We start from the raw sequence: 43395 nt of genomic DNA on the forward strand, positions 1-43395 counted from the left end.
TGACAGGAATATGCAAGTACATGGTCAGCAGCTATATCTTATTGTGCAATATAGATTAAATTGCAAAGCAAAATAGACTAAATTGCAGAACAAAATAGACTAAATTGCAGAACAAAATAGACTAAATTGCAAAAAAAGGAGATGTCTCTGTCAATACATAAGCTTAAATGTATCAATTGAAAACAGCACGAATGACAGTGAAATAAAACACTAGATTTGGTAAATTGAAAATAAGTTTGTAACTTTGCCGAAAAATCGAAAGATAATGAGAGCAGTCATACAACGAGTTACCCATGCCAGCGTAACCATCGAAAGCAAGGTAAAAAGCCGTATAGGACATGGATTTCTGATTCTGTTAGGCGTATGCGAAGAGGACACGATGGAAGATGTGGACTGGTTAGTGAAAAAGATAGCCAACCTGCGTGTGTTTGGTGACGAAAACGACGTGATGAACCGCTCTATTCTCGACATTCAAGGCGAGGCTTTGGTAATAAGTCAGTTTACACTCTACGCCAGCTACAAGAAGGGTAACCGTCCTAGCTGGTTCCGTGCAGGCTCACACGAGCACTCTATCCCACTCTACGAGGCCTTCTGCACTCAACTTTCCGATGCCATTGGAAAGCCAGTTGGCACAGGCGAATTCGGCGCAGACATGAAGGTTGAGCTCCTCAATGACGGGCCCGTAACCATCTGTATGGATACAAAAAACAAAGAATAAGAATGAAGAAATATCTCAAGGAAATAGAAATATCGGGCCTGATTCTGACGGCTATCGGCGTAGGACTTTCCTACATCAAGGGCATACAATATGGCGTATGGCCATGCGGTATAGGGCTCTTCCTGCTACTTCTTATTTTTCTCTACAAAGCATTCCACTGGAAGGAATACGAGCGCGAGAATAAGCAGTATATCATGATTATACTGATTTGCATTTTCATATTAATACTTCAAATGTTTAAGGCACGATGACCATCAAAGAAGCGCAAGAAGCGGTAGACCGCTGGATAAAGGAATACGGCGTGCGCTACTTCTCAGAACTTACCAATATGGCTGTTCTGACGGAGGAAGTTGGCGAACTGGCCCGGGTGATAGCGCGTAAATACGGCGATCAGAGCTTCAAAGAGGGCGAGAAAGATAACCTTGGCGAAGAAATGGCCGATATTCTCTGGGTGCTACTCTGTCTGGCTAATCAGACGGGAGTTGATCTCACTGATGAGTTGCAGAAATCCATCGAAAAGAAGACACAAAGAGACTCATTAAGACATATACATAACAAGAAACTATTAGCATAACAATTATGGCAGAACATCATCATGACCACGAGCATCACCACCATGTGGAGATGCCACAGAAGAGCCGTATTGAAGAGGCTCTGAGCAAGTACAACCTCGATGTGAAGGATGAGGACGTGAAAGAGGCAGTGAAGAAAATTATTGCCGAGAAAGTACATGAAAACGACACTCCAGAGGTGAAACAGTTCCTGATGGGTAGCGTAGAACTAACGACACTGAAAACTACCGATTCTGATGAAAGCGTAATGGCCTTCACAGAGCGTGTAAACCAGTTTGACGAGCAATATCCTAACCTACCCCACGTAGCAACCATCTGCGTATATCCCCGCTTCGCCCGCACCGTAGCAGAAACGCTCGAGGTGGATGGCGTGGAGATTGCTTGCGTGTCAGGCTCATTCCCATCTTCCCAGGCCCTTATCGAGGTGAAAACCATCGAGACCCAACTGGCCGTAAAAGACGGCGCTACAGAGATCGACATGGTACTCTCAGTAGGTGAGTTCTTAGAGGGCGACTACGAGACCGTGTGCGATGAGATACAGCAGATGAAAGAGGCGTGTGGCGACAAAAAGATGAAGGTGATTCTGGAGACAGGTTGCCTAAAAACTGCTGCCAACATCAAGACCGCCTCAATTCTGGCCATGTATAGCGGTGCCGACTATATCAAGACCTCTACAGGCAAGCTGGAGCCAGCCGCTACACCAGAGGCTGCTTATGTGATGTGTCAAGCCATCAAGGAATACTATGAGCAGACTGGCATTCAGATTGGTTTCAAGCCCGCAGGAGGTCTTAACTCCGTGATGGACGCACTGATATACTATACCATCGTCAAAGAGGTTCTGGGCGAGAAATGGCTCACCAACGAGATGTTCCGCATGGGAACCTCACGCTTGGCTAACATGCTATTGAGTGAGGTCATCGGTGAAGAAGTGAAGTTCTTTTAACAAGTAAACCTAGATGATTCCGCTCTTAATAAATAACCCTCGCAATAAAACTTGCGAGGGTTATTTATTTACAGATTCCTTTGAATCACATATTCAAGATAAGCAGTAAAAGCAGGCTTAAGTTCTGGTTTCACACATTCATCGATATACCTTTGAGCCTCAATAGCAATCTCTTCCATCTTGCGCTCAGCATACTCAATGCCACCCTGTTGCTTAGCAAACTCCACCAAAACAGCTATTTCATCCGAATTAATCGTTCCTGCCTTCACCTTCTTGGCAAGCGTCATCATGGCGGGCTGATCAGCATGATTCAGAGCATAGATAATAGGCAAGGTCAACTTGCCTTCAGCCATATCATTGCCCGTGGGTTTACCTATCTCTTTAGAGTCATAATAATCGAAAATATCATCACGAATCTGAAATATCATACCAATATTTCGACCAAAAGTCTTAGCTTTCTCTATTGTTTCCTCAGAGGCGTTGACAGAGATAGCGCCAAGCTCAGAACATCCTTCGAACAGCGCAGCTGTCTTCTTCTCAATTACCTGATAATAAACATCTTCTGAGATTTCCTTATTTGAAATATTCGACAACTGTAGAATCTCACCAGCAGCCAGTGTTCGACCCAGTTCCGACAGGCTCTCAACTATACGCAGGTTTTTTGACAATGACACACGTAACAAGGCGGTAGAAAGAATATAGTCGCCCACAAGCACAGCCACTTTATTATTATAAGAAGCATTCACCGAAGGCTGTCCACGCCGCTGACTGCTCTCGTCAACCACGTCATCGTGAACCAGCGAGGCAGTATGCAACAACTCTAGTCCAAGCGCTGCATTCTGTGTAACATCAGAAATCGTCCCGTAATTCTGAGCTGTAAGCATAATAAGCATGGGACGCATGCGTTTTCCACCCCTCTGACGTATGTGTGAAAGTACTTGTCCGAGCAAGCCTTCGCCTTCGGAAAGACATTTATTAAACAACTCCGAGAAGTCGTTCAACTCAACTGCAATGGGTCTTCTAATCGTCGATAAATAATCCATATCTCACAGATTTTCGTTACAAAAATAGTAAAAATGGTTGGAATTACAATATTTTTAAGTAATTTTACGCCGAAAATTAAGAAAGTTATGCAGAAATTGTTCCTTTTAGATGCCTACGCACTCATTTATCGGTCGTATTACGCATTCATCAAGAACCCTAGAATCAACTCGAAAGGCTTGAATACAAGTGCAATTATCGGCTTCTGCAACACACTCAACGAAGTGCTGCAGAAAGAGCTGCCCACCCATATCGGTGTGGCTTTCGACCCCCATGGTCCCACGTTCCGAAGCGAAGCATTTCCTGAGTATAAAGCTCAACGCGAGGAGACACCAGAAGACATTCGCAAGGCAGTACCTATTATCAAAGATATATTGAAAGCCTACCGCATTCCCATCCTTCAGGCAGATGGTTTTGAGGCCGATGACGTTATTGGAACCTTAGCCAAGAAAGCCGATTCCATCGGTGTAGAAACATATATGCTGACACCTGATAAGGATTATGGCCAGTTGGTAACAGAGAATGTGAAGATTTTCCGCCCCCGTCATGGAGGTGGTTATGAAACAATGGGACCGAAAGAGGTAACAGAAAAATATGGCATCACAAACCCACTCCAGGTTATCGACCTCTTGGCACTCATGGGTGACTCGGCAGATAACTTCCCTGGATGTCCTGGTGTGGGTGAGAAGACAGCTTCGAAACTCATCAACGATTTTGGAAGTATAGAACAACTGATTGCCCGTTCATCAGAAATCAAAGGTAAACTTCGCGAAAAAGTTGAAGACCATGTAGACGACATCAAGATGAGTTACTTCCTCGCAACCATCAAAACCGATGTTCCCATCGAACTCGATATGGAAGCTTTGAAACTCGTCGAGCCCAACGAGGAAGAATTGGGCAAACTCTTCACCGAACTCGAGTTCAAGAGTCTCGCAGATAGGATTCTTAAAAAACCTCAAAATAAGCCAAAGCCCGTTAACGCGCAACTCGATCTCTTTGCCGAATTTCCGACCGACGGATCAAGTTTAAGCGAAAATTCGAGTTTTGAGACCCTTAAAACAACGCCTCACAACTACAAACTTATTGAAAATGAGGATGATTTGGCGAATTTACGTGATTATTTCTTAACAAAAGAAATTCTCAGTCTAGATACGGAAACCACTTCAACCTCCGCCATCGAGGCAGAATTGGTAGGTTTAAGCTTCGCCGTGAAGGAATTTGAGGCATTTTATGTGCCCATTCCTGCTAATCGTGAAGAAGCGTTGCGAATTGTTAACATCTTTAAAGAGGTATATGAGAACGAGAAAATTCTCAAGGTAGGACAAAATTTGAAGTACGATCTCGAAGTGCTTCGCAACTATGACATCCATCTGGCTGGTCCAATGTGGGACACCATGATTGCACACTACCTCATTCAACCCGAATTGCATCACAACATGGACTATATGGCCGAAATCTATCTTAACTACCAAACCATTCATATAGATGAGCTGATTGGACCCAAAGGCAAGAACCAGAAATCCATGCGATCCCTCCTACCCTCTCAGGTTTATGAATATGCTGCCGAAGATGCGGACATCACATTACGCTTAAAGAATAAATTAGAACCTGAGCTGAAGAAGTTTGAGTGCGAAGAGCTCTTTTATAATATAGAGATGCCTCTGATGCCTGTACTCGCAGAAATGGAGATGAACGGCGTTTGTCTGGATACGGAATCACTAAAAGAAACGTCAAAAGTTTTAACTGACCGTATGAGTGAGTTAGAGGAACGTATCTACGAACTTGCAGGTTTACAGTTCAATATTGCTTCGCCAAAGCAGGTAGGTGAGATACTCTTTGATAAGCTTAAAATCGTAGAGAAAGCCAAGAAGACCAAAACTGGGCAATACGTCACAAGCGAAGAGGTGCTTCAGCAGCTGCGCAATAAGCACGAGATAGTAGCAGACATATTGGAACACAGAGGTTTAAAGAAACTTATAGGCACCTATATCGATGCCCTTCCCAAGCTAATTAATCCTCGTACAGGACATATTCACACCTCGTTTAATCAAACGATTACTGCTACAGGACGCCTGTCAAGTAGCGATCCTAATCTCCAAAATATTCCCATCAGAGGCGAGGATGGCAAGGAGATTCGCAAGGCCTTTATCCCCGAGCCTGGTTGTCTGTTCTTTTCAGCAGACTATTCGCAGATAGAACTCCGTGTAATGGCACATCTCTCTCAGGATGCTCAGATGATAGAGGTGTTCCGTGAAGGTAAAGATTTGCATGCTGCCACAGCGGCAAACATCTACAAAAAGGATATAACGGAAGTGACCCGTGATGAACGCACCAAGTCAAAACGCGCCAACTTCGGCATTATTTATGGTATCACCGTGTTTGGCTTGGCAGAGCGTTTGGATATCCCTCGCGACGAAGCTAAGATGCTGATTGACGGCTACTTTGCCACCTTTCCACAAGTACACGACTATATGGAGAAATCAAAAGACATTGCTCGTCAGAAGGGGTATGTCACTACCCTCTTCGGACGACGACGCTATTTGCCTGATATCAACTCGCACAACGCCACTGTTCGAGGCTTTGCTGAGCGAAACGCCATCAACGCACCCATTCAGGGCACAGCAGCTGATATCATCAAGGTAGCTATGATCCACATTTTCAACCGCTTCAAGGCAGAAGGCATCCGTAGCAAGATGATTCTCCAGGTACATGACGAACTTAACTTTAGCGTCTATCCAGAAGAAAAAGAGAAGGTTGAGCGTATCGTTATTGAAGAAATGCAAGCCGCCTTCCCACTGTCTGTTCCCTTGGTAGCAGACAGCGGATTCGGTAAAAACTGGCTCGAGGCACACTAAAATAAGAAAAGCTGCGGAAGTGTTATCTTTCGCAGCTTTTCTTTTTATTCTTACAACTCAGTGATGCTGCCTATCTTAGGATTATTGAATTTCCTATGAGCTGGACGACCAGCATACCGCAAGGAGCCCACGCCCGTCACACCGCCTTCAATGGCTTCAGAAGCATAGCACTGTATACTGCCTACTCCCGTTACCTGTGCTTTCACGTTGTAAGCCTTCAAATCCTGTGCGTTGATGCTGCCCACACCAGTGCAACTATATTCTGCTTTTTCAGTCTGACCACTCAGTTCTATACTACCTACACCCGTACATTTTACATCAAGGTTCTTTACGTTCAGTTGGTTCAGGAAGAAAGAACCCACACCACTATTGTAAACCTCAAAAGCCTCGGTTGTCAGACTGTCGAGGCGAACCTCAGAAGCACCAGAATTCCTGACTACGTTAAGCGTCGGCGTATAGATAATGATATCTACATCCTCTGTATCGATATTGACACTGTTTCTTGTAAAGCGGATTTTCAACTCACCACCCTCATTGGTAAATTCATACAGATCAATATAGTTGTCAGGCGCAGAAAGCGTCACGCGGCTGTCACCTTTGCTCTGAACAATACGGATATTGCCAACTACGTGGTTATCAATCTTATCGAAAGCCTCAAACTGATACTTGGCTTTTACAATATTATCACTTGGCGAGATCCTATTGCTTATATTATTACCAAAATTCACGCCACACGACGTTAAAGAAAGCAAGAATGCCGTTGCCATCATTAATAGTTTTGTCTTCATACCATTTACATTTTTAGTTGTTACTTTATCTGTTTGACGTACAAACTATTCAAAAAGTTGCAGTACCAGATAAAAAGTCACTTCACACGCCACACATTCAAAACAATTCCCTTAAACGACTGAGAGAACTCTGGAGCACACACAAAGAGCGAATTGTTCAACCAAGCATACTTGCCGTCTGCAGGAGCCTCAAACTGCGGGGCAGCCCTGAAATAGAACGACGGATTACCCTGGGCGTCCTTACCTGTGGCGATAATACCACGATTGCGAACATGAATAACCACGCCATCGTCTGTCTTAATACAATAGATGGCTTCAAGTTCGGTACGATTCAGCGACTTGTTTCCTAACTGATAGTCAGCACCGCCATTAATGATAGTTCCTTTAATGGCAGGACCTTCGAATGTTCCTCCGGTTATGGGAATGATGGTTCGTTGGCCGTGCTGGGTCTCGCCTGCAGAATAGGCTTCACCAAGTGTCACTTTCAGTTGCAGGGCAAACTCCAACTCTGGGGTATCTTTGGGTTCAGTAACCTGAGCGCTGGCTCTTACGTTAAGCGCCAGTAACATGATGATTGATAACAGAATTTTATTCATTTTATCTATTAATTTAGTTGATAATCGGCTGCAAAGATAGACAAATAATGAAAAGAAACAAAAAGAAATAAGAGTAAAACTCAAATAAATTTGGTTTTTTGCTCACTTAATCGTAACTTTGCACCCGAAAAGTCGACGAAAGTCAACTTATTGTAAAAAGATAAACGTTTATAGAAGAAAATGGCATTGAAGTGTGGTATTGTAGGACTGCCGAATGTAGGTAAGTCTACATTATTTAATTGCTTGTCGAGCGCAAAGGCTCAGGCGGCAAACTTTCCTTTTTGTACAATTGAGCCTAATGTGGGCGTGATAACAGTGCCCGATGAAAGACTGACTAAATTGGCAGAGCTGGTACACCCAGGTCGTATCGTGCCTGCTACTTGTGAGATTGTTGATATTGCTGGCCTTGTGAAGGGAGCCTCAAAGGGCGAAGGACTGGGTAACAAGTTCCTTGGAAATATTCGTGAGACAGACGCCATCATCCATGTACTTCGTTGCTTCGAGGATGAGAATATCACCCACGTTGATGGCACTATCGACCCCATCCGTGACAAAGAAATCATCGATACAGAACTACAGCTGAAGGACCTTGAGACCATTGAGGGCCGCCTGGCTAAGACAGAAAAGGCCGCTGCAGCAGGTAATAAGGATGCGAAGGTTGAGGCGACTGTGCTCCATGCTTATAAAGAGGTGTTGGAACAAGGTAAGAATGCCCGCATCGTGGAGTTTGAAAGTAAGGATGAGCAGGATTGCGCTCGCAACCTCTTCCTGCTTACTTCAAAACCCGTTCTTTACGTATGTAATGTAGGCGAGGCGGACGCTAAGAATGGCAACGACTTTACTAAGAAAGTTGAAGCGCTAGCCAAGGAAGAAGGCGCTGAGACCATGATTATTGCAGCCAAGACCGAAGAGGATATCGCTGAACTCGAATCATACGAGGACAAGCAGCTGTTCCTCGAGGAACTGGGCTTAGAAGAGAGTGGCGTAAACCGTCTGATCAAGAAGGCTTACGCCCTGCTGAACCTCGAGACCTTCATCACTGCTGGTGAAATGGAGGTAAAGGCCTGGACATATAAGAAAGGCTGGAAGGCACCTCAGTGTGCTGGTGTCATCCATACCGACTTCGAAAAAGGCTTTATCCGTGCTGAGGTCATCAAATACGACGACTATATCCAATATGGCTCTGAGGCAGCTGTCCGCGAAGCTGGCAAGATGGGCGTAGAAGGTAAGGACTACGTAGTACAGGATGGCGATATCATGCACTTCAGATTCAACGTATGATGCAATACCTATTAAACTATATCGTCTGGAATCCAAACCTCGAGGCATTTCACTTGGGGGCTTTTTCCATTCGCTGGTATGGCCTGATGTGGCTCATTGGATTTGCTCTGGCCTATTTCTTCGTGAAGCGTCTTTACAAAGAGCAGAAAATCAAGGATGAACTTTTCGATCCGCTCTTTATCTATTGCTTCTTAGGCATACTGATTGGTGCCCGTCTGGGACATTGCATCTTCTACCAGCCTCAAGATTTCCTTACCTCCTGGCAAGGCATCGTGGAAATGATTCTGCCTATTCGCTTTGGCGACGACGGCAGTTGGCTTGGCCAGACCTTTGGTTTCTTCATTACTGGCTACGCGGGCTTGGCCTCTCACGGTGGAACGTTAGGTCTGATGATTGCCCTTTGGCTCTATGTCCGCAAGACAAAGCTCAACATCTGGACGGTATTAGACAATATAGCCATAGCCACAGGTAGCATGGCATGCTGCATCCGTCTGGGCAACTTGATGAACTCTGAGATTATCGGCAAGATAACAGACGTGCCCTGGGCATTTATCTTTGAGCGTGTAGATGCCGTACCTCGTCACCCAGGACAACTTTACGAAGCCATCGCCTATGCCATCCTGTTCTTCATTTTGTGGTATCTGCACAAAAAGATGCCTCAGAGAATAGGCACAGGCTGGTACTTCGGCTTCTGTCTGACCTATATCTTCACCTTCCGCTTCTTCATCGAGTATACCAAGGAGATACAGGAAGCTTTCGAAGCCTCTCTCCCACTCGACATGGGACAGATTCTCTCCATCCCATTCATCATCATCGGAGTCTGGTGCATGATAAAAGCTAAAAGAAAAGGATAAAAAGAAAATCGTCTCATTAACCTGAGACGATTTTTATTTGTTATAGTTTGATTCAAAAAGTCAGTGTTATGTGTTATCATTTCTTCAAATCCTTGGCAACCCAAAGTACCCAGGAATCAATATTATCCGTCAGTTGTTCTGGATATGGTAGAGGTATTGTGATATCTGGTGCATAGCCTGGAGTCTTCTTCTTACACCACTTCTCGAATGTACTTTCAACTGTCATGGGGAAGCGCATATATATTTGGCTGTTAGGCAGACGAATTTCGTTGCAGTTACCCGTCTCTTCGCATCCCATTGTATTTTCTCTTCCATATACCTTTGCATGTTTTTTAGAGTAATTGCGGACATAACGTACTGGTGCTTCTGCAGCGCTAGCGCTGTTATTGTCTATTATAATAGCTCCTTTACGCACAAGTGGAGTATGCTGATTCTGGCCTTTAGATGTAGATGACCACTTTAAATAGCTACCATCTTCTGCTAAAACAGCCTCTGACATTACCCTGTTGTGAAAGTTATTAGGATCATTATTACAGTATTTCTTCAACTCCTTATTGTTCTCATAACTTACTCTAAAATAATCCTGTTCATCATTCATAGCACTACAGTCGCACATAAACCTTGTAAACAGAAGACTAATAGCGTCACCGCCACCTGTATTACCACGAAGGTCAAGAATAAGATATTTGCAGCCCGACTGTTTGAACTCCTTTTCTTTTTCTGACATCCAGTTCCATGATGGATTTTCACCTCTGCACGATGGTAGGCGTAACAGATATGTTTCATCGTCTACTTTACAGCCAACAGGTTGGGGAGAATACTGGGGGATAAGGTTGTTGTAATCTATCATTTCTTCTGAACGTAGTTTCCAGAAGAAATCTGAAGAACAGCCAGTGTGGCGATCGAAGTTCTTGTGAAACCAGAATATATAACGTCCTACGGCTTCGTCGGCAGATATATTTCCTTGCAATAATTGCGATAGCAGACTATCTTTCAGAGAATTGTATTCGTTTTCAAATCCACATCGCGTTAATATGGGGAAAATAGCATTACTACGTTCGTTGACATCAATAGCGAAGTCAAAGGTTTCGTATGCCTGACGAATAGAATCTGGCTTTGCACCATATCTTTTCACAAACTCATCCATGAAGTACTTTGATATGTCTTTCTTAATACCAGGTGCTTTGATGCCTAATGCTTTTTGAACGCTATTGGGTAATCCACATCGATCCCAAATAGTTACAAAAGGATGACCATCGTTGTCGAGTGTTGTTACAGATATTGTTTCGTCGTCAATCCAAGTTATCATACATATCATATCATCCGTCTCAATGACATTTTCGCTGAGATAGCTGCAAGCCGTATATTGGCACTGAACGATATTGGGAGTTGGAACTACTGCCATCACAGCTCCATTATCGCCAAACACCTGATAGGTGTTCATTCCCATACGACCTACCCAATACTGCGATGTGGCTGTGTTGGTTAGTTGTTTGCCTCTCATTTTCCATGTTCCATACAGTCGGTGTGGCTTTTCGGTTTGTTTCATCTTCAGAACATTCATAGCAATCTGAATGTTATCAGAATCCCTGTTAGCCGACTGTTTGCACGATAACATAATAGTTACAGAGTCAAGGTTTATTCTGTACTGCTTGTTGTTCTGTGAATACCCTTCAAATGTAGCAAGGGTAAACAAAATGGTTAAGATAATCTGTTTCATATACGGTTGATTAAATTTAGATATGTTTCAAATACTCCATAATTCCCTTGCGGTATAGTTCTGCGGGGTCTGTAATACCTTTATTAGATAAACTATCAAAAATCTGACAGAAGGTCTTAACGTCTGCATCACCAAAGTTTCGATAATCCTCTGTTTCCTTGCCTGCTATCTTGCAGTTATACCAACAAGCCATACTTTCAAAGGCACTCCAAGGTACGTATGTCAGGTCTTTTTTCGAGTTTAAAGAACGTGTGTACTCTTTCATTTCCTCTACGATAGAGTCGATACTATCTTGCATTAAGAAAATACCAAACTCATGGCTGAACATTGCCAGCTGATAGTCCAAATATTGATTGTAATAGACGGTATTGGTGTTTTCATTAAGATTGTTGTACGATGGACCTTTAGCGCCAGCACGATACAAAAGCCAGTGATAATCACCACGACGCCATGTGTAACCAGTAACGCGCTCCCAATCCTTAACAACAGGGTTCTCCATCATTTTCTGTCTCAGCTGATTCTGACGTTCCTCCATGTCTTTCTTCGCCTGAGGATAAACCGTATTGAGATAGTTGTCGTAGTTATCGACATACACCTTGGAAATAGCTTTGGCAATATTCATCACATCGTCAGGTGAGTTATAGCGCTTGGCCATCTCTTGATATTTGTCCATGACTTTTTGAAGGCTATCAGCATTGGCAAATGTCTCTGCAGAAATCATAAAGAAGAACGTTCCTGCCAACATTCCGCCTTCACCTTGTCCAAATATCAGATGTTCCTTATATTTTTGGAGGGTATCGACAGCGGCTTTAGAAAGCGTATTACCATATTTTGCTGTGTATTCCTCGTCAGAGAATCCTAGCCCAGCAAGTGTGTATAGATGAGTAACGTAGTTAACCTCAGGACGTATCTCAAACAGAATCTTAGCACCAGCAGCTTGCATGAATGATTGTCTGCTGAAGTTGACCATTAATAACGCCAAAAACAAAAATAATACAGTTCTTTTCATTACAATTTAGTTTATATATACATATGACGATGAAAAGGTTCGAATAGCTACAATTATTGACTAAAAAACTGTATTTTTGCCTCTTATCAAGGATTATCATTACTTCCCTGAAACAATCTTCTTAATATCATTGAGTTTGTTGAGGGCTTCTAATGGAGTTAGGTTGTTGACATCAAGACCCAGAATCTCATCACGAACCTGACATAGCACTGGATCATCAAGCTGGAAGAAGCTCAATTGCATGCCTTCGCGAGAGGCAGCAATCTCTGCCGTGGGCTTACCAACAGAGCCAACAGAGGCATTATCGGCCTCCAACTGCTTTAAAATCACGTTGGCACGCTTCACGATAGAGCGAGGCATACCGGCAATCTCTGCCACATGGATACCAAACGAGTGCTCACTCCCACCCTTCTCCAACTTACGCAGGAAGATGACCTTACCATCCACTTCTTTCACTGAGACATTATAGTTCTTGATGCGCGAGAAATTCTTCTCCATCTCGTTCAGCTCATGATAGTGCGTAGCAAAGAGCGTTCTGGGGTGCCCTTTGGCATTCTCATGAAGATATTCCACAATGGCCCAGGCAATAGAAATACCATCGTAAGTACTTGTTCCCCTACCCAACTCATCGAAGAGCACCAAAGAACGAGAGCTGACATTATTCAGGATGTTCGAGGCCTCTGTCATCTCTACCATAAATGTAGATTCGCCAAGAGAGATGTTGTCCGAGGCTCCTACACGAGTGAATATCTTGTCCACCAGACCTATTCTGGCGGCTTCTGCAGGCACAAAACAACCTATCTGGGCCAGTAATACTATCAAAGCCGTTTGGCGCAACAGGGCTGATTTACCTGCCATATTCGGACCGGTGATAATGATAATCTGCTGGCGCTCGTTGTCGAGCAGGATATCATTGGGCACATAGCGCTCTCCTAAAGGCAATTCTTGTTCTATCACCGGGTGACGGCCCTGCTTGATATCAATCACCTCAGTCGAGTCAATCACAGGACGTATATAGTTATTCTCCTCGGCCACCTTGGCAAAGCTCAGCAAACAGTCGAGATGAGCAATGATGTTGGCATTGATCTGAATCTGAGGGATAAACTCCTGCATGCTCAGAATCAGATCGTTGAAGAGTTTTGCCTCCAATGACAAAATCTTATCTTCAGCGCCAAGAATCTTCTCCTCGTACTCTTTTAATTCCTGAGTGATATAGCGCTCTGCCTGAGCCAGCGTCTGCTTACGCACCCACTCTGCCGGCACCTGGTCTTTATAGGTGTTACGAACCTCCAGATAATAGCCGAATACGTTGTTATAGCCTATCTTCAGCGAACTGATGCCCGTCTGCTCTGCCTCGCGCTCCTGAATCTTCAGCAGATAATCCTTGCCACTATAGGCTATGCTGCGAAGTTCGTCGAGTTCTGCATTTACACCATCTTTGATAACGCCACCCTTAGCTACCAACTGTGGTGGATCGTTCTGTATTTCCTTTTCTATTCTGTCTCTCAGCGACTCACAGAGATTCAGCTGTTCCCCTACCCTGTTCAGGGCCTCATTCTTGGCATAGAGACAAGCCGTCTTGATGGGCTGAATAGCCTGCAGGGCCGTCTTCAGCTGTACCACCTCACGAGGCGAAACACGTCCAACAGCAGCCTTCGAGATGATACGTTCCAAATCTCCTATACGGTGAATCTGGTCGTCAATACACTCACGAAACTCAGGTTCACGATAGTAATACTCCACGATATCCAGGCGCTCATTGATAGGCTTCTCGTCCTTTAAGGGAAATACCAGCCAGCGACGCAGCAATCGGCCTCCCATCGGGCTCACCGTCTTATCAATCACATCAAGCAGTGACTTACCGTCTTCCTGCATCGGATGAACCAGCTCAAGACTGCGGATGGTAAACTTATCCAAGCGCACATACTTGTCTTCCTCGATACGTGAGATGCTCGTGATGTGTCCAATCTGCGTGTGCTGCGTCTGCTCCAGATACTGCAGAATGGCGCCTGCGGCAATCACGCCCGACTTCAGATGCTCTACACCAAAGCCCTTCAGGTTTTTCACGTTGAAGTGGCGCAGCAGCTTCTGGTTGGAAGTCTGCTCTGTAAACACCCAGTCGTCGAGTTGGAAAGTAAAATATTTTGTACCGAAGCAGCGTTCAAACTCCTGCTTCTTATTCCTGTCGTGAAGCACCTCTTTAGGCGAGAAATTGCCCAGCAGCTTCTCTACATAATCCGCCGTTCCCTCTCCTGTCAGGAACTCACCTGTAGAAATATCCAAGAAAGCTACGCCATAGCTCGACTTGCCAAAATGAACTGCTGCCAAGAAGTTGTTTTCCTTATAGTTCAGCACATTATCCGACAACGCCACACCAGGCGTCACCAGTTCGGTAATGCCTCTCTTTACAAGCTTCTTGGTGAGTTTAGGATCTTCCAACTGATCGCAGATAGCCACGCGCTTTCCTGCCCGAATCAGCTTGGGCAGATAAGTGTCCAGCGCATGATGGGGAAAGCCAGCCATCTCGTCGCCCTTTACGCCTGCACCATTGTTACGATGGGTCAGCGTGATACCTAAGATCTTTGAGGCAGTAATGGCATCTTCACAGTAGGTCTCATAGAAGTCACCACACCTGAACAGCATCACTGCGTCAGGATGTTTCGCCTTCAAATCGAAGAACTGTTTCATCATCGGGGTCAGCTCTTTTCCTTCTTTCTTTGCCATTACCTGTTTGCTTTTAGTTCGAGTTGCAAAATTACTCCTTTTTTCCCAATTGACAAAATTTTCCCTTGAAATAATTGTTTTCCTAAGTTTTTTACTACCTTTGCATCTAATGAAGAAAGGTTGTATCATATCACTCATGCTCTGCTGGATGCTGTCGCTCTCAGCTCAGTTTCTGCATCTGGGCGATACCATCGCTATCATCTCACCTTCGAGTGCTACCGACACCACGACTATTAATGGTGGCATCCGCACTTTGGAGCGTTGGGGCTATCATTGCATCATAGGCAAAAATGCACTCAACGACTATCACGGCTTTGCTGGTACTATCGATGAACGCCTGACAGATTTGCTTTGGGCCCTTCGCGAACCGTCTGTCAAGGCCATCATGTGTTCTCGAGGAGGCGATGGGGCAGCTCATCTGCTGAGCCGTCTTTCGCCTGATACCCTTCGTCAATATCCCAAGATCATCATTGGCTTCAGCGATATCACCGCCTTGCTCTGTGCTGAGGCAAGGGCGGGTGTAAAAGGCGTTCATGGTTCGATGTGTCACGCCTTGAACACCTATGAGGGAAATGATACTGTGAGCCAGACGTTACGACGTATGCTCCAAGGCGATCTGCCTACCTATCGCGTGGCACCCCATCCGCTGAATCTCAAGGGTAGGGCAGAGGGTATTGTTGTAGGGGGAAATCTCTCTGTCTATAACGACTTAGCCGGTTCCGATTTCGATCCCTTAGCGCTCAATGATATCATCCTGTTTATGGAAGATACGGGAGAGGGGATGAGTAAGGTAGACCGTATGCTGCATAATATGGAAATGCGAGGTCTTCTATCAAATGTCAGGGGCATTATCGTGGGACAGTTCAATAAATACAAGCACCCAGAAAACGGCTTTGAAGATATGTATGCCATGCTCCATGAGTACATGAAACACTATGGAATCCCTGTGTGTTTCGATTTTCCTGTGGGACATGCCCATCTGCGCAACTTCCCCTTGCTCACTGGCGCCAGGGCCATACTCGAAGTAACACCAGAAGGTACGTTATTAAAATATGAAGAGTTATCTGAATACTGAGAATATCCTGCGCAGCGAGGGTGGGGTAGAGTACCATCCACTCATTCCGTTCCTGCCCGAGAGTGCCAAAGTACTGTTTCTTGGCAGTTTTCCGCCACAGCGCAAACGCTGGTGTATCGATTTCTATTATCCCAACTTCATCAACGACCATTGGCGCATCGAAGGCCAGGTGTTCTATGGTTATCGCAATCATTTTGTAGATACCGAAGCAAAACGCTTCAAGGTAGAAGAGATTATCAGTTTCTGCGAAGAAAAGGGCATCGCCTTCTTCGATACTTCCAGTGCCATACGCCGCCTCAAGGACAATGCCTCAGACAAGTTTCTCGAAGTGGTAGAGCCAACAGACATTCCTGCCCTGATAGCCAGGCTGCCCCATTTGCGAGCTATCGTCACCACAGGCGAGAAAGCAACGGACACCATCTGCGCCTCATTGAACATCCCTGAAGTTCCAAAAGTCAACACCTTTGTGTTTATCCCTGAGATGTATAATCATAACGCCCAGCAACTCATCCTCTACCGTCTCCCGTCATCTTCTCGTGCCTATCCCCTCGCTTTCGATAAGAAGGTGACCGCCTATCAGAATATGTTTGAGATGATGGGATTGAAGAAATAAATCTTTTTCTTGCTAATATTTTTTTGGATTTCTGTAGTTTTTTTCCTCTTACGTGTGACTTATTATCAAACAACGATATATCGAACAAAAAAAATGAAAAATCAAGAACGTGAGTTTGAAGAAATAGTGAGGGCCAATCGCAGTACGATCTATACCGTCTGCTACATGTTCTCCAACGACCAAGACGAGGTTGCCGACTTGTTTCAAGAGGTACTGATCAACCTGTGGAAGAGTTTGCCTTCGTTTGAGGGGCGTAGCAATATTCGCTCCTGGATCTACCGCGTCAGTCTGAATGTGTGTATCTCACTCAGCCGCAAGAAACAACGCCACGAGACGATGCCGCTGACGATGGACATCAATCCATATGAAGAGACGGAAACCAACCAGAACTTCAAGCAAATGGACATGCTAAGACGGCGTATTGCCAAACTTGGTCAATACGACCGTGCCATCATTCTCTTATGGCTGGAAAACATCAGTTACGAAGAGATTGCGGCTATCATGGGTATTACAGTCAAGAACGTTTCAATACGTCTCTATCGCATTAAAGAGGAATTAAAGAAAATGTCAAACGATTAAAACAGGAAGTATTATGGATAATCAGAATAACAACTTACAGGAACTGGAGGGACTTCGCGACCAGGTGACAGAGTTTAAGAAGCGCATGGAGCAGCAGGAGATTGTCAACTATCAACTGTTGAAGATAGCGACGAACAGACATATATCGTGGATTAAGTTCATGAACACATGGACCGGTCCTATAGCACTGGTTATTTCGCCCCTGGTTATTTCCTACCTAAGAGCACTTGGCTGCTCATGGATTCCCATCATCTTTATAATCCTGTTGCTAATAGGAGAAACTGTGTTCAATATCTGGAATGTCAGTACAATCCGCAATAAGCACTTGGCAGCTCAAGATGTAGTCAGTGTGCAGCAGCGACTAACCGCCTATAAGCGCAGGGAAAAACTTCAGGCTTACATCGAATACCCTCTCATCCTACTTTGGGGCGGCTGGTTTATATTCGACATCTATAACTACATAAATATACCCGTCATCAAATTGATTGTTGGGCTTCTATTAGGATCGTTTATAATTTTCTTTATCCTCTTCCGCGAGATACGCTCGCTGAACAAAGCTATCAAGGTAATAGACGAATTCAATATATCATAAGGATAGAATAAAATATCAAGAAATATTACCATGATTTAAAACTTTTTGAATAAGGTTTTTGAGAGAGAAGAGGGGAGGGGGGAATTTTGGGATTGTTTGGTGCAAGGATTGGGTTTAGCCTGACTAAAGTTAGGGTTTACTCCGACTAAAGTCTGACTTTCGTCGGAGTAAACCCATATTTTAAATAATCCAATTAAAATTTGGGGTTCTGCTCACTTTTTTGTATCTCTGGCTTTGCTGAAGTTACTACCGTTCGAGAGCGCCAAAATTGAAAAAAACTCTTTTTCATTTGGCGTTCTGCTCACTTATTCGTATCTTTGCAGCCCAAATATAATGTACGGAAACAATAAAATAGCAAATATACAATGGATTACAATTTCAGAGACATCGAACAGAAATGGCAGAAGCGATGGGTGGAGAATGGCACTTATCGTGTTGTAGAAGACAAGAACAAGAAAAAATTCTATGTGCTCAACATGTTCCCTTACCCCAGCGGAGCAGGATTGCACGTAGGTCATCCCCTTGGCTATATCGCTTCTGATATCTATGCCCGCTACAAGCGTCAGCAGGGCTTCAACGTATTGAACCCCATGGGTTACGACGCTTACGGACTGCCTGCTGAGCAGTATGCCATCCAGACGGGTCAGCATCCTGAGAAGACTACCTTCGAGAATATCGACCGCTATCGCTCGCAGCTTGACAAGATTGGTTTCTCATTCGACTGGGAGCGCGAGGTCCGCACTTGCGACCCTATCTACTATAAGTGGACGCAGTGGGCCTTCCAGCGCATGTTCAAGAGCTACTTCTCTACTTCGTCGCACAAGGCTCAGCCAACCATTAAACTGATTGAGCACTTCGAACTGATGGGTACTGAGAACTGCAACGCGCTTGGTACCGAGGAGCTTCATTTTACAGCCGACGAATGGAAAAACTTCTCTGAGAAGAAGAAGCAGGAGGTGCTGATGAACTATCGTATTGCCTATCTGGCTGACACGATGGTAAACTGGTGCCCCAAACTGGGAACGGTGCTGGCCAACGATGAAGTGGTTGACGGCGTATCTGTTCGTGGTGGCTATCCCGTAGTACAGAAGAAGATGCGCCAGTGGTGTCTGCGCGTATCGGCTTACGCTCAGCGACTGCTCGACGGACTGGAGGATATCGATTGGACTGATTCGCTGAAAGAGACTCAGCGCAACTGGATTGGTCGCAGCGAGGGTACTGAGGTTGAGTTCAACGTGGCTGACTCAGATAAGCACTTCACCATCTTCACAACTCGTGCTGATACTATGTTTGGTGTTACATTCATGGTACTCGCTCCTGAGAGCGACCTCGTGGCTGAGCTGACCACCCCTGAGCAGAAGGCTGAGGTTGACAAGTATCTGGACTATGTGAAGAAGCGCACTGAGCGCGATCGCCAGATGGACCACAAGGTTACTGGTGTATTCTCTGGTAGCTATGCCATCAACCCATTTACTGATGAGAAAATCCCCATCTGGATTGCAGAATACGTATTGGCTGGTTATGGTACTGGTGCCATCATGGCCGTTCCTGCCCACGACAGCCGCGACTATGCCTTCGCCAAGCACTTCAACCTGCCTATCATCCCACTGATTGAGGGTGCTGATGTATCTGAAGAGAGCTACGATGCCAAGGAGGGTATAGTATGCAACTCTTCATCAGCTAAGTTCAGCCTGAATGGTCTCACCGTTAAGGAGGCTATCGCTGCCACCAAGAAGTATGTAACTGAGCAGGGCCTGGGTCGTGTAAAGGTTAACTACCGCTTGCGCGATGCCATCTTCTCTCGCCAGCGCTATTGGGGTGAGCCATTCCCTGTTTACTACAAGGACGACATGCCTTATATGATTCCAAAGGAGTGTCTGCCTCTGGAACTTCCTGAGATCGACGAGTACAAGCCAACAGAGACAGGCGAGCCCCCATTGGGCCGCGCTAAGATGTGGGCTTGGGACACTACAAACAATAAGGTAGTCAGCAAAGACCTTATTGACAACAAGACCATCTTCCCACTCGAGCTGAACACCATGCCAGGTTTCGCAGGAAGTTCGGCTTACTATCTGCGCTATATGGATCCGAAGAACGAGAAGGCTTTGGTAAACAAGGATGTTGACGAGTACTGGCGTAATGTTGACCTCTACGTAGGTGGTACTGAGCACGCTACTGGTCACCTGATTTATTCTCGTTTCTGGAACAAGTTCCTCTTCGACTCAGGCTACTCTTGCGAGGACGAGCCATTCAAGAAGCTCGTCAACCAAGGTATGATTCAGGGTCGCTCAAACTTCGTTTATCGTATCGAAGACGAGGGAGCCGATAAGGGTAAGTTCGTCAGCTTCGGTCTGAAGGGCAACTATACCACCACACCTATCCACGTAGACGTAAACATCGTTTCTGCAGACGTCCTCGACATTGAGGCCTTCAAGGCCTGGCGTCCTGACTATCAGAATGCTGAGTTCATACTCGAGAATGGCCAGTACAAGTGTGGCTGGGCCATAGAAAAGATGTCGAAGTCGATGTTCAACGTAGTGAACCCCGATATGATTGTAGAGAAGTATGGTGCCGACACCCTGCGCCTCTATGAAATGTTCCTGGGTCCTGTAGAGCAGAGCAAGCCTTGGGACACCAATGGTATCGACGGTTGCCATCGTTTCCTGCGTAAGTTCTGGAACCTCTTCCAGGGCGAGCTGAATGGCGAGGCTACAGCAGAGAGTCTGAAGAGCGTACACAAACTCATCAAGAAGGTAAGTCAGGACATCGAGCAGTTCTCATACAACACCTCTATCTCTGCCTTCATGATCTGCGTGAACGAACTGGGTCAGCAGAAATGCAAGAACAAGGAGCTGCTCAAGACGCTTGTCATTCTCATCGCTCCATTCGCTCCCCACATCGCTGAGGAACTCTGGGAACAGCTTGGCGGCGAGGGTTCTGTATGCGACTCTCAGTGGCCTAAGTGGGATGAGCAGTATCTCGTAGAGAGCCAAGTGAAGCTGGGTATTGCCTTCAACGGTAAGACACGTCTGGAGATGGAGTTCCCTGCTGATGCTGACAATAAGACCATCGAAGAGACTGTATTAGCAGACGAACGCGCTAAGAAGTATCTTGAAGGTTTCCAGGTTGCAAAGGTTATCATCGTCCCTAAGCGTATGGTGAACATTGTACTGAAGAAATAAATGACGATCGATCACAAAATCATATTGAATGAGGTCAAGGACTATTTGTTTATAGCCCTTGGCCTGTTACTCTATACCATCGCCTTCACGGTATTCCTGATGCCCTATCAGATTGTTGCTGGAGGCGTTACAGGTCTGTCGGCTATCATCTACTATGCTACAGGCTTCCATCTGGAAAACACCTATATCATCATCAACGGTCTCTTGCTGATGGCGGCATTGAAGATTCTGGGCTTCAAATTCCTGATGAAGACCATCTTCGCCATCTTCATGCTTTACTTCATGCTGAAGTTTGCGCAGGATATCATTCCTAAGCAGGAGAACGGACTGCCCTTCAAACTGATGGGTGAGGGTCAGGATTTTATGTCGATGATCATTGGCTGTGTGATTACAGGTATCGCTCTGGCTACCGTTTTTACCCATAATGGTTCTACTGGTGGTACCGATATCATTGCTGCCTCAGTAAACAAGTATCATCCAAATGTCACATTAGGCAATGTGCTGATTGCTGCCGACTTCTGTATCATCGGCTCTTGTATGTTCTTCCCGCAGTTTGGCACCTATCTCGAAAGAGCTCATAAGGTGATGTTCGGCTTCTGCGTAATGGCTATGGAGAACTATACACTTGATTACGTGATGAATGCGCGTCGCCAATCTGTTCAGTTCTTCATCTTCTCACATAAGTGGCAGGAGATAGCCAATGCCATTGGTACTCAGATGCATCATGGTGTAACCATTCTCGATGGACACGGCTGGTATACTGGTAAGGATATGAAAGTGCTTTGTATTCTGGCCAGAAAGAATGAGAGCATCAATATGTTCCGTCTCATCAAGATGATCGACCCCAACGCCTTTGTATCGCAGAGTGCCGTTATCGGCGTATATGGTGAAGGCTTCGACGAGATGAAAGTAAAGATAAAGGAGGATAAAAAGAGTCTGAAGAAGATAGAGAAAAATGAAAATAGTATTCGCAACAAATAACGAGCATAAACTTTCTGAAATACGCAGTATCCTGGGTGATAGTATCGAGGTGCTTTCACTGAAAGATATAGGCTGTGATGCAGATATCCCTGAGACAGGCAAGACACTTGAGGAAAATGCCCTGCAAAAGGCGCAATTTATCTATGACCACTATCACATGGATGTATTTGCTGATGATACTGGCTTGGAAGTTGAGGCTCTGAATGGTGCTCCCGGCGTTTATTCTGCTCGCTATGCAGGAGGTGAAGGTCATGATTCAGAAGCTAATATGACCAAACTCCTGAATGAATTAGGAGAAAATAACAATCGCCGTGCAAGATTTCGCACCGTGATTGCGTTAATATTAAAGAAGAATGTATGTCCTTGCGGTTGTACCAGTATCAAGGAAATCCACCAGTTCGATGGTATCGTTGAAGGTGAGATTATCCGAGAGCGTAGGGGAGGAGAGGGCTTTGGCTACGATCCTATTTTCAAACCTGACGGCTACGACAAGACTTTTGCTGAGTTGGGTATGGATATCAAAAACCATATCAGCCACAGGGCAAGAGCCACAGCAAAACTTGCCGACTTTCTTCTGAAAAAGTAAAAAAAGTAAAAAGGTAAAAGATTAAAAATGAAGAATAGAAATTATTCAATAAAAAGAATAGTGAATTGGCTTTTACCTTTTTACTTTTTTACTTTTTTACCTTTAAATGCACAAATAGGTACTTGGAAAAACTATTTGGCTTATCATGAAGTAAAGAGTATCTGCAAAGCAGGTGATGAACTCTTTGTACTAGCCTCTAATGGACTCTATCAGTATAATATCAACGACCAGAGCATCACTACTTATGATAAGGTAAACGGACTTTCTGATACCCATATCACCCATATTGCTTGGAGTCAACAGGCTAAACGACTGATAGCAGTCTATCAGAACGCTAATATCGACTTGATAGAGACTGATGGCGATATTATCAATATCTCTGCCCTCTACAATAAATCGATGACAGACAATAAGACTGTCAACAGCATTAGTATCGAGGGTATCTATGCTTATGTGCATTGTAGTTTTGGTATCGTAAAGGTAAACATGCAGAAAGCAGAAATTACTGATACCTATACACCAAACATGCCTGATTATCCTGTTGGTCTTACCCCTTATCAGGATCAATACGCTGAATACATCACTATGGTATCGACTCTGAACCCTGGAGGACCTATTTATAACCATTTCTACGAGTCGAAATTCATAAAAGGTATACTTTATACCACTGGTGGTTATTTTCTGCCCAGCATGCCCGATAATGAGTTTCCTGGCATTATTCAGACTTTCGACGGTAATAACTGGACACTCTTTGAAGAAAACATCAATGAGAAGACAGGTTATGCTTATCTGGACATTTGCTGTATCGATGTTGATCCAATTAACGAAAAACATGTGTTTGCTGGAGGCAGATGTGGACTCTATGAATTTAACGATGGTAAGTTGGTAGCTTATTATAATAAGGATAATAGTCCATTGAAGAGTGCTAACGACAGAGGTACAGAACTGGGTAATGATTATCTGCTTATACTAGGCATTAAGTTCGATGCTCAGGGAAATCTTTGGGTGCTTAACAGTATGGCTCAAGGTGTGAGTCTGCTAGAACTTACGCCTGATCACCAATGGAAAGATCATCATCAGCCATTACTCACTGATAATACAGAAAATACGCTTCCAGGCCTTCGAGGTATGACGATTGATAGTCGTGGACTGCTATGGTTTGTCAATAATAACTGGCAGAATGCTGCTCTCTTCTGTTATGACATGCAGAACGATATCCTTCTGAAATATGATAACTTTACCAATCAGGATGGACAGAAATATAATATAACCTGGGCTTATTGTGTGGTAGAGGATCGGGAGAATAACATTTGGATAGGAACTGACCAGGGCCCTTTTATGATTAAGAAGTCAGAAGTAGGACAGCAAAATATTACATTTCAGCAAATAAAAGTTCCTCGTAATGATGGAACCAGCTATGCTGACTATCTGTTAAGTGGTGTTAGTATCAGCAGTATAGCTATCGATGGTGGTAATCGTAAATGGTTTGGTTCTAATGGTAGTGGTGTCTTTCTAATTAGCTCTGATAATCTTAACCAACTCCAAAGCTTCACTACAAACAATTCAAAGCTAATTAGTGATAATATTACCTCAGTAATTGTTAATCAACAGTCTGGCGAAGTGTTTTTCCTCTCAGACAAAGGACTTTGCTCTTTTTATTCAGACGCTATAGAACCTAATGAAGAAATGACAAAGGATAATGTCTGGGCTTATCCGAATCCTGTAACACCTGATTATACTGGACTTATTACCATTACTGGTTTATCTTTCGATGCGGATGTGAAAATCGTAGCCTCAAATGGTGCTTTGATAGCTGAAGGAAGAAGCAATGGAGGACTCTTTACTTGGAATGGTTGTGATAAAAAAGGTAAGCGTGTAGCCAGTGGTGTCTATATGGTGATAACAGCTAACAGTGATGGTAAAAAAGGTACAGTTTGCAAGATAGCCATCATAAAATAAAAATCCCCTCCTGATTAGGAGAGGAAAAGAAGAATATTCATCAGCTAAGTTCAAGCATCCTATTGATAGGTTTAACTGCTTCTTTAGCTATTTCTGAATCAATCTCTATCTGCGGACTTTCGTTTTTCAAACAATTATATACTTTCTCAAGTGTATTGAGTTTCATATACTGACACTCATTACAACTGCATTCAAGACCACTCTCACTAATTTCAGGAGGAACTGGGATAAACTGCTTATCAGGACAAGTTCGTTGCATCTCATGCAGAATACCAGCCTCTGTAGCTACAATAAACTGCTTCTTATCACTCTGCTGAGCATATTTCAACATGGTAGCTGTCGATCCCTTTACCTCTGCTACAGCCAATACAGGAGCTTTACACTCCAAATGAGCCATTACAACAGCTTCAGGATATTTTGCTTTTAATTCTAATATATTGGAAACAGAAAAGCGTTCATGTACATGACAACCACCATTCCAAAGCAACATCTGACGGCCTGTTACCTCATTAATATAATTGCCTAAGTTATAGTCAGGACCGAAAATAAGTTTGGCATCCTTTGGTAATTGATCAACAACTTTCTTAGCATTACCACTTGTCACCACTACGTCAGTCAGTGCTTTTACAGCAGCTGTCGTATTCACATAACTGATAACCTGATAACCAGGATGCTCTTCTTTGAATTTCTTAAGATCTTCAGCCTTACAACTATCAGCCAATGAACAGCCAGCTTCTAAGTCAGGACATAGTACCATCTTGTCTGGTGAGAGCAACTTACATGTCTCCGCCATGAAGTGAACACCACACATCACCATAGCCTTTGCATCAGTCTCTGCTGCTTTACGAGCTAAGGCCAGTGAGTCACCTACAAAGTCAGCAATATCCTGAATGTCTCCTATTGTGTAATAGTGAGCCAGAATAATAGCATCCTTTTCTTTGCAAAGTCTGCGAATCTCTGCTTTCAAATCCTCAGTTTTCAACATCACAATATATTTATCTTTCTTTTTTTATTTATAATTAAAAAGAGAATAAGTAGTATGATATGCCGTTAATATCTTGATAACTTTTTATGTCTTTTCTTGTATAGTAAGTTATTCACTCGTAACTAGTCATTATTAACTACTTATGTGAATTCTTATTGCTTGATAATGAATACCTAACATAGTTTATCCACATTTCTCAATTTTGGTGCAAAATTAATAAGTTTATATCTTTTTTCAGCAAAAAACGGTGGAAATCTTTAGAATTTCCCTCTAATAAACTTGTGGATATCCCCTTAGTCACCTTCCTGTGAGTTAATTCTGTGGATAATGAACATAGTTTTCCACATAGTTATCAACAGTTTTTCAACAATTATTTGGATTTTTGCTCACTTAGTGTTAACTTTGCATCCAAGATGAAGAAATTACGTACAATAGAAATGGAGCGCTTGTCTGTCGATGAGTTTAAACAGGCAGACAAGATATCATTAATAGTAGTGCTCGACGATGTACGTTCGATGCATAATGTAGGTAGTGTGTTTCGCACTGGTGATGCTTTCCGTATAGAAGGTATCTATTTGTGTGGCATTACTTCTACACCTCCTATGGCTGAGATTCATAAAACTGCTCTTGGTGCAGAGGATAGTGTAAACTGGAAATATTTCGAAACAGCTGCGGAGGCTGTTGAAGCTTTGAAGTCTGAAGGTTATGAGGTTTATTCAGTAGAGCAGGCTCATGGATCAACCAAGTTACAATCATTTGCACCTTCTATAGATAAAAAGTATGCTGTTATTTTAGGCAATGAGGTAAAAGGTGTTCACCAAGAGGTAATTGACACTTCTGATGGATGTCTGGAAATACCACAATTTGGCACTAAACATTCTATGAACGTCTCTGTAACGGCAGGCATTATTATTTGGCACTTTGCTAAGACTCTCTTAAATCTTTAGAAAAAAAATATTCTTTTGTGTCACAAATTAGATATTGTTGCGTATATAGGATAAAAAGTAACACGAAAGAATGACAACAGAGGAGTTTCAATACAACGCCGAAGTATTAAGGCAGCAGCTGGTTAGTATAGCCCGTAAATACGTTGGGAATACTGACGAGGCTGAGGATGTTGCTCAGGATGCAATGGTAAAGCTTTGGCTGATGCACGACAAACTTGTCGCTCCAATAGGTGGAATAGCCAGTGTACTGACTCGAAACCTCTGTATAGACAATCTGCGTAGAAAACATGCTACTGTCGACATATCAAGATTGCCTGAAGAAGAAGATTTCAGCGATGATGGTGAACAGATAGAGCAAATGCTTCAAATTATCGACACACTTCCCTCTACACAGCGTACTATACTCAAGATGCGACATCTGCAGGGGATGGAGATGAGGGAGATAGCTATGGTACTTGGCTCATCTGAAGTTGCGGTGCGCAAAACACTCAGTCGCGCTCGTTCGATGGTTAAAAAACGCCTCATGGCTCTTCTTGCCGCTGCCTGTATCATTGGGGCGGTTTCTATGGTAGCTGTTCATTGGAATCTTATTGGAGGAGGAGAAGAATATGTGGCCTATGTCTATGGTAAGAAGTATACTGATAAGACCATAGTATTACAGGAAATGAATCACGCAATAAGTGAAATCACAGAGGACAATCCTCAGAACGAAATAGAAAGTCAGTTGAATGAATTATTTAGAGAGTAATAATATGAGACGAGTTGTTTTTGTCATAATCATGTGGCTCTCATTTGTAGCTACAGTAAAGGCTCAAAGTGGCCTGAGTATTTCTCCTCTTTTCGAGGGAAAGATCGTTCCCCAGGAGCATATGGTGGAGACGAGAGTCAAAGGGAGGGCACTGAGCAAGTATCAGCTCACATTCTTCCGTAGTGTGCGCTTCAGTACGACAGATTCCAAAGGGTTTCGTCGTATCAGAAGTCTTGTAGAACAAGATCAGCAGCGTAGTATCAGTAGCCAGAGTCAGAAACGTAATGGGGTCGAGACCATCATGCTACAACTGCAAAAAGAGAATGGTCAAAATCGTTTTCTATGCTTTAAGGGTCAGAAAACCGAAATAACGGTAATTTATATGGAAGGCTCGCTTTCCTCGTTTGATACATTAAAAAATATATTGAAATAATTAAAGACATAAGAATATGAAAAAGTTATTATTATTTTTATTACTGGCTAATACAACTACAGCCAATGCTCAAGAAAAGAATGACACATTGACCATTCTTAAGCCTCAGAAAGTACGTATCATCACAGGTGACTCTATTCAGAAAATTAAGGTTTATGGCAGGGAGAACGATAGTAGGTATACCTATGAGAATACTATACAGCTGGTAGACTCAAATTACGTAAGTTCTGTCGATATCAATAAAGATAAATGGAACTTCGATTTTATGAGAAAACACAGCAAGGATACAGGTTATCCTTTAGAGCGCAATATTCTTCATACGTATCTTGGTTTTGGTCTGTGTCAAGGTGTTGGAGCCAACTATAATGGTTCAATATCTATGGGCAGTTCTTGGGAAATCTCGTGGACCATCTTTGACTGTGAGAAATTTGGCTATGGCAAGCGTAGTGGCTACTCTTATGGATTTGGTCTTAATTGGCGTAATTATCGTATAGACAATCGCAGCCGTTTTGTCAAGCTCGACGATGGTAAGCTTACTCAGCAGAATTTACCTGAAGGTTATGAGAATGATTTTTCACGTATCAAAGTGTTCAGTTTGAATATACCCGTCATGTATCGCTATCGTGGTGATAAGGTGAGTTTCGGACTGGGTCCTGTTTTCAACTTCAATACTTATGCCAGCATCAAGAACAGATATCGCGATGCTGATGGAAAGAAACATAAGGAACTCTACAAGCACATTCATCAACGTCCTGTGACAGTTGATATCATGGCAAGTGTAAAATTCATAAATTGGGTTGGCATCTATGTTAAATACTCACCCATGACACTCTTCAGTTCGACCTACGGTGATGACATCAATTTCCATCCATTATCAATAGGTATTATTTTATAAAGGTGAAAATTTTTAAGGTGCCATCTCAGAAAGTGAGATGGCACCTTTATTTCAATACTTTGAAAGATACTCTTCGTCTGTTGTGGCAATAACAATGCTGTCGTTGGGTGATTCTTCTGAGCTGAGTAGTTCTAGCAGTCTAATACGATAGTTGTGATTGCGATAAATGGGACGATCAGATGGTGTAATACTAAGCCGCATTCTGCATTTGTAGGTGTTGAATTGCTGAGTTGTTTCATTAAAAGTGCGAAATGACTCAAAATCTGAACCTATAATCTCATTAAAACCCATATCGAGTGTTTCACTACCATCTATAGCTCTTCCACTAAGAAAGTAATAGCCAGCAGAAGAACGTCCATCTGGTGTCAGCATAAGTACCCTCTGTACGTCCATCGTTACCTCGTGACAGCCTTCTGTACGTATTCCTACATATTCTTTGCTTAATATTTTTTTTAAAGCATAGGTATGACTTGGACAATCAACTATATTCGGATCGGTGGTCGTCGCATTTAATAATAACTTATAACGATAGCCTTCTTCATAGGTAAAGCCATTGATTTCGTTAACTGAAAAAGCATCCATGCGCTTACCTGTGTCGTCGACTGCTTCCATCGCGAGTACTGAAGTAGCCCAAAAAGTGGAACTGAAAATATATTCCGGCTCAATAGTCACTTCCATAGTGGTGGTTTTTGGTTTCCATTTTCCAGGATCGTCATCATCTAGTGAACAGGCTGTCAGACTAGTTGTCAGTAGTATCATTATTAACATTTTTATTTTCATCATCATACTATTTTATGGTTGTATGTCTATGAATATAACTGTCAACACATAAATATACTGCACGCCGACTTTTATAATTATGATTCTTTAAGAAATAAGACAAATAGCTGATAGTTACTAGTTTAGTAAAAAGTGTAAATAGGGGTGCACAGTGATGCGCGCCCCTATTAGATTCATTACTCAGGCTTGAAATTTTCCTTGCCTACGCCACAAATGGGGCATACCCAATCATCGGGGATGTCTTCAAACGCTGTTCCAGGGGCGATACCGCCATCAGGATCTCCTACTGCGGGGTCGTAAATGTAACCGCAAACTTGGCAAACGTACTTCATAATCGTAAGTGTTTAGTTATTAATAAGGGTTAATATTCTCTCAACAATCCGTTCAGGCGGAATGTTTTGTAGACAAGCATAGTCGCCACGCTGGCAAGGCTTGTTGCCAAAGATACTGCACGGGCGACATTCAAGGTCAAGTTGTATGGCGTTATCCATATTCTGGTTAAATCCTAAGAATCCTGCCATCGGATGGGTGGCTCCCCAGACACTGACTACGGGAATACCCGTCAGTGAAGCCAGATGCATATTTGCAGAGTCCATCGAGAGCATGGTGTCGAGGTGACTCATCAGGATAAGTTCCTGATACATTCCCTCACAATATCTGCCAACTGCGAGGCATTGGCGATACTGGGCTGTCCAAAGCGGGAAGTATTTATCTTCGTCTTCACCTCTTCCGAAAAGGAAGATACGAAGGTTGGGCACTTGTTGTATGAGCTGGAAAATGACCTGTTCCATCAGTTTTGGCGGATAGATCTTACCTTGATGAGCTGCAAAAGGAGCAATGCCAACCCACTTCTCAAAACTCTTTCTGGGACCAATCTCCTTAGGTAGCAGATTTAGATTTCCGCCCTCTTCTGGGAAGATGCTCTTGAATTTTCTGATATCGATAGGATATCCTAGACGAGTAAATACATCAGCATAATTCTCAAATGATGTGGGAAGTTGTTTGCGTACCTTATTCCTGTAGGAAGTGAGTTTTCTACGCTGATGCTTGTGCTTGTTCACATGCTCTACGCGATAGCGCCCCAAATTGAAGCGCATGCGCAGATAGTCGGAGCGAAGCACACTATGTAGGTCAGCCACCTTAGTAAACTGCTTGGCCACAAGTCTTCTATAGAGCGCATTCAATCCTCTCACACCGTGGTACTCCTTTTTCAGATCGGCCTCCATGAAATTCACGTTAGGGGCCAAATCGTCGAAGAGCGGACGGGCAAATTTCTTGCTGAGCACCGTAATGCGGATATCAGGATACTGGGTAGCCAGCGCCCATACCACAGGTACAGTCATTGCCACGTCGCCAAGTGCAGAGAATCGTATGACTAATATATGCTCTTTCTTCACCTTATTACTTTTTATAAAGTATAGGATTGGTAGAGGGGTCGTTGTACATCTTCATCTGGCGATACACCTTCATATACTTACGTCCAGCCTCGATATCGTCGAGCAACTGGTCGATGGCCAGTGAGAGATCTTTTTGCTGTTCAAGAAGTACGTCGAGTTTAGCCTTACATCGTGCCACATGCTCAGCGTCAGCATCCTTTCGGTCTACCTGTTCTTGCATATGATATATCTTCAGGGCCAGAATACTCAGTCTGTCTATTGCCCATGCTGGACTTTCTGTGTTCAGGCGGGCATTTTTCTGAGGAACCACATTACTATAGTGCTGACGGAACCAAGAGTCTATCTCTTCTACCAAATCAGTACGATCCTGATTACTACGGTCTATGCGACGCTTCAGCGCAAGTGCTTCCACAGGGTCAATGTGAGGATCACGGATAATATCCTCGTAGTGCCACTGCACGGTATCAATCCAGCACTTCAGATAAAGACTGTGTTCAATGCTGTCTTTCTGATACGGGTTCTTAATCGGGGTATTGACGTCATCTGTAAGATGATAGTCAATTATAGCCCGATTGAAAATAGGGTTGGCTTGTTCTGTAAATGACATTATTAAATCGTTTTATGCTGCAAAACTAAAGAAAGTTTTTCAAATAGCCAACTAAAAGTGAAGATTTTCATCAAATTTTGCACATTTCTTATAAACAGAGGTGGAAAAAGGACCGATTTATGCACAAACACCCCCATTGTGTGCAAAAGAAAGTCAGTTTTTCTTAAAAAAATTTGCGTAAGTGAAAGAAAATGTGTTACTTTGCACCCGATTTCGGCGAAAACGCCGTAAAATTTCAAGATAGCAAATTCATTATTAACATTTTAAAGTATTACAATTATGTCAGAAATTGAAAGCAAAGTAAAGGCTATTATCGTAGACAAACTCGGTGTTGATGAAGCAGAAGTAAAGGCTGAGGCCAGCTTCACTAACGATCTGGGCGCAGACTCACTGGATACCGTTGAGCTGATTATGGAGTTCGAGAAGGAGTTTGGTATCTCTATTCCCGATGATAAGGCTGAGAAGATCGGTACCGTTGGTGACGCTATCGCTTACATCGAGGAGAACGCTAATTAATATAAATTAAATATGTATAGGTTGCTCCTTATATTTATAGGGCAACCTATACTTTTTTTCAGCTTATGGAATTAAAAAGAGTAGTTGTAACAGGTTTGGGAGCCGTTACTCCCGTCGGCAACACTCCTGAAGAGATGTGGAATAACCTGCTCAATGGAGTAAGCGGAGCCGCACCTATTACAAGTTTCGATACAACTTTATTCAAGACTAAATTTGCTTGTGAGGTTAAGAACCTCAACGTCAACGACTATCTCGACCGCAAAGAGGCGCGTAAGATGGACCGCTATACCCAGTTGGCCATGATTGCTGCCAAGCAGGCAGTTGAGGATAGTAAGATGGATTTGGAGGCTGAAGACAAGAACCGCATAGGTGTTGTCTTTGGTGTTGGTATTGGTGGAATTAAGACCTTCGAGGACGAGGTGAAATATTATGGCGTACACGAAGCCGATGGTCCTAAGTTCAATCCGTTCTTCATTCCGAAGATGATTGCCGACATCGCTGCTGGTCAGATCTCTATCATGTACGGTTTCCACGGTCCCAACTATATTACGGCTTCTGCCTGTGCTTCTTCTTCTAACGCACTGGCTGATGCATTCAACCTGATTCGTTTGGGCAAGGCTAATGCTATCGTTGCTGGTGGTGCTGAGGCAGCTATTTGTGCTACAGGTGTTGGTGGTTTCAACGCCATGCACGCCCTTTCTACCCGTAACGATGAGCCCGAGAAAGCCAGCCGTCCGTTCAGCGCTAGCCGTGACGGATTCATCATGGCTGAAGGTTCTGGCTGCTTGATTCTTGAGGAACTAGAGCATGCTAAGGCTCGTGGTGCTAAGATCTATGCAGAGATGATTGGTGCCGGCATGAGTGCTGATGCTCACCATATCACCGCCTCTCACCCAGAGGGTCTGGGTGCTAAGCTCGTAATGCAGAACGCTCTTGACGATGCTCAGCTGAAGCCAGAGGACATCGACTATATCAATGTTCATGGTACTTCAACTCATGTTGGTGATATCTCTGAGGCCAAGGCTATCAAGGAGGTATTTGGCGATGCAGCTTTCAAGCTCAACATTTCTTCTACAAAGTCAATGACTGGTCACCTGCTGGGCGCAGCTGGCGCTGTAGAGGCTATGGTTACCGTATTGGCTGTACAGAACGATATCGTTCCTCCCACCATCAACCATGAAGATGGCGATGAGGATCCCGAGATCGACTACAACCTGAATTTCACATTCAACAAGGCTCAGAAGCGTCAGGTACGTGCTGGTCTCAGCAATACTTTCGGCTTTGGTGGTCATAATGCTTGTGTGGTATTCAAGAAGTATGAAGCTTAAAGACATTATCGATAGAATAAAGCTCCCTTTCCGCGAGGAGAAGGAGCTTTTTTCTTCTTTATATGCTATACTGGGATTTTATCCCCGTAACATCGAGTATTACAAGCAGGCGCTGATGCACAAAAGCATCCGTAAGCGCAACGAAAAGGGTAAGCCACTCAATAACGAACGACTTGAGTTTCTAGGTGATGCCATACTCGATGCTGCAGTAGGAGACATTGTCTATCGTCATTACGAGGGCAAGCGTGAGGGATTCCTTACCAATACGCGTTCTAAACTCGTCTCACGCGATACTTTAGGTAAGCTGGCCAACGAGATGGGACTGGGCAGTCTGCTGCTTTCAGCGGGCCATAGTACGTCGCACAACAGTTATGTCGAGGGTAATGCCTTCGAGGCATTGGTTGGAGCCATCTATCTTGATCGCGGCTACGATGCCTGCCTTGAGTTTTTCCAGAATCGCATCTTAGGTAAATATATTAATATCGACAAGGTTGCCTTCAAGGAAGTCAACTTCAAGTCGAAGCTTTTGGAATGGAGCCAGAAAAACCGTGTGCGCTTGGAGTTCCGCATGCTCAAGCAGAAGCAGGATGAGAATGGTAGTCCTATTTTCTGTTTCCAAGTGCTACTTGAAGGTATAGAGGGTGAACGTGGCATAGGTTATTCAAAAAAAGAGGCTCAGCAGTTGGCTGCTAAGGAAACCCTTCAGCGCTTGAAGCGCGAGCCCCAGTTTGTGGAGTCCATCTTCCAAGCCAAGACCAATCGCACCAAGATGGAAGAAGAGCCAGCGATGGCTGTACCTGATACAGAGCAGCCTGAAGATTTCATCATTGAGCAGCCTGTTGATACGAGCAAAGAGGCTCCAGAGGTAATAGCCGATGAGCCCTCTACTAATTCGCCTAAACGTTCTCGCAAGAAGAAGTCTGAAACGCCCGTCGACGATGAGTTCGATCTTTCTGACATCTCTCACAAAGAGAAGTCGCGTGAGGACATCATAGCCGAAGCTGAGGCCGCTGCTTTTGCCGAAGTATAAATACAATAAAGATGCCATCCAGAACTCAGGATGGCATCTTTATTATTTATTGGTGATTCATTTTCTGATTACTCGGAAGTTGAATGTCTGGGCACTCATGAGCCCCGTACCGTCGATAGCCTTATTAGGAAACAGATACAGCAGGTCGGTGGTTTTGGCGTGTAGGATTCCGACTATAATAGATAATAATAATGCTGAAAATAATTTCATTACTTCTCAAACATATCGGGAGTGAAGTAGAGATCGAAAGTGTCGGGGTCGTCCATCATCCATTGTACAATCTTGCCCTCGGGGTTGATAAGTATATAGGTGGGAACACCCAATACTCCGTAGCTGGCACCAACGCCGTTCTTATCATCAGCGTCAAAGACGTGTAACCACGGTAGTTCATACTTATCTACGGTTGTACGCCACTTGTCTTGTTTGTCGTGACAGGCAATACCAAGTATTTCTAGCTTGTCGCAATGCTGCTCATAAATAGTCTTCAGGTGGGGAAACGACTTGATACAAGGACCGCACCACGAAGCCCAGAAGTCGAGCAACACATGCTTGCCACGAAGCGATGACAGCGTAATCTGCTGACCATTGATGTCCTCGAGCGTAAAGTCCTTCGCCTCTTCACCGATGACGATACTCTTACCCATCTTCGTCATGAACGAGTCGACTTCTTCTATACCAGCAGCGTAGTAATCATAGAGCGGCTTCATCAGTCCCGTCTTTGCCCTTTCTGTCAGCGCTGACAGGCATTTCTTGTTGTTGATGGCACCATTGAGCTGGCGCATCAGAAACACAGAACCGTCACTGTCGGGGTGGCTTAACACATAGTCCACGATAGTGCGATACTTCACAGGTGCCTCTTTGATACCCTCTACTACGGCTTCTGCCTCTTGTATCTGTAAGAAGGTGGGCGACGATTTACTAACAGTAATGGAGTCAAGGACTTCATAACCACACTTGAGAACGATGGTTGTGTCGGCTTCTTGTGCTGACACCGTCAGTATAGAAATAGCTGACAATAGTGTTAGAATGGTCTTCTTCATTTTGCTTTTCGATTATGGTTTATTTGTTTCTAATCACTCGGAAGTTGAACGTCTGAGTACCCATGAGCCCTGTGCCGTCGATGGCTTCGACGATGCCGATAAACTCGGTGTTGACGTCTGAGACCATGAAGGAGATGTCGGCCTTGCCGTCTTCGTCCGTCAGTATGGCAGGCTTCCATTGCAATGTGTTTCTGGGATCAGGTATAGTGGGGGAGAGCTCAATGGGATCGGGTTCGTAGAACTCTTTTTTCGGATGATAGCCTTCTGCCGCACACATCCTGAACATATTCAGCAATTCTTCTTTTGAAAACTGGGGCGCATGGAATATAAGAGGACCTCTTTTACATGCAACATTCCATATTTTTCCACCATGCTCTTCATACAAGACCTTATTGTACCTCTCACCTCGTTTGGGTAACAGGCGTTTTCCATCACAAATGGAATAATAAAGTGGCGAGTGGAGCCCATAACCCAGATAGTTGTTAAGCCATCTTGCACCATTATGTTCGCAGGCCCAAGCGCCAGTTGACAAGATGTAGAGACTGTCGAGGTATTCCAACACCTTATCGTAGTGGACGATGTTCCGCTTGCCTTTCACATGGACGTCTTTCAACATGAATGTTCCAAAGCCGTCGGAAACATACTTTCCTTCATAGTAGCTCTTTGGGAGATAGTTAAGTGGCAGATATCTCTGCCTACCTTTCAGATAACTATTAATGCTGTCGAACGGGTTTTCAAGCAACAGGCTTGCTTTAGGCTTCTTTACCAAGGGCTGCAAATAGAATGAGCCGCGCATCTGATCCATCAATATCGGGCCGATAACAAATCTGCCTATAGAGTCTGACACCACGACATTGGTATCGCCCTCAGCGGTAAAAGCCTTAAGTATCTGCGGTCGTCCTGCCCTGTCCAAGCCTTTCAGTCCATCGCTCAGCAGAGGTTTCACTTTTGTGGGTTCCCTATCCCATACATACCGTCGCCATCCCTGCGTCATCAGCAGCAGGTCGAGGGCTTGCAGCCGGTCTTCGTTCCGCTCGTCGAAGTAGTAGGTTGGATTGAATACGTTTCCCCTGATCTGTTCCGAGAGGAAGCAGTGCGACAGGATGTTCTCATGGCCTGGCTGATAGAGGTAATCCTTGTCGAAGATGCTCACCGCCATCTCGGCCCTGACGGGTTCCCCCTCAGGCCCTGTCACCTGAAAGCTCACCCGTCCCTTGTCGCGACGGTTATACTGCAGCCGGTCTGTCTTTGCGTTGATGCTCAGCCGCTGCTTAGGGTTCACATATACCAGCCGTTCTGCCACAGGCATCTGGCTCTCGCCGACCATCAGCGTGATCTGTACGATACCCTGCAGCAGGAACTTCTCAATGGGCAGCTGCACCTTCTTCTGCCTCTTCACCGTGCCTGTAGCGCTACAGCAGGGTATACCGTTCATCTTAGCCATGATCGTAAAGGGGTGTGCAACGCTGTCAGTCGAGGACACCAGTAGGGTGATGCCCGCCTTGTTGTTTCTTATCGAGCGCATCGTGATGCCCGTTGGTTTGATGTCCGGCATCGTGTATGATCGTCCGTCGCTTAACACGATCCTGTATTCCTTTCCCCATATCGGTGTCATGGTAAATATCCCCATGCCGTCGTGCATGCTTTTGAAGGCAGCGATTTGCCTTCCGTTCTCTGTCAGCCGTCCCGCCACCTCCTCAGGCATTCCATCACCGTAGGTGGCTTTGAATGCCACCACGGTGTTGATGCCATCGATCAGATAGCCCCCTTCCGGGAAGAGATCGAATCTGTGTTTTTCCGTGAGCCTTGCGATAGAATCCCGCTTCACGGCATCTGAAGATATGGAGTCCATTTGTGTCACCCTTTCCACCACCCTGATGCGCCTTGGTCGGATGGCAGTTGTGCTGTCAGAAGTGAACGACGATCGTGTGTAGCCCTCAATGAAGTACTCCTGTTTCTGCCAGGCTTCATTGATATAGACATGTCCGTCGCCCCGTCCGTTTCTGAGCGGAAACTTCCCGCTCCACACGACGTCTCCATTTTCGCTTCTGAGTTGTAGGAATAGGGTCTGACTTTGGTCCGACAAGGCTAGTGTCTGTCTGTCCATGAGATAGGCCTTGAACCACATGTCCTCGCCCGTCTCGTAGATGTCCTTATTAGGAAACAGGTACAGCAGATCGGTCTGCGTAAGTGCATTGTCACCCCTGCTCAGCAGCGCCATGCTACTGATAATAATGGTTAGTAATAATCTCATAAGTTAGTTTTTAAATCTATTCTACAATGATTCGCGGTTGATAGTCAAATAACCTTTGATTGTCGCGTAATTGCAAAATGTTCAGGTTGGGAAATACCCTGCCCGCCCAGTTAGCTCCCCATGCTGAGAAAGGCTCTCCTGAAGGTACGATAAAAGTGATGGTGGTCATATCGAGCGGTATTGGGTCGAACACCATCATAAAGGCAATGTAGTCGCCCGTCTGTCCTTTCATGAAGAAAAGCTCGTCTTTAGGAATGCCCTGCACCTCGCGTAGTTTGTATTGGCGGCCTGTCACATCAACCAGTTTAGTGTCTTTCATGAATTCGAAATACTCAGTTGCGAAATTCTGTTCATAACCTATTGCCATGTAGGTCGCTTCTGGCGTGAGCCACAGTGCCATCGTGTTGTCAGCCACAGGCTTTATCAGGTGGGCATCGGTCATCACCTTCCAAGTGTTCCAGTTCTGTCGGTCGTAGGGCAAGTCATCGTACATGTGTTCTAAGAGCAGTCTGGGTTTGTGCAGTTGCGGAATCGTGTCGTAGTCCAGATTGCCGCTTTGTCCGTAGAATCGTGAATTGAGAACAACAGGCTCGCCCAGCAATCCCCAGTTCACCACACCATAGATATTTACCATACGGGTGGTGTCGGGTAGCGGTGGAAAGATAATCTTCAGGTCGATCACGTCGCCCTTCTTGGCCTTGATGTCGAAGTGTTTGCCATAGGTGTCTGGTTCCGTACGACGTATGCGATACTGTACGCCCGTTTCACGATCGACGATACACGCCTCTTCTCCTGTCAGCCACAGATTGGTCACCTCGTCGGCGGGCATGTGGAAGTAGCAGTGTAGCACTGTCTCGTCGCCTTCGCCCGTCAGTCGCCAGCTCATCGGCATGTTGGGCTGTTCATCGATAGGCATGTGATTCACGGGGAAGAGCGACCCATAGTTTTCCTCTACCGTAAAGTCCAGAGGACCGCAATAATCCTTGATGTATTCATAGTTGACGTGCTGCCATGCGGCTTTCGTCTTATTGGTTTTCTTGTCAGTCCTTACTTCAGGTCGCGCCACAAAAGGTCCTACGCTCTTAGCGTACTCTATGGTTTGTGCCTGTAGGGTGAGGCTTGTCAGTACCAGGAGGATGATGGAACACATTCTTTTCATAGGTCAAAGATGTTTTAAAAATGGAATGAACAGATATCTGCACGTATCAGTTTGTCGCGATAGGATTGATAGCAAGCCGACGATACGGCGGTTTCTATCGGTGAGTGGGTGCTGAAGAGCAGTATGCGTTCGCCAGGGATACGCTCTGCTATCCAGAGGTATTTCTCGCCTTTGCGCAGATCCTTCAGGGTGAAATAGAACTGCTGATGCGAGAAGTTAAGCAGGTAGCCAGGAGTCTTATTGTCGTAGCAGCAGGCCACTTGCAATAAGCGGGCAAAGAGGTCGAGCTGCTGTGTGTCCTGGAACACATAGGCCTTACCCTCTACAGCGGTGTTGCAGGTATCGGCGACACAGTTAAGCACTACGGCCTTCACCTTATGGTATGTGGCCATTTTAGCTATGAACTCGTCAACCTTGCCTGGTGCCTGATAGGTGGTGTCGACCGTAAGCTGTAGCGATGCGTTGTGCAGATCAGAGGCAGCAACAGGAGTGCATTTTGATGGAATGTCAGGGAGAGGGCTTATACATGCACCCTCTGTTGCTGCGGGAATCTTCTCTGCAGAGGTGGCCATGCGCTGGGGCTTAGCCTTAGTGGCGGACTCAGTGCAAGGGGCGGCCTCTATGTGCCGTTCGCTGGTCGACGAAAGAGTTTCGGGCTTCTTAGCTTCAGCCACGACAGCCGACTCGTGAACTGTTTCATGGTATGTTTTAGATTGATAGTTCACGCCGATACCTATCATTATAAGTAGACAGGCCACAGCGGCCACCCATCGCCAGCGACGGATAACGGGTGCGAGCTTTGGCGCCTCATCGGGCTCTGAAGGCTGGGCCATCTTCTTCATGAAGTCAGCCGGCAGCTTAGGCGTGTCTGAGTATTTGCGTCTCAGCGCCTCGCGCACATCTGTGTCCTTATACGTTTTTTCTGCCATTAAGTTTGAAATATAGTCTCTTTCTTGTTCTGTGCAGTCTGACAGACAGCGTTTTCTCATCGTAGCCCATGATATAGGCAATCTCTTTCAGCGGTCGGTCTTCAAAATAGTAGAGAGTCAGGAGCATCTGCTCCTCAGCAGGCAGCTCGTCGACAATAGCCATCAGTTGTTCAATGCGCTCCTTGCGCCCAGTAGAGAGACCAGCCTCCAACTGCTCGTCGCTGATGTCGGTTGACAGCATGTAGTTGTCTTCGAAAGAGACAACCGTCAGCCGGCGGCGTTTCAGGAAATCAATTGTCAGTCGGTAAGCTATACTACAGAGCCAGGTAGAGAGCGATGCCTTGCGAGGGTCGTATTTGTCGATATACTTAAATGCGCGCAAGAAGGTGTCTTGTGTCAGCTCCTGAGCATCCATCACGTCAGTCACCTGCCTCACTATCATGGCGAAGACACACTTCGCATAGCGACCGACCATCTGGGTCTGTCCCTCTGACTGTCCTTTGTAGACGGCCTCTACGATCTCAGTCTCTGTTAGCGATCTCACTTCTACCTGTTATACGACAATGTTTCGAAAATACTACACACTTTTCTTCTTTTTTTCAGAAAAACTGTTATTTTTCCGCATCATCGTGTAGAATCGGTCTGGTAATGGTTGAAACATTTAGCTTCTATTTGATATAGATTAATCTGTGGCAAAAATACCCATTTCCCTGCAAATCAGCAAACATTTTATTACACATGTTTAAATACAAGCCGTTTTTTTGCAATTCTTCACCATTCACAGAGACTATTCGAACGAAGTATAGATAACGTATTACATGTCAAAGCTAATCTTGCAGAGTATTTCGCGAGGACGCAGATGACTTATGGTATATCTGGTATAATAAGAAGAGATGTAATGACGTTCATACTGACGAGTGCCGAAGATATTATTCATCTGTATACCTGCTTCCCATTTTTTTGTGCGATAGCTGACTTGTATATCAGAGAAATAAGTGAATGATACTGAGTGGTCGTTGCTATGGTACATCTCGTTAGTCCATTCTATCTGCCAGTTTCTGGGCATATAGAAAGTCTTTAGTGTGTGAGTGAACGAGCGCAAGGCACGACTGTCAAACGAGTGATCACTAGTAGAAACCTGACGGCTGTATTGATAGTGGCTCTCCTCCTCAAAGGAAAGTGTTTGCAAGGGGCGAATAGAGAAACTGACACCGCAACTGGCACGATCGTAACGGAACGGCAGACGTAGCCCATTTATCATGGTAGAGGTATGAGTGCTTGACAACTGGCCGTCAACCGCTGCAATAAACTTCATGGTACCAAGCGATTTACTGATCCGGCCGGAAAGCATCCACGTTGTGTTACTCTTAAAATCACCTGATGGACTGCTATGATAGAATATCCCGTCGAGTTGACTGTTATACAGAGGCAGATCATCATAATACATAAGGTTTCCATTGATATTACCAAACAGGCCTATCACCGGATCGCTGTATTCAAATCTCAGCGTTCCGTTGTGGCTGTTCTCTGCATAGAGTTTTCCGAATCCTGTGCTATAGTTGCGATAATTGCTATATACAGGAATAGCCGTCATATCCTCTAAAGAGGTCGGCTGCCAGTTATAGTTGTAGTTGACCATCACCGTGAGCTGGCTCAATATCTGATATCTGAGATTCATCATTGGGGTGACAATCATCTTCGTGTTGCTTTCATTGCCGAAGTGTCGGCTTACAAGTCTTAATGGCATGGATGTTGTCCACTCCAGATCATTATATTTGATATTGAACGACGGCTCAAAATAACAGTTGAGTTGTTGATAGCTGTCGCTTTGCGGCTTTTGATTGTGCAGACGGATGGTGAATCGTTCGTCATCATAATCCACGCCAGTATTATAAGAGACATACAAACGATGGAACAGCTTGTGGCGGAATGAGGCACCTACACGCAACTGGGTGGCATGCTGATCTATATGTTGACGGGAACTGTCGGTTAATAACAGCGAACCTGGCAGATAGTTTATGACACCGCTTGCGTTAAGTTTCAACACACGGTCGTTGCCTAAAGCCTTCACAATCTCCAAGTGGTCGCCCACCCAGCGTTTTCGGGGCGTTGTCTCCTGCCGTATTCCTTTATCATTAGTCAGTGTCGATGCCCAGCTCTTGTCGAAATCCATATAGCCGCTCAGCACGTTGACTACAAACAACTTTGCGCCGTTACGCTCATACTTCAGTTCTCCTTTCCACTGGCTGTGGCGATTCTCGCCATTCGCATCTTCTGTAATGACTGCTCCCCCCATCAAGTCAGAATAGATGGTCTCAGAATGTCGTTTACCCTCAGTATTGTCAAGATAACCATTTAATTGCAGTCTGATGGTGGCATCCTGTCCTGCCTTATGAAGCCAGTTGGTGGCCAGCAACCTCGAATCGTTCATTGCATATCGTTCTCTCATCAGACCAGGAGCACTTAGCCCTATACCGCTGGTCATATTGCTGACACTGCCGATGTCATCGATGCTGTTCTGCAGGTCGCGTATCTCCCTTTGTATGTTTTTCCCCGTATTGTTCCATTTGTACATCGACAGGCTCTGCATCTTACCACCAAACATCATGGCCATCAGACGCCCGTCGCGCAACAGACGGTCGGCCTCGCTTTTCTGTAGCGTGGTGCCCAGCCCTGTCTCCAGCAGCCCGACCCAGGTATTCTTGGCATCCTCCTCCAGAACAAGGTTAAGGGCTGCCTGATCAGAAAACTGTACGCCTCGCAGTGCCTTTACCTTCTGGTGGTTTGTCAAAACCTCTACGTTCTTTACCTTGTTGGCGTTAATATTCTCGCTGGCCACCGAATAATTATTACCCATCATGTTCATTCCCTCGATATAGAAATTGTTGATGGGTTTGCCCTGAAAGAGAATAGAGCCATCCTGCCTGACTTCAAGACCAGGCATCTTGGCGATGACATCAGCGATACTGCGGTCTTGCTTATGGCGGAATCCTGCAACACTGTATACCAGCGTATCGCTACGTTGTCGCAAACGCTTTGAGGTAGCCTTTACCTCTTTAAGCATCAGTGTCTCTTCACGTAATATAATTTTCTGGCCATTGGTAAAATTATCGATACTGATGCTCTTTTTGGCATAACCAAGCAACGAAAAAGACAATTGCATCACCTTTTTGCTTTCTGGCACTTTCAGTTCAAAGGTGCCGTCTTCTTTCGTTTGGGCAAAAGCAATAGGTTTCCGTCTGCTGTCTTCAGCAACCACGCTGGCCCAGCCCAGTCCCTTTTTCGAGCCGTCAGCAACAACACGCCCTGAAAAAGAGGTCTGGGCATTAGCCACTACGGTCATCAGCCAGACAAAGAATGTCAATAGCGATAATCTCATTTCTTATCTTCTTCAGAATAACTCTCGTAATAGGCTCGCTTAGGGGCTTTGGATAAATCCGGACGACCTTTCTCGTCAAAAACCTGAATATTACTTCCTTGTGACCTCAGGTAAGCAAACGGATCACTGTCTATCAGTTCAATCAGTTTATGTGCTTGCTCTGGTTTCAAGATTCTTCTTTTTTCGTTCATCATCGTCATGGCGCCTCCTACATTCTGATAGATGCCGACACAGTTGAATATGAACGAATTAGAATGGTCATAAGCTCTCAGGATGAGGCCTGGCAGTCCACAGAGTTTC

The 43395-nt window shown here is 44.7% G+C and carries 41 protein-coding genes and 1 pseudogene (1 of these 42 cut by a window edge); 23 read left to right on the plus strand and 19 right to left on the minus strand.

The window, feature by feature from the left end; translation table 11 throughout:
* The 5 genes from uvrC to deoC form a co-directional block, all read left to right on the plus strand.
* On the plus strand, nt 1–3 hold the 3' end of the coding sequence (gene uvrC / locus T325_RS04450) for an excinuclease ABC subunit UvrC (RefSeq protein ID WP_036910769.1). It extends 1830 nt beyond the left edge of the window; only the last 3 of its 1833 coding nucleotides appear in the window; the start codon falls outside the window, past its left edge; the stop codon is at nt 1–3.
* A 262-nt stretch (nt 4–265) separates the two neighbouring features.
* A complete protein-coding gene (dtd, locus tag T325_RS04455) occupies nt 266–718 on the plus strand; it encodes a D-aminoacyl-tRNA deacylase (RefSeq protein ID WP_036910771.1) in 453 nt (150 codons plus the stop codon).
* Nucleotides 719–720: 2 nt separating this feature from the next.
* Nucleotides 721–969 carry a hypothetical protein gene (locus T325_RS04460; RefSeq protein WP_036910773.1) on the plus strand — a complete coding sequence of 83 codons (249 nt, stop codon included), beginning with the start codon at nt 721–723 and terminating at the stop codon, nt 967–969.
* A complete protein-coding gene (locus T325_RS04465; RefSeq protein WP_036910775.1) occupies nt 966–1292 on the plus strand; it encodes a nucleotide pyrophosphohydrolase in 327 nt (108 codons plus the stop codon). Before T325_RS04460 ends, T325_RS04465 begins: the two co-directional genes overlap by 4 nt.
* Nucleotides 1293–1297: 5 nt before the next feature.
* Nucleotides 1298–2233 (plus strand): deoxyribose-phosphate aldolase, encoded by a 936-nt coding sequence (gene deoC / locus T325_RS04470; protein ID WP_036910777.1) that lies wholly within the window; start codon nt 1298–1300, stop codon nt 2231–2233.
* Nucleotides 2234–2301: 68 nt separating this feature from the next.
* Here the strand turns inward: deoC and T325_RS04475 are convergent, their stop codons facing one another.
* Nucleotides 2302–3276, minus strand: a complete 975-nt coding sequence (locus T325_RS04475) for a polyprenyl synthetase family protein (protein WP_036910780.1) — start codon at nt 3274–3276, stop codon at nt 2302–2304.
* An 87-nt stretch (nt 3277–3363) separates the two neighbouring features.
* Between T325_RS04475 and polA the strand changes: the two genes are divergently transcribed.
* Nucleotides 3364–6129: a DNA polymerase I gene (gene polA, locus T325_RS04480; RefSeq protein WP_036910782.1), complete on the plus strand. Its 2766-nt coding sequence runs from the start codon at nt 3364–3366 to the stop codon at nt 6127–6129.
* Nucleotides 6130–6179: 50 nt separating this feature from the next.
* Here polA and T325_RS12325 read toward each other — a convergent pair whose 3' ends face one another.
* Both T325_RS12325 and T325_RS04490 read right to left on the minus strand, forming a co-directional pair.
* Nucleotides 6180–6917: a head GIN domain-containing protein gene (locus T325_RS12325; protein WP_081911041.1), complete on the minus strand. Its 738-nt coding sequence runs from the start codon at nt 6915–6917 to the stop codon at nt 6180–6182.
* Nucleotides 6918–6994: 77 nt separating this feature from the next.
* A complete protein-coding gene (locus T325_RS04490) occupies nt 6995–7513 on the minus strand; it encodes a DUF3237 domain-containing protein (protein WP_036910784.1) in 519 nt (172 codons plus the stop codon).
* 180 nt (nt 7514–7693) lie between these two features.
* Between T325_RS04490 and ychF the strand changes: the two genes are divergently transcribed.
* A complete protein-coding gene (gene ychF, locus T325_RS04495; protein ID WP_036910786.1) occupies nt 7694–8794 on the plus strand; it encodes a redox-regulated ATPase YchF in 1101 nt (366 codons plus the stop codon).
* Nucleotides 8794–9648 (plus strand): prolipoprotein diacylglyceryl transferase, encoded by an 855-nt coding sequence (gene lgt / locus T325_RS04500; protein ID WP_081911046.1) that lies wholly within the window; start codon nt 8794–8796, stop codon nt 9646–9648. Before ychF ends, lgt begins: the two co-directional genes overlap by 1 nt.
* Before the next feature lie 76 nt (nt 9649–9724).
* Here the strand turns inward: lgt and T325_RS04505 are convergent, their stop codons facing one another.
* The 3 genes from T325_RS04505 to mutS form a co-directional block, all read right to left on the minus strand.
* Nucleotides 9725–11368, minus strand: a complete 1644-nt coding sequence (locus tag T325_RS04505) for a S41 family peptidase (protein ID WP_036910790.1) — start codon at nt 11366–11368, stop codon at nt 9725–9727.
* Between the two features lie 16 nt (nt 11369–11384).
* On the minus strand, nt 11385–12377 hold the full coding sequence (locus T325_RS04510) for a hypothetical protein (RefSeq protein WP_156097636.1): 993 nt from the start codon (nt 12375–12377) through the stop codon (nt 11385–11387).
* A gap of 99 nt (nt 12378–12476) precedes the next feature.
* Complete coding sequence (gene mutS / locus T325_RS04515; RefSeq protein WP_036910794.1) at nt 12477–15101, minus strand: DNA mismatch repair protein MutS; 2625 nt, start codon at nt 15099–15101, stop codon at nt 12477–12479.
* Between the two features lie 109 nt (nt 15102–15210).
* Between mutS and T325_RS04520 the strand changes: the two genes are divergently transcribed.
* The 8 genes from T325_RS04520 to T325_RS04555 all read left to right on the plus strand — a co-directional run bounded on the left by T325_RS04520 (nt 15211) and on the right by T325_RS04555 (nt 24668).
* A complete protein-coding gene (locus T325_RS04520) occupies nt 15211–16176 on the plus strand; it encodes a S66 peptidase family protein (RefSeq protein WP_051949696.1) in 966 nt (321 codons plus the stop codon).
* Nucleotides 16154–16789: a uracil-DNA glycosylase family protein gene (locus tag T325_RS04525; RefSeq protein ID WP_051949697.1), complete on the plus strand. Its 636-nt coding sequence runs from the start codon at nt 16154–16156 to the stop codon at nt 16787–16789. Before T325_RS04520 ends, T325_RS04525 begins: the two co-directional genes overlap by 23 nt.
* Nucleotides 16790–16882: 93 nt before the next feature.
* The gene (locus T325_RS04530) at nt 16883–17368 is read left to right on the plus strand and encodes an RNA polymerase sigma factor (protein WP_036910796.1); all 486 of its coding nucleotides are present in this window, start codon (nt 16883–16885) and stop codon (nt 17366–17368) included.
* A gap of 13 nt (nt 17369–17381) precedes the next feature.
* Nucleotides 17382–17960, plus strand: coding sequence for a hypothetical protein (locus tag T325_RS04535; RefSeq protein WP_036910799.1), 579 nt, complete (start codon nt 17382–17384; stop codon nt 17958–17960).
* A gap of 365 nt (nt 17961–18325) precedes the next feature.
* On the plus strand, nt 18326–21142 hold the full coding sequence (gene leuS, locus T325_RS04540; protein WP_036910801.1) for a leucine--tRNA ligase: 2817 nt from the start codon (nt 18326–18328) through the stop codon (nt 21140–21142).
* Complete coding sequence (locus tag T325_RS04545; protein ID WP_036910803.1) at nt 21143–22123, plus strand: YitT family protein; 981 nt, start codon at nt 21143–21145, stop codon at nt 22121–22123.
* Nucleotides 22098–22709, plus strand: coding sequence for a non-canonical purine NTP diphosphatase (locus T325_RS04550; RefSeq protein WP_036910805.1), 612 nt, complete (start codon nt 22098–22100; stop codon nt 22707–22709). Before T325_RS04545 ends, T325_RS04550 begins: the two co-directional genes overlap by 26 nt.
* Before the next feature lie 135 nt (nt 22710–22844).
* Nucleotides 22845–24668, plus strand: a complete 1824-nt coding sequence (locus T325_RS04555) for a type IX secretion system anionic LPS delivery protein PorZ (protein ID WP_231622186.1) — start codon at nt 22845–22847, stop codon at nt 24666–24668.
* Between the two features lie 40 nt (nt 24669–24708).
* Here the strand turns inward: T325_RS04555 and nadA are convergent, their stop codons facing one another.
* The gene (gene nadA / locus T325_RS04560; RefSeq protein ID WP_036910809.1) at nt 24709–25653 is read right to left on the minus strand and encodes a quinolinate synthase NadA; all 945 of its coding nucleotides are present in this window, start codon (nt 25651–25653) and stop codon (nt 24709–24711) included.
* A gap of 413 nt (nt 25654–26066) precedes the next feature.
* Here nadA and T325_RS04565 point away from each other — a divergent pair, with 413 nt between their 5' ends.
* The 4 genes from T325_RS04565 to T325_RS04580 all read left to right on the plus strand — a co-directional run bounded on the left by T325_RS04565 (nt 26067) and on the right by T325_RS04580 (nt 28676).
* On the plus strand, nt 26067–26600 hold the full coding sequence (locus tag T325_RS04565) for an RNA methyltransferase (protein WP_036910811.1): 534 nt from the start codon (nt 26067–26069) through the stop codon (nt 26598–26600).
* Between the two features lie 70 nt (nt 26601–26670).
* Nucleotides 26671–27348 (plus strand): RNA polymerase sigma factor, encoded by a 678-nt coding sequence (locus tag T325_RS04570; protein WP_051949698.1) that lies wholly within the window; start codon nt 26671–26673, stop codon nt 27346–27348.
* Between the two features lie 4 nt (nt 27349–27352).
* Nucleotides 27353–27781 (plus strand): DUF6108 family protein, encoded by a 429-nt coding sequence (locus T325_RS04575; protein ID WP_036910813.1) that lies wholly within the window; start codon nt 27353–27355, stop codon nt 27779–27781.
* Between the two features lie 16 nt (nt 27782–27797).
* A complete protein-coding gene (locus tag T325_RS04580; RefSeq protein ID WP_036910814.1) occupies nt 27798–28676 on the plus strand; it encodes a hypothetical protein in 879 nt (292 codons plus the stop codon).
* 51 nt (nt 28677–28727) lie between these two features.
* Here T325_RS04580 and T325_RS04585 read toward each other — a convergent pair whose 3' ends face one another.
* From T325_RS04585 to T325_RS04595, 4 genes are all read right to left on the minus strand, one after another.
* The gene (locus T325_RS04585) at nt 28728–29462 is read right to left on the minus strand and encodes a DUF4377 domain-containing protein (RefSeq protein ID WP_036910816.1); all 735 of its coding nucleotides are present in this window, start codon (nt 29460–29462) and stop codon (nt 28728–28730) included.
* Nucleotides 29463–29632: 170 nt separating this feature from the next.
* Entirely contained in the window at nt 29633–29791 is a 159-nt protein-coding gene (gene rd, locus T325_RS12545) for a rubredoxin (protein ID WP_081911042.1), read from the minus strand.
* Between the two features lie 9 nt (nt 29792–29800).
* Nucleotides 29801–30853, minus strand: a complete 1053-nt coding sequence (locus tag T325_RS04590; RefSeq protein WP_036910818.1) for a glycosyltransferase family 9 protein — start codon at nt 30851–30853, stop codon at nt 29801–29803.
* Between the two features lie 4 nt (nt 30854–30857).
* Nucleotides 30858–31460, minus strand: coding sequence for a DUF4254 domain-containing protein (locus T325_RS04595; RefSeq protein ID WP_036910820.1), 603 nt, complete (start codon nt 31458–31460; stop codon nt 30858–30860).
* Nucleotides 31461–31739: 279 nt separating this feature from the next.
* On the opposite strand from T325_RS04595, the gene T325_RS04600 reads away from it, so the two are divergent.
* The 3 genes from T325_RS04600 to rnc all read left to right on the plus strand — a co-directional run bounded on the left by T325_RS04600 (nt 31740) and on the right by rnc (nt 34334).
* Nucleotides 31740–31976 carry an acyl carrier protein gene (locus T325_RS04600; RefSeq protein ID WP_036910822.1) on the plus strand — a complete coding sequence of 79 codons (237 nt, stop codon included), beginning with the start codon at nt 31740–31742 and terminating at the stop codon, nt 31974–31976.
* A 65-nt stretch (nt 31977–32041) separates the two neighbouring features.
* Entirely contained in the window at nt 32042–33304 is a 1263-nt protein-coding gene (gene fabF / locus T325_RS04605) for a beta-ketoacyl-ACP synthase II (protein WP_036910824.1), read from the plus strand.
* Nucleotides 33294–34334, plus strand: a complete 1041-nt coding sequence (gene rnc / locus T325_RS04610) for a ribonuclease III (protein WP_036910826.1) — start codon at nt 33294–33296, stop codon at nt 34332–34334. The genes fabF and rnc overlap by 11 nt, the downstream gene beginning before the upstream one ends.
* 57 nt (nt 34335–34391) lie before the next feature.
* Here the strand turns inward: rnc and T325_RS12680 are convergent, their stop codons facing one another.
* From T325_RS12680 to T325_RS12815, 8 genes and pseudogenes are all read right to left on the minus strand, one after another.
* Nucleotides 34392–34544, minus strand: a complete 153-nt coding sequence (locus tag T325_RS12680) for a hypothetical protein (RefSeq protein ID WP_156097637.1) — start codon at nt 34542–34544, stop codon at nt 34392–34394.
* Nucleotides 34544–35374 carry a TlpA family protein disulfide reductase gene (locus T325_RS12330; RefSeq protein ID WP_051949700.1) on the minus strand — a complete coding sequence of 277 codons (831 nt, stop codon included), beginning with the start codon at nt 35372–35374 and terminating at the stop codon, nt 34544–34546. The genes T325_RS12680 and T325_RS12330 overlap by 1 nt, the downstream gene beginning before the upstream one ends.
* 19 nt (nt 35375–35393) lie before the next feature.
* A complete protein-coding gene (locus tag T325_RS04620) occupies nt 35394–37628 on the minus strand; it encodes a hypothetical protein (protein ID WP_156097638.1) in 2235 nt (744 codons plus the stop codon).
* 16 nt (nt 37629–37644) lie between these two features.
* Nucleotides 37645–38787 (minus strand): hypothetical protein, encoded by a 1143-nt coding sequence (locus T325_RS04625; protein ID WP_146063093.1) that lies wholly within the window; start codon nt 38785–38787, stop codon nt 37645–37647.
* A gap of 14 nt (nt 38788–38801) precedes the next feature.
* A complete protein-coding gene (locus T325_RS04630; protein ID WP_036910830.1) occupies nt 38802–39716 on the minus strand; it encodes a hypothetical protein in 915 nt (304 codons plus the stop codon).
* Nucleotides 39697–40260 carry an RNA polymerase sigma factor gene (locus T325_RS04635; RefSeq protein WP_036910832.1) on the minus strand — a complete coding sequence of 188 codons (564 nt, stop codon included), beginning with the start codon at nt 40258–40260 and terminating at the stop codon, nt 39697–39699. Before T325_RS04635 ends, T325_RS04630 begins: the two co-directional genes overlap by 20 nt.
* A gap of 270 nt (nt 40261–40530) precedes the next feature.
* The gene (locus T325_RS04640) at nt 40531–43095 is read right to left on the minus strand and encodes a carboxypeptidase-like regulatory domain-containing protein (protein WP_081911043.1); all 2565 of its coding nucleotides are present in this window, start codon (nt 43093–43095) and stop codon (nt 40531–40533) included.
* Nucleotides 43092–43395: pseudogene (locus T325_RS12815) on the minus strand (GLPGLI family protein); the annotation flags it as partial. The gene T325_RS04640 and the pseudogene T325_RS12815, both read right to left, overlap by 4 nt.

Source organism: Prevotella sp. FD3004 (assembly GCF_000746155.1).
Classification (GTDB): domain Bacteria; phylum Bacteroidota; class Bacteroidia; order Bacteroidales; family Bacteroidaceae; genus Prevotella.

Coding starts and splice junctions, on each gene's coding strand:
- dtd (WP_036910771.1), top strand. CDS start 266: ATGAGAGCAGTCATACAACGAGTTACCCATGCCAGCGTAACCATCGAA.
- T325_RS04460 (WP_036910773.1), top strand. CDS start 721: ATGAAGAAATATCTCAAGGAAATAGAAATATCGGGCCTGATTCTGACG.
- T325_RS04465 (WP_036910775.1), top strand. CDS start 966: ATGACCATCAAAGAAGCGCAAGAAGCGGTAGACCGCTGGATAAAGGAA.
- deoC (WP_036910777.1), top strand. CDS start 1,298: ATGGCAGAACATCATCATGACCACGAGCATCACCACCATGTGGAGATG.
- T325_RS04475 (WP_036910780.1), bottom strand. CDS start 3,276: ATGGATTATTTATCGACGATTAGAAGACCCATTGCAGTTGAGTTGAAC.
- polA (WP_036910782.1), top strand. CDS start 3,364: ATGCAGAAATTGTTCCTTTTAGATGCCTACGCACTCATTTATCGGTCG.
- T325_RS12325 (WP_081911041.1), bottom strand. CDS start 6,917: ATGAAGACAAAACTATTAATGATGGCAACGGCATTCTTGCTTTCTTTA.
- T325_RS04490 (WP_036910784.1), bottom strand. CDS start 7,513: ATGAATAAAATTCTGTTATCAATCATCATGTTACTGGCGCTTAACGTA.
- ychF (WP_036910786.1), top strand. CDS start 7,694: ATGGCATTGAAGTGTGGTATTGTAGGACTGCCGAATGTAGGTAAGTCT.
- lgt (WP_081911046.1), top strand. CDS start 8,794: ATGCAATACCTATTAAACTATATCGTCTGGAATCCAAACCTCGAGGCA.
- T325_RS04505 (WP_036910790.1), bottom strand. CDS start 11,368: ATGAAACAGATTATCTTAACCATTTTGTTTACCCTTGCTACATTTGAA.
- T325_RS04510 (WP_156097636.1), bottom strand. CDS start 12,377: ATGAAAAGAACTGTATTATTTTTGTTTTTGGCGTTATTAATGGTCAAC.
- mutS (WP_036910794.1), bottom strand. CDS start 15,101: ATGGCAAAGAAAGAAGGAAAAGAGCTGACCCCGATGATGAAACAGTTC.
- T325_RS04520 (WP_051949696.1), top strand. CDS start 15,211: ATGAAGAAAGGTTGTATCATATCACTCATGCTCTGCTGGATGCTGTCG.
- T325_RS04525 (WP_051949697.1), top strand. CDS start 16,154: ATGAAGAGTTATCTGAATACTGAGAATATCCTGCGCAGCGAGGGTGGG.
- T325_RS04530 (WP_036910796.1), top strand. CDS start 16,883: ATGAAAAATCAAGAACGTGAGTTTGAAGAAATAGTGAGGGCCAATCGC.
- T325_RS04535 (WP_036910799.1), top strand. CDS start 17,382: ATGGATAATCAGAATAACAACTTACAGGAACTGGAGGGACTTCGCGAC.
- leuS (WP_036910801.1), top strand. CDS start 18,326: ATGGATTACAATTTCAGAGACATCGAACAGAAATGGCAGAAGCGATGG.
- T325_RS04545 (WP_036910803.1), top strand. CDS start 21,143: ATGACGATCGATCACAAAATCATATTGAATGAGGTCAAGGACTATTTG.
- T325_RS04550 (WP_036910805.1), top strand. CDS start 22,098: ATGAAAATAGTATTCGCAACAAATAACGAGCATAAACTTTCTGAAATA.
- nadA (WP_036910809.1), bottom strand. CDS start 25,653: ATGTTGAAAACTGAGGATTTGAAAGCAGAGATTCGCAGACTTTGCAAA.
- T325_RS04565 (WP_036910811.1), top strand. CDS start 26,067: ATGAAGAAATTACGTACAATAGAAATGGAGCGCTTGTCTGTCGATGAG.
- T325_RS04570 (WP_051949698.1), top strand. CDS start 26,671: ATGACAACAGAGGAGTTTCAATACAACGCCGAAGTATTAAGGCAGCAG.
- T325_RS04575 (WP_036910813.1), top strand. CDS start 27,353: ATGAGACGAGTTGTTTTTGTCATAATCATGTGGCTCTCATTTGTAGCT.
- T325_RS04580 (WP_036910814.1), top strand. CDS start 27,798: ATGAAAAAGTTATTATTATTTTTATTACTGGCTAATACAACTACAGCC.
- T325_RS04585 (WP_036910816.1), bottom strand. CDS start 29,462: ATGATGATGAAAATAAAAATGTTAATAATGATACTACTGACAACTAGT.
- T325_RS04595 (WP_036910820.1), bottom strand. CDS start 31,460: ATGTCATTTACAGAACAAGCCAACCCTATTTTCAATCGGGCTATAATT.
- T325_RS04600 (WP_036910822.1), top strand. CDS start 31,740: ATGTCAGAAATTGAAAGCAAAGTAAAGGCTATTATCGTAGACAAACTC.
- fabF (WP_036910824.1), top strand. CDS start 32,042: ATGGAATTAAAAAGAGTAGTTGTAACAGGTTTGGGAGCCGTTACTCCC.
- rnc (WP_036910826.1), top strand. CDS start 33,294: ATGAAGCTTAAAGACATTATCGATAGAATAAAGCTCCCTTTCCGCGAG.
- T325_RS12680 (WP_156097637.1), bottom strand. CDS start 34,544: ATGAAATTATTTTCAGCATTATTATTATCTATTATAGTCGGAATCCTA.
- T325_RS12330 (WP_051949700.1), bottom strand. CDS start 35,374: ATGAAGAAGACCATTCTAACACTATTGTCAGCTATTTCTATACTGACG.
- T325_RS04620 (WP_156097638.1), bottom strand. CDS start 37,628: ATGAGATTATTACTAACCATTATTATCAGTAGCATGGCGCTGCTGAGC.
- T325_RS04625 (WP_146063093.1), bottom strand. CDS start 38,787: ATGAAAAGAATGTGTTCCATCATCCTCCTGGTACTGACAAGCCTCACC.
- T325_RS04630 (WP_036910830.1), bottom strand. CDS start 39,716: ATGGCAGAAAAAACGTATAAGGACACAGATGTGCGCGAGGCGCTGAGA.
- T325_RS04640 (WP_081911043.1), bottom strand. CDS start 43,095: ATGAGATTATCGCTATTGACATTCTTTGTCTGGCTGATGACCGTAGTG.